This is a genomic window from Rhodococcus sp. MS13 (assembly GCF_013277835.1).
GTDB lineage: Bacteria > Actinomycetota > Actinomycetes > Mycobacteriales > Mycobacteriaceae > Rhodococcus_F > Rhodococcus_F erythropolis.
The window spans coordinates 282,720-340,198 of the sequence record NZ_VBTL01000011.1 but is presented as its reverse complement, the minus strand read 5'-3'; the positions used below and the strand labels follow the sequence as shown (position 1 = coordinate 340,198).

Annotated in this window: 55 protein-coding genes and 2 riboswitches (2 of these 57 cut by a window edge); of the genes, 30 read left to right on the top strand and 25 right to left on the bottom strand. The window is 63.6% G+C overall.

Features of this window, described 5'->3' with window-relative positions:
• Both FEZ59_RS23295 and FEZ59_RS23290 read left to right on the top strand, forming a co-directional pair.
• Window positions 1–1,043 carry the 3' portion of a PucR family transcriptional regulator gene (locus FEZ59_RS23295; RefSeq protein WP_020906710.1) on the top strand. The gene continues 103 nt to the left of window position 1, outside the view, so the window shows 1,043 of its 1,146 coding nt (coding positions 104–1,146); its start codon lies off the left edge, out of view; its stop codon occupies window positions 1,041–1,043.
• 156 nt (window positions 1,044–1,199) lie between these two features.
• The gene (locus FEZ59_RS23290) at window positions 1,200–2,453 is read left to right on the top strand and encodes an FAD-dependent oxidoreductase (RefSeq protein ID WP_020906709.1); all 1,254 of its coding nucleotides are present in this window, start codon (window positions 1,200–1,202) and stop codon (window positions 2,451–2,453) included.
• Here FEZ59_RS23290 and FEZ59_RS23285 read toward each other — a convergent pair.
• The gene (locus tag FEZ59_RS23285; RefSeq protein WP_019744479.1) at window positions 2,425–3,816 is read right to left on the bottom strand and encodes an amino acid permease; all 1,392 of its coding nucleotides are present in this window, start codon (window positions 3,814–3,816) and stop codon (window positions 2,425–2,427) included. The genes FEZ59_RS23290 and FEZ59_RS23285 overlap by 29 nt on opposite strands.
• Before the next feature lie 189 nt (window positions 3,817–4,005).
• Here FEZ59_RS23285 and FEZ59_RS23280 point away from each other — a divergent pair, with 189 nt between their 5' ends.
• From FEZ59_RS23280 to FEZ59_RS23250, 7 genes are all read left to right on the top strand, one after another.
• Window positions 4,006–4,476, top strand: coding sequence for an SRPBCC family protein (locus tag FEZ59_RS23280; protein ID WP_003941500.1), 471 nt, complete (start codon window positions 4,006–4,008; stop codon window positions 4,474–4,476).
• Window positions 4,477–4,510: 34 nt separating this feature from the next.
• Complete coding sequence (locus tag FEZ59_RS23275; protein WP_003941524.1) at window positions 4,511–4,963, top strand: hypothetical protein; 453 nt, start codon at window positions 4,511–4,513, stop codon at window positions 4,961–4,963.
• Window positions 4,953–5,972 carry a MerR family transcriptional regulator gene (locus FEZ59_RS23270; RefSeq protein WP_172933277.1) on the top strand — a complete coding sequence of 340 codons (1,020 nt, stop codon included), beginning with the start codon at window positions 4,953–4,955 and terminating at the stop codon, window positions 5,970–5,972. Before FEZ59_RS23275 ends, FEZ59_RS23270 begins: the two co-directional genes overlap by 11 nt.
• Before the next feature lie 72 nt (window positions 5,973–6,044).
• On the top strand, window positions 6,045–6,758 hold the full coding sequence (locus FEZ59_RS23265; protein ID WP_003941540.1) for a phosphatidylserine decarboxylase: 714 nt from the start codon (window positions 6,045–6,047) through the stop codon (window positions 6,756–6,758).
• Window positions 6,759–6,817: 59 nt separating this feature from the next.
• Window positions 6,818–7,648: a phosphatidylcholine/phosphatidylserine synthase gene (locus FEZ59_RS23260; RefSeq protein WP_029254795.1), complete on the top strand. Its 831-nt coding sequence runs from the start codon at window positions 6,818–6,820 to the stop codon at window positions 7,646–7,648.
• A gap of 21 nt (window positions 7,649–7,669) precedes the next feature.
• Complete coding sequence (locus FEZ59_RS23255; protein ID WP_019744483.1) at window positions 7,670–9,847, top strand: AAA family ATPase; 2,178 nt, start codon at window positions 7,670–7,672, stop codon at window positions 9,845–9,847.
• Between the two features lie 9 nt (window positions 9,848–9,856).
• Entirely contained in the window at window positions 9,857–11,479 is a 1,623-nt protein-coding gene (locus tag FEZ59_RS23250) for an amidohydrolase (RefSeq protein ID WP_172933276.1), read from the top strand.
• A 90-nt stretch (window positions 11,480–11,569) separates the two neighbouring features.
• Here FEZ59_RS23250 and FEZ59_RS23245 read toward each other — a convergent pair whose 3' ends face one another.
• Both FEZ59_RS23245 and FEZ59_RS23240 read right to left on the bottom strand, forming a co-directional pair.
• Window positions 11,570–11,722: an aminoglycoside phosphotransferase gene (locus tag FEZ59_RS23245; RefSeq protein WP_172933275.1), complete on the bottom strand. Its 153-nt coding sequence runs from the start codon at window positions 11,720–11,722 to the stop codon at window positions 11,570–11,572.
• A gap of 38 nt (window positions 11,723–11,760) precedes the next feature.
• Window positions 11,761–12,480, bottom strand: a complete 720-nt coding sequence (locus FEZ59_RS23240) for a phosphotransferase (protein ID WP_172933274.1) — start codon at window positions 12,478–12,480, stop codon at window positions 11,761–11,763.
• Window positions 12,481–12,730: 250 nt separating this feature from the next.
• Between FEZ59_RS23240 and FEZ59_RS23235 the strand changes: the two genes are divergently transcribed.
• The gene (locus FEZ59_RS23235) at window positions 12,731–13,969 is read left to right on the top strand and encodes an HNH endonuclease signature motif containing protein (protein ID WP_172933273.1); all 1,239 of its coding nucleotides are present in this window, start codon (window positions 12,731–12,733) and stop codon (window positions 13,967–13,969) included.
• Between the two features lie 88 nt (window positions 13,970–14,057).
• On the opposite strand, the gene FEZ59_RS23230 is transcribed toward FEZ59_RS23235, so the two are convergent.
• From FEZ59_RS23230 to FEZ59_RS23220, 3 genes are read right to left on the bottom strand one after another with little or no spacing between them, the layout of a single operon-like run.
• On the bottom strand, window positions 14,058–15,077 hold the full coding sequence (locus FEZ59_RS23230) for a DUF2804 domain-containing protein (protein ID WP_172933272.1): 1,020 nt from the start codon (window positions 15,075–15,077) through the stop codon (window positions 14,058–14,060).
• A 2-nt stretch (window positions 15,078–15,079) separates the two neighbouring features.
• On the bottom strand, window positions 15,080–15,832 hold the full coding sequence (locus tag FEZ59_RS23225) for an isocitrate lyase/phosphoenolpyruvate mutase family protein (RefSeq protein WP_007730096.1): 753 nt from the start codon (window positions 15,830–15,832) through the stop codon (window positions 15,080–15,082).
• A gap of 46 nt (window positions 15,833–15,878) precedes the next feature.
• Window positions 15,879–17,147, bottom strand: a complete 1,269-nt coding sequence (locus FEZ59_RS23220; RefSeq protein ID WP_172933271.1) for a cytochrome P450 — start codon at window positions 17,145–17,147, stop codon at window positions 15,879–15,881.
• Window positions 17,148–17,275: 128 nt separating this feature from the next.
• Here FEZ59_RS23220 and FEZ59_RS23215 point away from each other — a divergent pair, with 128 nt between their 5' ends.
• Genes FEZ59_RS23215 through FEZ59_RS23200 form a run of 4 tightly spaced genes read left to right on the top strand, consistent with a single transcriptional unit; the run spans window position 17,276 to window position 22,190 of the window.
• Entirely contained in the window at window positions 17,276–17,911 is a 636-nt protein-coding gene (locus FEZ59_RS23215; RefSeq protein ID WP_020968862.1) for a TetR/AcrR family transcriptional regulator, read from the top strand.
• Window positions 17,912–17,920: 9 nt separating this feature from the next.
• Complete coding sequence (locus FEZ59_RS23210) at window positions 17,921–19,333, top strand: hypothetical protein (RefSeq protein WP_134998273.1); 1,413 nt, start codon at window positions 17,921–17,923, stop codon at window positions 19,331–19,333.
• A gap of 13 nt (window positions 19,334–19,346) precedes the next feature.
• A complete protein-coding gene (locus FEZ59_RS23205; RefSeq protein WP_134998274.1) occupies window positions 19,347–20,762 on the top strand; it encodes a hypothetical protein in 1,416 nt (471 codons plus the stop codon).
• Between the two features lie 48 nt (window positions 20,763–20,810).
• Window positions 20,811–22,190: a hypothetical protein gene (locus FEZ59_RS23200; RefSeq protein WP_020906696.1), complete on the top strand. Its 1,380-nt coding sequence runs from the start codon at window positions 20,811–20,813 to the stop codon at window positions 22,188–22,190.
• On the opposite strand, the gene FEZ59_RS23195 is transcribed toward FEZ59_RS23200, so the two are convergent.
• Window positions 22,147–22,572 carry an NUDIX domain-containing protein gene (locus tag FEZ59_RS23195; protein WP_031331804.1) on the bottom strand — a complete coding sequence of 142 codons (426 nt, stop codon included), beginning with the start codon at window positions 22,570–22,572 and terminating at the stop codon, window positions 22,147–22,149. The two genes, FEZ59_RS23200 and FEZ59_RS23195, sit on opposite strands and share 44 nt — an antisense overlap.
• A 190-nt stretch (window positions 22,573–22,762) precedes the next feature.
• Here FEZ59_RS23195 and FEZ59_RS23190 point away from each other — a divergent pair, with 190 nt between their 5' ends.
• From FEZ59_RS23190 to mnhG, 6 genes are read left to right on the top strand one after another with little or no spacing between them, the layout of a single operon-like run.
• The gene (locus tag FEZ59_RS23190; RefSeq protein ID WP_019744494.1) at window positions 22,763–25,600 is read left to right on the top strand and encodes a Na+/H+ antiporter subunit A; all 2,838 of its coding nucleotides are present in this window, start codon (window positions 22,763–22,765) and stop codon (window positions 25,598–25,600) included.
• The gene (locus tag FEZ59_RS23185; RefSeq protein WP_019744495.1) at window positions 25,597–26,229 is read left to right on the top strand and encodes a Na(+)/H(+) antiporter subunit C; all 633 of its coding nucleotides are present in this window, start codon (window positions 25,597–25,599) and stop codon (window positions 26,227–26,229) included. The genes FEZ59_RS23190 and FEZ59_RS23185 overlap by 4 nt, the downstream gene beginning before the upstream one ends.
• Window positions 26,226–27,941, top strand: coding sequence for a Na+/H+ antiporter subunit D (locus FEZ59_RS23180; protein ID WP_021333974.1), 1,716 nt, complete (start codon window positions 26,226–26,228; stop codon window positions 27,939–27,941). The genes FEZ59_RS23185 and FEZ59_RS23180 overlap by 4 nt, the downstream gene beginning before the upstream one ends.
• Window positions 27,938–28,510, top strand: a complete 573-nt coding sequence (locus tag FEZ59_RS23175) for a Na+/H+ antiporter subunit E (protein WP_003945063.1) — start codon at window positions 27,938–27,940, stop codon at window positions 28,508–28,510. The genes FEZ59_RS23180 and FEZ59_RS23175 overlap by 4 nt, the downstream gene beginning before the upstream one ends.
• Window positions 28,507–28,776, top strand: a complete 270-nt coding sequence (locus FEZ59_RS23170; protein ID WP_003945061.1) for a monovalent cation/H+ antiporter complex subunit F — start codon at window positions 28,507–28,509, stop codon at window positions 28,774–28,776. The genes FEZ59_RS23175 and FEZ59_RS23170 overlap by 4 nt, the downstream gene beginning before the upstream one ends.
• Window positions 28,776–29,117 (top strand): monovalent cation/H(+) antiporter subunit G, encoded by a 342-nt coding sequence (gene mnhG, locus FEZ59_RS23165; protein WP_085989592.1) that lies wholly within the window; start codon window positions 28,776–28,778, stop codon window positions 29,115–29,117. Before FEZ59_RS23170 ends, mnhG begins: the two co-directional genes overlap by 1 nt.
• On the opposite strand, the gene FEZ59_RS23160 is transcribed toward mnhG, so the two are convergent.
• The 5 genes from FEZ59_RS23160 to FEZ59_RS23140 all read right to left on the bottom strand — a co-directional run bounded on the left by FEZ59_RS23160 (window position 29,083) and on the right by FEZ59_RS23140 (window position 33,568).
• Window positions 29,083–30,450 (bottom strand): phosphatase PAP2 family protein, encoded by a 1,368-nt coding sequence (locus tag FEZ59_RS23160; RefSeq protein ID WP_134998275.1) that lies wholly within the window; start codon window positions 30,448–30,450, stop codon window positions 29,083–29,085. The genes mnhG and FEZ59_RS23160 overlap by 35 nt on opposite strands.
• A 105-nt stretch (window positions 30,451–30,555) precedes the next feature.
• The gene (locus FEZ59_RS23155) at window positions 30,556–31,680 is read right to left on the bottom strand and encodes a glutamate--cysteine ligase (protein WP_003945034.1); all 1,125 of its coding nucleotides are present in this window, start codon (window positions 31,678–31,680) and stop codon (window positions 30,556–30,558) included.
• 90 nt (window positions 31,681–31,770) lie between these two features.
• Complete coding sequence (locus tag FEZ59_RS23150) at window positions 31,771–32,472, bottom strand: superoxide dismutase family protein (RefSeq protein WP_007730117.1); 702 nt, start codon at window positions 32,470–32,472, stop codon at window positions 31,771–31,773.
• A 95-nt stretch (window positions 32,473–32,567) separates the two neighbouring features.
• A complete protein-coding gene (locus FEZ59_RS23145) occupies window positions 32,568–33,164 on the bottom strand; it encodes a LytR C-terminal domain-containing protein (protein ID WP_134998276.1) in 597 nt (198 codons plus the stop codon).
• Between the two features lie 53 nt (window positions 33,165–33,217).
• On the bottom strand, window positions 33,218–33,568 hold the full coding sequence (locus FEZ59_RS23140) for a DUF3263 domain-containing protein (protein ID WP_007730120.1): 351 nt from the start codon (window positions 33,566–33,568) through the stop codon (window positions 33,218–33,220).
• A 244-nt stretch (window positions 33,569–33,812) separates the two neighbouring features.
• Here FEZ59_RS23140 and FEZ59_RS23135 point away from each other — a divergent pair, with 244 nt between their 5' ends.
• From FEZ59_RS23135 to FEZ59_RS23125, 3 genes are read left to right on the top strand one after another with little or no spacing between them, the layout of a single operon-like run.
• Window positions 33,813–34,412 carry a peptide deformylase gene (locus tag FEZ59_RS23135; RefSeq protein ID WP_019744501.1) on the top strand — a complete coding sequence of 200 codons (600 nt, stop codon included), beginning with the start codon at window positions 33,813–33,815 and terminating at the stop codon, window positions 34,410–34,412.
• Between the two features lie 40 nt (window positions 34,413–34,452).
• Window positions 34,453–35,364 carry a GNAT family N-acetyltransferase gene (locus FEZ59_RS23130; protein WP_172933270.1) on the top strand — a complete coding sequence of 304 codons (912 nt, stop codon included), beginning with the start codon at window positions 34,453–34,455 and terminating at the stop codon, window positions 35,362–35,364.
• 16 nt (window positions 35,365–35,380) lie between these two features.
• Window positions 35,381–36,181, top strand: a complete 801-nt coding sequence (locus tag FEZ59_RS23125; RefSeq protein ID WP_003945060.1) for an exodeoxyribonuclease III — start codon at window positions 35,381–35,383, stop codon at window positions 36,179–36,181.
• Between the two features lie 44 nt (window positions 36,182–36,225).
• Here FEZ59_RS23125 and FEZ59_RS23120 read toward each other — a convergent pair whose 3' ends face one another.
• Complete coding sequence (locus FEZ59_RS23120; RefSeq protein ID WP_346343246.1) at window positions 36,226–36,657, bottom strand: GNAT family N-acetyltransferase; 432 nt, start codon at window positions 36,655–36,657, stop codon at window positions 36,226–36,228.
• A gap of 149 nt (window positions 36,658–36,806) precedes the next feature.
• Window positions 36,807–36,915, top strand: a riboswitch (TPP riboswitch).
• On the opposite strand from FEZ59_RS23120, the gene thiC reads away from it, so the two are divergent.
• Together thiC and thiD are read left to right on the top strand one after the other, a co-directional pair.
• On the top strand, window positions 36,906–38,609 hold the full coding sequence (gene thiC / locus FEZ59_RS23115; protein WP_242459916.1) for a phosphomethylpyrimidine synthase ThiC: 1,704 nt from the start codon (window positions 36,906–36,908) through the stop codon (window positions 38,607–38,609). Its footprint overlaps the riboswitch before it by 10 nt.
• Window positions 38,606–39,448 (top strand): bifunctional hydroxymethylpyrimidine kinase/phosphomethylpyrimidine kinase, encoded by an 843-nt coding sequence (gene thiD / locus FEZ59_RS23110; RefSeq protein WP_003945044.1) that lies wholly within the window; start codon window positions 38,606–38,608, stop codon window positions 39,446–39,448. Before thiC ends, thiD begins: the two co-directional genes overlap by 4 nt.
• Window positions 39,449–39,452: 4 nt before the next feature.
• Here thiD and FEZ59_RS23105 read toward each other — a convergent pair whose 3' ends face one another.
• From FEZ59_RS23105 to thiO, 7 genes are all read right to left on the bottom strand, one after another.
• Complete coding sequence (locus FEZ59_RS23105; RefSeq protein WP_019744506.1) at window positions 39,453–40,304, bottom strand: adenylate/guanylate cyclase domain-containing protein; 852 nt, start codon at window positions 40,302–40,304, stop codon at window positions 39,453–39,455.
• A gap of 97 nt (window positions 40,305–40,401) precedes the next feature.
• Window positions 40,402–41,856: a M20/M25/M40 family metallo-hydrolase gene (locus FEZ59_RS23100; protein ID WP_172933268.1), complete on the bottom strand. Its 1,455-nt coding sequence runs from the start codon at window positions 41,854–41,856 to the stop codon at window positions 40,402–40,404.
• 132 nt (window positions 41,857–41,988) lie between these two features.
• On the bottom strand, window positions 41,989–42,759 hold the full coding sequence (locus FEZ59_RS23095; protein WP_019744508.1) for an ABC transporter permease: 771 nt from the start codon (window positions 42,757–42,759) through the stop codon (window positions 41,989–41,991).
• Entirely contained in the window at window positions 42,759–43,748 is a 990-nt protein-coding gene (locus tag FEZ59_RS23090) for an ATP-binding cassette domain-containing protein (RefSeq protein WP_046378165.1), read from the bottom strand. Before FEZ59_RS23090 ends, FEZ59_RS23095 begins: the two co-directional genes overlap by 1 nt.
• A gap of 129 nt (window positions 43,749–43,877) precedes the next feature.
• Complete coding sequence (locus FEZ59_RS23085) at window positions 43,878–44,630, bottom strand: thiazole synthase (protein ID WP_007726857.1); 753 nt, start codon at window positions 44,628–44,630, stop codon at window positions 43,878–43,880.
• Window positions 44,623–44,838 carry a sulfur carrier protein ThiS gene (gene thiS / locus FEZ59_RS23080; RefSeq protein ID WP_003944402.1) on the bottom strand — a complete coding sequence of 72 codons (216 nt, stop codon included), beginning with the start codon at window positions 44,836–44,838 and terminating at the stop codon, window positions 44,623–44,625. The genes FEZ59_RS23085 and thiS overlap by 8 nt, the downstream gene beginning before the upstream one ends.
• Window positions 44,835–45,914 (bottom strand): glycine oxidase ThiO, encoded by a 1,080-nt coding sequence (thiO, locus tag FEZ59_RS23075; protein ID WP_060939860.1) that lies wholly within the window; start codon window positions 45,912–45,914, stop codon window positions 44,835–44,837. Before thiO ends, thiS begins: the two co-directional genes overlap by 4 nt.
• Window positions 45,914–46,060: riboswitch (TPP riboswitch) on the bottom strand. It overlaps the preceding gene by 1 nt.
• A gap of 26 nt (window positions 46,061–46,086) precedes the next feature.
• Between thiO and thiE the strand changes: the two genes are divergently transcribed.
• Window positions 46,087–46,782, top strand: coding sequence for a thiamine phosphate synthase (gene thiE / locus FEZ59_RS23070; protein WP_019749516.1), 696 nt, complete (start codon window positions 46,087–46,089; stop codon window positions 46,780–46,782).
• A 248-nt stretch (window positions 46,783–47,030) separates the two neighbouring features.
• Window positions 47,031–47,162: a hypothetical protein gene (locus FEZ59_RS30320; protein ID WP_003944354.1), complete on the top strand. Its 132-nt coding sequence runs from the start codon at window positions 47,031–47,033 to the stop codon at window positions 47,160–47,162.
• 78 nt (window positions 47,163–47,240) lie between these two features.
• Here the strand turns inward: FEZ59_RS30320 and FEZ59_RS23065 are convergent, their stop codons facing one another.
• A complete protein-coding gene (locus tag FEZ59_RS23065) occupies window positions 47,241–47,885 on the bottom strand; it encodes an NUDIX hydrolase (RefSeq protein WP_172933267.1) in 645 nt (214 codons plus the stop codon).
• Window positions 47,886–48,043: 158 nt separating this feature from the next.
• On the opposite strand from FEZ59_RS23065, the gene FEZ59_RS23060 reads away from it, so the two are divergent.
• Genes FEZ59_RS23060 through FEZ59_RS23050 form a run of 3 tightly spaced genes read left to right on the top strand, consistent with a single transcriptional unit; the run spans window position 48,044 to window position 52,801 of the window.
• Complete coding sequence (locus FEZ59_RS23060) at window positions 48,044–49,405, top strand: hypothetical protein (RefSeq protein WP_029254777.1); 1,362 nt, start codon at window positions 48,044–48,046, stop codon at window positions 49,403–49,405.
• 14 nt (window positions 49,406–49,419) lie between these two features.
• Complete coding sequence (locus FEZ59_RS23055; protein ID WP_020968847.1) at window positions 49,420–50,406, top strand: glutamate ABC transporter substrate-binding protein; 987 nt, start codon at window positions 49,420–49,422, stop codon at window positions 50,404–50,406.
• 7 nt (window positions 50,407–50,413) lie between these two features.
• A complete protein-coding gene (locus FEZ59_RS23050) occupies window positions 50,414–52,801 on the top strand; it encodes a serine/threonine-protein kinase (protein ID WP_020968846.1) in 2,388 nt (795 codons plus the stop codon).
• 15 nt (window positions 52,802–52,816) lie between these two features.
• On the opposite strand, the gene FEZ59_RS23045 is transcribed toward FEZ59_RS23050, so the two are convergent.
• The 4 genes from FEZ59_RS23045 to FEZ59_RS23030 all read right to left on the bottom strand — a co-directional run.
• On the bottom strand, window positions 52,817–54,016 hold the full coding sequence (locus FEZ59_RS23045; protein ID WP_019749511.1) for an acetate kinase: 1,200 nt from the start codon (window positions 54,014–54,016) through the stop codon (window positions 52,817–52,819).
• Between the two features lie 2 nt (window positions 54,017–54,018).
• Window positions 54,019–56,097, bottom strand: a complete 2,079-nt coding sequence (gene pta, locus FEZ59_RS23040) for a phosphate acetyltransferase (protein ID WP_003944313.1) — start codon at window positions 56,095–56,097, stop codon at window positions 54,019–54,021.
• Window positions 56,098–56,243: 146 nt separating this feature from the next.
• A complete protein-coding gene (gene fgd / locus FEZ59_RS23035) occupies window positions 56,244–57,257 on the bottom strand; it encodes a glucose-6-phosphate dehydrogenase (coenzyme-F420) (protein ID WP_003944371.1) in 1,014 nt (337 codons plus the stop codon).
• Window positions 57,258–57,364: 107 nt separating this feature from the next.
• A protein-coding gene (locus tag FEZ59_RS23030; RefSeq protein ID WP_019749510.1) for a DUF202 domain-containing protein crosses the window boundary here: on the bottom strand, window positions 57,365–57,479 show its end. The gene runs 233 nt beyond the window's last position; the window shows 115 of its 348 coding nt (coding positions 234–348); its start codon lies beyond the right edge, outside the window — the gene reads right to left on this strand; it ends in the stop codon at window positions 57,365–57,367.

Below are 57,479 nucleotides of genomic sequence, written 5' to 3'. Positions count from 1 at the left end.
ACTCCGGCGGCGAGCAGGCCGTGGACGAAGCTCGCATCGGCACGATCCTCGGCCGGCAGGTACCCAGCCGATTCCGCCAATTACTCTCCGATGCAGGAGTATTCGATCGCCTCCACCGAGAGAGCGACCCCATCTACGTCGATCTCGAAGACCCTGCGATCACGCCGCGACTGGTCATCGCAGTTCGCGAGAACGATCACCCCGTCGGCTCGATCTGGGTCGCACTCGCTGGAACACCGACGCCCACACAGGAATCGATACTTCGATCCGCGGTATCTGTCGTGGCCGAGAGAATCGCCTCGGAGCGTGACCGGGTCGACAGCACACGCCGTCGCCAATCCCAGCGCGTCCAAGCTCTGATCGGCGGTGGCGAACCCGCATTCCGCGCCGCCGACGACTTGCGGTTGGCAGGCCCGCTCACCGTCGTCGCCGTCGGAACCGTTGCGGGACCACTGCCGGCGGGGTTGGTCGCCTCTTTGAGCTTGTACCTCGACACTCTGGCCGTCGACGCCGTTGCAGCTCAACTGTCCGAGACCATCTACCTTGTCATCGCGACCGACGAGACCAACGCTCGCCGATTGTCCGCCGACTTCCTCACGCGCGCCCGCGGTCGCGAATTCCTGGCAGTGGCCGTCGGTCGGACAGTGAAGTCTGCAAGCGAATCACATCTTTCGCGCTCGGACACCGACCATGTTCTCGGAGCGCTTCGTCATGGCCGGTCCGGCGGAACCGTCGCGGGAATGAGGGACACGTTGGCCTCCGTTCTCGCCCTGCACGTCGCCGACATCATCGACGGACTCGGCGACTCCACACCACTCGGAAGCCTCGAACGTCACGACTCTCAGCACGGCAGCGATCTGGTCGCGACGGCAAAGGCCTTTCTCGAGCACGGCGGTGACGTGGCGAATTCTTCTGCCGCACTGCATGTTCACCCCAACACTCTCCGCAACCGCCTGCGTCGAGGCAAGGAGATGTGCGGCGTCGATCTGACCGACGCCGACACCCGCTTGATTCTGATGCTGCAGTTCAAACTCGGTCGCTGAGCAGGCGCGGCGGTGCGTTGTGCGAATCCACAACGAGGTAGCTCCGACGATGGCCGAACGGCCAGTCCTTTTGCCGCCCCCGCGATTCATGCTTGAGAGAAGAGCCGGATGTGACCGGCGTCTCGGTTCGAGCAGAGTCTGTAGAAGGAGTGCGTCATGGGAACTCGTCAGAGCCCCGATCGTGTGGTCGTGGTCGGTGCGGGTGTTGTCGGATTGTCGACGGCCTGGTTCTTGCAGGAACGTGGAGTCGAGGTCACCGTCGTCGATCGCAACGGCGTCGCAGCCGACGCGAGCTGGGGCAACGCCGGTTGGCTTGCCCCCGCATTGACGCTTCCGCTGCCCGAACCCGCAGTGCTCCAATACGGCTTGCGCGCGATGCTCAGCCCGTCGTCCCCGGTGTACGTGCCACTGACCACCGATCTGAAGCTGATTCGGTTCCTGGTCGGGTTCGCGCGCCACTGCACGCCGTCGAAGTGGCAGGAAGCGATGTCGGTCTACACCGAGGTCAACCGAACAGCCTTGGGCGCGTACGACGAACTCGCCGACGGTGGCGTCAAAGAGCTGACCCGCCTTGCCGATCCTTTCCTCGCCGCGTTTGCGTCCGAGAAGGACCGACAGACTTTGGTGGACGAGTTCCATCACGTCGAGGCCGCGGGCGGCGAGGTCGACTTCGACCTCCTCGACTACGACGCGATTCACTCGCTCGAGCCTTCACTCGGCCAGGGTGTGAAAGCCGGTTTGCGTCTGCGTAATCAGCGTTTCATCGATCCCCCGTTGTTCGTGAACTCGTTGGCGGACGCGGTTCGTGAACGCGGTGGAGAAATCGTCAGCGGTTTCGACGTCACGCAGATCGACGATCGGGTCGGCGGAGTCACTGTTCGCAGTGCACACGGTGATTCACGCGACGGCGACGCCGTGGTCATCTCGAGCGGTGCCCGCTTGAACAAGCTCGCAGCACCGTTCGGTGTGCGCAAACTGGTGCAGGCCGGACGCGGATACAGCTTCAGTGTCAAGCCCGAGCACCTCCCCAAGAACCCTGTGTATTTCCCCACCCAGCGCGTCGCATGCACTCCGTTGCACGATCGCTTCCGAGTGGCCGGAATGATGGAATTCCGCAGCCCTGACGCGCCGCTGGATCCACGCCGCGTGCAGGCGATCATCGATGCGGCCAAGCCGATGCTCAGCGGCATCGACTGGACTGCGCGGGAAGAGGAATGGGTGGGATCACGACCGTGCACTACCGACGGCTTGCCGTTGATCGGAGCCACGAAGTCGCCGCGGGTGCACGTCGCCGGTGGTCACGGGATGTGGGGAATCGCCCTGGGTCCGTTGACCGGAAAGATGGTGGCCGACTCGATGACCGGCGCTCAGACGCCGACCGTCATGCGCCACTTCGATCCGCTGCGCTGACAGCCGGTTTCACCCACTTGTAGTACGCGCCCGTCAGCAGAACCAGCCATCCGGCACCGACGAGCAGCGCAACTCGGGTATCGGCGATGACGCCGAGCAACACGATGACAAAAGCCAGGAACACGATCGCGAAGATCTGACCGTACGGCCACAGCGGCACTGGAAACTTCAGTGCCGCTGTTTCGTCTGCACTCATCTGAGCGCGGGAACGGAACTGCGAGAGCAGGATCATGATCCAGACGAAAATCGTGGCAAAGGTGGCCAGCGAGGCGATGACGAGGAACACCTGGTCCGGGATCAGGTAGTTGAGCAGTACTCCCACCAACAGGGCACCGGTCATGATGACAACAGTCATCCACGGAACACCGTTGGCGGAGACTCTCTTCATCACCTGCGGGGCCTGGCCCGCATGCGACATTCCGAACATCATGCGACCCGCACCGAAAACGTCGCTGTTGATGGCGGACAGGGCCGCGGTGATGACAACGATGTTGAGGATCGAAGCGGCCGTTCCCAATCCGAGGTTCTCGAAGATCTGGACGAACGGGCTGTTGTCGGAGTTGATGGTCTGCCACGGAATGATCGCCATGATGACGGCGAGGGTGCAGATGTAGAAGAGAATGATGCGCACCGGGACCGTGTTGACGGCTTTCCTGATGGTCTGCGCCGGATCCTCGGCTTCGCCCGCGGTGATACCGATGATCTCGGTGCCACCGAACGCGAACATGACGATCGCGAAACACGCGACGAATCCGCCGAAGCCCGTCGCGAAGAACCCGCCGTCCGACCAGAGGTGGCTGATTCCGGCATCGGTGTCGTGAACGCCGAATCCGAACACGATGATCGCGATGCCGCCGGCGATCATCGCGATGATGGCGGTGATCTTCACGAGCGTGAACCAGAATTCCAGTTCGCCGAACACCTTGACGCTCAACAGGTTTATCGCGCCGATGAAGAAGACGACAGCCAGAACCCAGATCCATCTCGGTACGTCCGGGAACCAGAACTGCATGTACAGGCCGAAGGCGGTGACGTCGGCGAGGCACACGATCACCATCTCGAACGTGTACGTCCACCCGGTCATGAAACCGGCGAGTGGTCCGAGGTGCTTGTTCGCGTACTCGCTGAACGAACCGGAAACCGGGTTACGGACCGCCATCTCGCCGAGCGCTCGCAACACCAGGTAGACCGCGATACCGCCGATCAGGTAGGCCAGGAGCACCGACGGGCCGGCTCGTTTGATGGCCTCGGCGCTGCCGTAGAACAGTCCGGTTCCGATGGCTGATCCGAGGGCGATGAAGCGGATATGGCGCGCTGTCAGCCCTCGCTTGAGGCCATCCTGCGTCGCGGCGTCGCTGTTCACTTCTCGGTACTCCAGTCGGATGGATCGTCATACGTGCGCGAACCATTGTCCGCTACCACCGCGCGTGTTCCCGCACGACCCTGTTGGACGGCCGTACAGTGACCTGACACACATGGTCCATTGACGGATCGCTTACGATCGACAAAAGTGTTTGTAACTTTACGTAGCATCAACTCGACTGGAGAGACTGTGTCCAACACCCTCGAAGCAAGCATCGACATCGACGCATCACCGCAGGACGTGTGGGCAATCGTCGCCGACCTGCAGCGCATGGGCGAATGGAGCCCCCAGTGCAAGGTGATGAAGGTAATCGGCGGGACCGTGCGTGAGGGCGCCAAGACGATCAACGTCAACCGCAAGGGCCTGCTGGTCTGGCCGACGTCGTCGAAGGTCGTTCGCTTCGAGCCCAACAAGTCGGTGGCGTTCCGCATCGCGGAGAACCGCACGATCTGGTCCTACGAACTCGAGCCGACCGCTACCGGCACCAAAGTGACCGAGCGTCGCGAGGCTCCCACCGGAACGTCGAAGGTCTCGCAGTTCCTCGTCAAGACCGTCCTGGGCGGAAACGCCGACTTCGAGGTCGAGCTCGTCGAAGGCATGAATGCCACATTGAAGCGTGTGAAGAGCGAGGCCGAGGCGGCTGCACGCACCTCTGCTTGACCCTCGACCTGGTCGAGGCATCAGGATCCGTTCCATGGATCCCGTGATGACACAGATAGCGCAGGCACAAGAATTGGCGAGCTCCGGCGATCGAGCCGGGGCTCGCTCTGCGTTCGAGAAGGTGTGGGAAGAGATCAGCGCCGCCCCCGATGCGCTCCACATCGTCTCCCTCGCGCACTACATGGCCGACGTTCAAGACGATCCGGCTCAGGAGCTCTGCTGGGACCTGCGCGCCCTCGACGCTGCCGATTCGTTGACCGACGCGCGAGCCCAGGAACACCACGCATCGCTGCAGGTCGCCGGTTTCTATCCATCGCTGCACCTCAACCTGGCTGCCGACTACCGCAAACTCGGACGCGACACCGAGGCCGTCGAGCATCTGACGAAGGCCGAGGCGTCGGTCGGCACACTCGCCGACGACGGTTACGGCCGGATGATCAGGGGCGCCATCGAGCGACTGCGGGCAGAATTGATCCGTGACCACTAGTTCCGCCCTCCTGACGATCGGCGAGATGTCCCGGGCGTCGGCGCTCCCGATCAGCGCGCTGCGGTTCTACGACAAGGAAGGCGTGCTCGTCCCGCATTCCGTCGATCCGCACACCGGTTACCGCTGGTACACCGACGACCAACTCCGCAACGCCCGCGTGATCGCCGGTATGCGACGCGTCGGTGTTCCGATCCGCGACATGATGGCCGTCCTGACCGGGCCGGAACCCCATTCGTGCCTGGACGCCCATCTGCGCAACCTCGAGGACGGTCTCGCCGACGCCCGCGCCGAACTGGGGCGAATTCACCGGCTGATCGACTCACTACCTGCCTCCGGCGGCGTGGACATCGACTCGTGGGATCTACGACGCGCACTCGACGCCGTGCTGTTCGCCGTGAACGAGGAATCTGAGTTCCCGATACTTCGCGGCGTCCACCTCGACATTCACGACGGCGTCGCTGCGTTTGTCACCACTGATCAGTTCCGGCTCGCGGTCGCCGAGGTGAAAGTTCACTCCGCTCTGACGGTGTCCGCTGTCGTTCCCGTGGCCTTCGCGCGATTGTTACGCGATGTCGCCGGCGTCGTGACGCTGACTTTCTCCGCGCGCACGGTGACTGCGTCGTATCCGGGAGGTGAGGTGTCCAGCCCGCTGATCGAGGACGGCGAGTTCCCCGATCACCGAATCCTGCGCGAGCACAACGACGCCGTCGAACTGAGCGGCGACCTACTTGCCGCCCTGCTCAACGGCACCGAGGACAGCGCCGTCGTCAGCGTCGGCGAAGACGGTGGTGCACGGGTGAATCCGGGCGGAATGGATCCCCGTGAACAGTTCCGAGTACTGGTCGACCGACAGCGACTGCGCGACGCCGCCGCAGCCCAACCGGGGCGGCAACTGGTGATCCGAGTAAGCGGTGCGGCGCTACCGCTGGCGATACGCACCGGCGACTGTGTCGGGTACTACTCGTACTTGATGCCACTACAGCCTGTAGGAGAGAAGGCGTTCACGTAATCTATGGATGCTCTACCACCCCGTACTGTCAGTGCGACCAGCAGAAGACCTACCGAGTAGTTAGAGGAGCCTGTGGCACGCCGACCCACACCCCCCGGAACCCCGCAACCCACCGGGATCGGACATATCGTCGATCTGGTTCGCCATGCGATTCCGCCACTTCATCCCGCCGGCCTGCCGTTCGTGCTGGCCCCGCTGGGAGTTGCAGCTCTGGGCCGCAACCGTAAGTGGGTGCGCCGAGCCGGTCTGACCACCGCCGCCGCATGCGCCACGTTCTTCCGTCACCCGCACCGGGTGCCGCCCAACCGCATCGGCGTCGTCGTCGCACCCGCCGACGGCGAGGTGGCGCTGGTCGACAACGCCGTTCCGCCCGCCGAGCTCAATCTCGGAAGCGAGCCGCGCCCGCGCGTCAGCATCTTCCTGTCGGTTCTCGACGTGCATGTCCAGCGCAGCCCTGTCGGTGGAACGGTCAAAGAGGTCGTTCACCAGGCAGGCAAGTTCCTCTCCGCAGATCTCGCCGACGCCAGCGAGGTCAACGAGCGCAACAGCATGCTGATCGAAACCGCCGATGGTCACGACGTTGCGGTTGTCCAGATCGCGGGACTGCTCGCGCGCCGCATCGTCTGCTACGCCGGTGTCGGTGACGTCCTGCCGATCGGCGACACGTACGGACTGATCCGTTTCGGCTCACGCGTCGACACGTACTTCCCCGCCGGAACCACACTCCTGGTCGAGCCGGGACAACGCACGATCGGTGCTGAAACAGTTATCGCGCAACTGCCGTGAAGACGCCGAAGATGAAGTCAGCCGTGAAGAAGCCGGGAGCAGCCCAACCCGGCGCGAAGATGCCCAAACGCACCCAGGCGGTGCGGTTGCTGCCGTCCGTCATCACCATCCTGGCGCTGTGCGCCGGGCTGTCCGCCGTCAAATTCGCTCTCGACGGACAACCCGGTACCTCGCTCGCGATGATCGGCGCCGCTGCCGTCCTCGATTCACTCGACGGCCGCATCGCGCGACTGCTCGACGCCACCAGCAAGATCGGCGCCGAACTCGACTCACTGGCCGACTCCATCTCCTTCGGCGTCGCCCCGGCCCTGGTCCTGTACGTGACCTTGCTGGACGGCACCAGCATCGGCTGGATCATCGCGTTGATCTACGCGGTCAGCATCGTGTTGCGACTCGCACGTTTCAACACTCTGCTCGACGACGACGACGTCCCCGCGTACGCACGTGAGTACTTCGTCGGCGTTCCGGCTCCGGCCGGCGCACTCATCGCCCTCACTCCCCTGGCCGCGACGGCTCAGTGGGGTGACGGCTGGTGGTCTTCGCACTTCGTCGTCATCGTGTGGACGCTCTTCTCGGCTGCACTGATCGTCAGCCGCATCCCGACGCTGGCGATGAAGTCGGTATCCGTGCCGCCGCACATGGCGGCCGGCCTGCTCGTCCTGGTGACGTTGGCTGCGGCCGCACTCATCACCTACCCGTACATCCTGCTGATCGTTCTCATCGCGATCTACCTGGTGCACATCCCGTTTGCCGTGCACTCGAAGCGGTGGGTGGCAGCACGTCCCGAAACCTGGGACATCAAGCCTTCCGAACGCCGCGCGATCCGACGCCAACCCAACGTCGGTGGCCGCCGCTCGGCCGCTCGTCTCGGATTGCGGCGACCCCGCTAGTCCACGACGTACTCTCGAGAGGTGACTTCGCCGGAACTCGCCCTCACCGTTCGACTCAACACCTCTGCCGCCGACCTACGCCGCGGGGTAGTGCGCTTGCACCCCGAAGCGTTGGCGGCGTTGGGCATCCGCGAATGGGATGCCATCGCACTCATGGGAGCCCGCGGCACCGCGACCGTCGCGGGCCGTGCGCCCACCGGAACCCCGGCAGGCACGATCCTTCTCGACGACGTCACCATGTCGAACGTCGGCCTGACCGAGAACTCTTCCGTCGTGGTCGGTCCGGTAACGGTGTACGGAGCGCGATCCGTCTCCGTCACCGGCTCGTCCATGGCGACAAATTCGATCAGCTCGACGGTTCTGCGACAAGCCCTTCTGGGCAAGGTCGTCAGCGTCGGCGACACGGTCTCGCTCCTCCCCCGCGATCTCGGTCCGGGTACGAGCACTTCCGAAGCCACCCAAGCGCTTTCCCGTACCTTCGGCGTCGCGTGGACATCCGAACTGCTCACCGTCACGGCCGTCGAACCTGCCGGTGGTCCGGTCAGCGTCCAGCCGAATTCGGCGGTCAACTGGGGTTCCGGCTCGGCGGGTGCGCTGACACCGAGTGCGCTTGTCTCCAGTCCCGCTACAGCCGCGATCGAGCCTGCACCGTCGGTTCCGCTGGATCACCTCGTCGGCGCGCAAGCGCAGGCAGCCAAGCTGACCGAGTGGCTCGGCCTGGCACTCGACGAACCAGAACTGCTCCGTACGCTCGGCGCCTCACCGCACCTCGGCGTCCTCATCACGGGCCCCGCCGGCGTAGGCAAAGCCACGTTGGCCCGCTCGGTCCTGTCCTCGCGCAAACTTGTCGAACTCGACGGCCCGGGAGTCGGTGCCACCGAGGCGAATACCCGCCTGCAGCGAATCGTCGACGCCGTTGCTGCCGTGCGCGGCGGTGGTGTACTGCTGATCAGTGACATCGACGCTCTGCTTCCGGCCACCGCGGAACCGGTGTCCGCACTGATCCTCGAACAATTGCGCAGCGCCGTCGCAACCCCGGGCGTGGCATTCGTCGCGACCTCCGCCCATCCGGAAACCGTCGACGCGCGCCTTCGCGGCCAGGATCTCTGCGATCGAGAACTCGCACTTACCCTGCCGGACGGCGCAACTCGCAAGGCGTTGCTCGAACTCCTGCTCCGCCGAGTGCCCACCGGAACCCTCGAACTCGACGCCATCGCCTCGCGCGCACCCGGATTCGTGGTCGCCGACCTCGCGGCGCTCTGCCGTGAAGCCGCCTTGCGAGCGGCGACGCGGGCCTCCAAATCCGGTGATTCCCCGGAGATCACGCAGGAAGATCTTGTCGGTGCCCTCGAAGTGATTCGGCCACTGTCTCGTTCGAGTACCGAAGAACTGTCGATCGGCAGCGTCACCCTCGACGACGTCGGCGACATGGTCGAAACCAAACAGGCGCTCACCGAGGCGGTCCTGTGGCCGCTGCAGCACCCCGACTCCTTCGCGCGCCTCGGTGTCGACCCACCCCGCGGCGTGCTCCTCTACGGCCCTCCCGGCTGCGGTAAGACGTATCTCGTTCGTGCCCTTGCCAGCTCAGGTCACCTCAGCGTCCACGCCGTCAAAGGGGCTGAGCTGATGGACAAGTGGGTCGGCGCCTCCGAAAAGGCCGTACGCGAGTTGTTCCAGCGCGCACGCGATTCGGCGCCCTCGCTGATCTTCCTCGACGAAATCGACGCCCTTGCCCCGCGTCGTGGTCAAAGCTCCGACTCCGGGGTGTCGGATCGCGTCGTAGCCGCGTTGCTGACCGAACTCGACGGTGTCGAACCGCTACGCGACGTCGTGGTGTTGGGCGCAACCAATCGACCGGATCTGATCGACCCTGCCCTCCTGCGCCCCGGCAGACTCGAACGTCTCGTATTCGTACCGCCGCCGGATGCGGAGGCTCGCAAAGCGATTCTGCGTGCTTCCGGCAAGTCGGTACCGCTCGCCGAAGATGTCGATTTGGACATTCTGGCCGTCGATCTCGAGGGATACTCGGCAGCAGACTGCTCGGCTCTCCTGCGTGAGGCTGCACTCGCCGCCATGCGTCGGAGCATGGACGCGGCCGACGTGACGGCCGCGGACGTGGCAACCGCCCGTGAGAAGGTACGTCCCTCACTCGATCCCGAGCAGGTGGCACACCTACAGGCGTACGCGGACAACCGATAAGGACTGACCATGGCTGCTGATCTGGTTCTGTACGGCGACATCGTGACCATGCACGAGGAATCACCACGCGCCCAGGCGCTCGCCGTGACGGGAGGCCGGATCACGGCCGTCGGCGCGCGCACGGACGTCGAGGAACTGGTGGGGCCGAATACCCGCGTCGTCGACGTCGGAGGTGCCGCTGTTCTGCCGGGGTTCATCGAACCGCACGGTCACCCCCTGGAAGAAGCCATCGTTCTCGGGCCTGACGTCGTCGACATTCGGCCTGTCACGATCGCCGAGGCGGATGCCGTAGTTGCTGCCGTCGTCGACACTGTTCGTTCGCGAGGTGCTGCCGGTGCTTCTCTGAACGGTTGGGACCCGTTGCTGCAGAAGGGCCTACCCGACCCGACCATCGACTGGCTGGACTCCGTCGCGCCGGAGTACCCCCTCGTGATCATGCACAACTCGGGACACGTCGCGTATTTCAACACGGCGGCAGCAGTGCAGGCCGGCATCACCCGCGATACCCCCGATCCGATCGGCGGATCGTACGGCCACGACGCGACGGGCGCACTCGACGGATCCGCGTACGAAATGCCCGCGGTGTTTGCAGTCGCGGGCCACGCAGTCACCATCAGTGACGACTTCCCCGCACTGGTGGCGGCCGAATGCGCCCGGCTGAACGCCGCGGGAATCACCACCATCGCCGAATTGTCGTTCGACCCCAAGATGCGGCCCGCCCTGGCAGCGATAGCCGACGCCGGACTGCTCACCACCCGCCTGCGGCTCTACGAGATGTCCAACGACGCGCGCACAACCGAGGCGTCACCGGGCGACGGAAACGACCTGGTGCGCCAGATCGGCATCAAGGTCTGGTCCGACGGTTCACCGTGGGTCGGCAACATCGCCACCAGCTTCCCGTATCTCGATACCGAAGCCACCCGCGCGCTCGGGATCGCCTGCACGCACGGGCACGCCAACTACACCGGCGAACAGATCCACGACATCAGTTCCGCCTACTTCGCCAAAGGGTGGCAGATGGCGTGCCACGCCCACGGCGACGACGCGATCACCATGGTTCTCGACGCGTGGGAGCAGCTTCTGAAGGAGCACCCCCGGCCCGATCACCGGTTGCGTCTCGAACACGTCGGCGCGATGCGTCCGGATCAGTTCGCCCGCGCAGCGGAACTGGGCGTCACGGTCAGCATCTTCATCGACCACCTGCACTACTGGGGTGACGTTCTGGTGGATGACCTGTTCGGTCCCGAATACGGATCCGTTTGGGCCGCAGCAGGATCTGCACTCGCGGCCGGACAACGGTTCACCTTCCACAACGACGGTCCCGTCACCCCCGCCAATCCGCTACGAAACATGCAGGACGCCGTCACCAGGCTTTCGCCCAGCGGCCGCGTCGTGGCACCCCAGGAACGGATCCCCGTGGACGCCGCCGTGCGCGCCCACACGGTCAACGCCGCGTGGCAGCTGTTCAGCGAAGATCACATCGGGTCCATCTTCCCCGGCGCCTACGCGGATCTTGTTGTCCTGTCGGCGAATCCCCTCGACGTCGAGCCGACCAGGCTGGCCGACATCACGGTGCTCGCCACCATCCTGGAGGGTCGGACGGTGTACGGAGACCTGAGCGCGATCGGCTGATCGGTCGCCGAACGCCGTGGACAAAGGCCGTAAACCTTCTCTGCTCGATTTCCAAGGATCGTTGCGAGAACGGAGACGGCGCAAGTGGTCTCAGAGTTCAGTGCGGATGTCGTCAATGACCTGGGCAATCGCATGTTTCGCCCAGGCCGTGATCTGCTCGTTCGTGTCGCGGTAGTACGGCAAGGCAACCAATGCAATCGACAGAGCCCATGCGCGGCCACGCGTCCAAGTGCCCTCGTCCACGTCAACACGAAGCCGGAATGTATGCCGAGTGCTCGGCGTCAGCAGAGTCCATGCAATGAGGCAGTCGAGATTGCCGGGTCTCCGAGAGCGAGTCCACCCCAATCGATCACGGCCGAAAGGCTGCGGTCGCTCACCAAGATGTTTCCCGGGTGCAGATCCGAGTGCATCCACACCGCTGGGCCTGCGTGGTCGATGACGTGGCGCGCCTTTTCCCACGCCGACTCCGTCAGCGCTACGTTCAGCAGGTCGCCACACGCTGCAATACTCGCTCGAGTCGCTGAATCTCGTCGCTCAATCGGATCGGCCCGGTAGGAATGCAGCGATCCCTGTGGGCGCAATCCGATTGTGTCGATCCGACGTAGACTGTTCACGAAGTCTGCGAGTTGGATGGCCAGGTGGTCATCGATCATGCCGGGCACAGGGTTTCGCCCTGGCACCCACGGGTGCACCGACCATTGCCACGGGTATCCGAAGGCCGCCTCACCCACACCTACCGGAACGGGCACGGGGACCGGTAGGTGTGGAGCCAGATGCGGCACCAACTGTTGCTCCTTCGTGATTCCCTCTGCCGCACCTGGGGTGCGGGGCATACGGATTACGAGTGAATCGCCTACTCGGATCATGACGTTGTCGGTGCCGATCGACTCGACCAAGCGCAACGGCAGATCGGCCCACTGTGGCATCTGACTCGAGAGCAATCGCCGCACCAACGCAACATCGATGTCTGGTTCCTCTATGTGCAACTTCCGAATCTGCATGACATGAGCAAACCACTCCCGCACATTCCGGCGATCAAGAAGTCATGAAGAAGACAGCAGTCGCACAGTGCCGACAATGTCCGTCCGCATCACCGACCGCGACACATCCAGACCTCCTTCGCCGTGACTGCCGCAGATCGAATGAACATCCGAAAGTCCCAAAGATCAGAATTGTCGAAAATTATTGCATAGGAACAGTTTTCGAGATACAAGCCTTGTGTTCGAAACTTTGTTCGATTAAACTTTGGGCATGAACAGTCGGGAAGCATGGCAGCTGGATGGCGAGGGCCTCAAGTGTGAGGTTCTGGATCTGGTGCGTGTCCGGCACGAGTTGCAGTCGCGGATGGTGTTGCTGATCGTGGAAATGTTTTCCCGTGACGTTCTCGGTGGGAAGGGTTTTCGGGCGATCGCGCAGTGGTTGCATGGTTCGACGAATCTGGAGATCGGTGAGTGCAGTCTGCTGGTCGGGTTGGCGCGGTTGTTGATGCTCGAACCTGTTGTGGGCGATGCGTTTCACCGGGGTGATGTTGATGCGTTGAAGGCGCGGCAGGTGGCGTCGTTTTGTCAGCATCCACCGAAGAACATGACCCTGGCGGATGTGGACAAGGCCCGCGGGATTCTGCTCGGGTTGGCGTCGAAGAACATTGCCGATTGTGATGCGGTGCGGGCAGCGATTCGGCGGATCGAGAAGCAGTACGGCAAGCGTGAGGACGGTGTTCCGGTCGGCGAGGATTCGGAGCGTAATGAGTTCTACGCCTCGAAAGGCCTGTACGGCAGAGTGACTGTGAAGGGTGATCTGGATGCTGTGAACGGGGCCCGTCTGATCACGTTGCTGTCGAGCCTGTCCGCTCCGACGCCGGAGAAAGACGGCGTCAAAGACACGCGTACTCCGGCATTACGGCGTGCGGACGGGTTTTGCGAGTTGTTGCGCCGGTATGAGCGGGCGGGGTTGGGTCCGATCGAGGGCGGCGTGAAACCGCACATCACGGTGACCGCGTCCGCGAAAGACATGACGGACCTTAAAGTTCTGAAAGACCTCCTGCCGTCCACCGAGGAGCTGGGATTTGCGTGGGCGGATTGGGTGGGCCCGATCAACATCGACACTGCACGGATGCTGGCGTGCGACTGCACGGTCACGCGGATTTTGTTGGATGAGAACGGTGTTCCGCTCGACTGCGGTAAGGAAGCCAGAACCGCGACGGTGCCGCAGAGGCGGGCGTTGGCGGTTCGTGATGGTGGGTGTGCGTTTCCGGGGTGTGGGACTCCGTCGGGGTGGTGCGATGCCCATCATATTGTTCACTGGAACGATGGTGGCCCAACGGATCTCGACAACCTGATCTTGTTGTGCGGTCATCACCACCGGACGATGCACCACACGGAGTGGCGGGTGGAGATCGGCCCGGATCGAAAGACGGTGTTCTATCCGCCGATGTCGATCGATCCGTATCAGCAGCCGATCGGCGGGAACAGCCCACCGACAGCAGCCTGAAGTGAAACAACTCGAGACGCGAGCACCGGGGCACGATCATGCCCCGGTGCTCATGCTGCGTTCCGTCATCTTCGCGGAGACGTACGGCCTACCAGCGGTTCCGAACCTCCTCGGCAAATCCGACGAGATCTCGAACGACCACGGAGGTACCGTCGTCGAGGATTACTGTGCCGGAGAACTTTCCGAACACCTGATGCTGAATCGAACGCAGCACCCCGACATCGAAAGTCGCGGCACGGTCGATGATCGGCTCGAAAGTCATCTCGAAGCGACCATCGTTGCTCGAGAAGTTCCACGGCGCGCCGTCGTACGTTCCCTGCGGGATGCCGAAGTCGATCCTGTCCAGTTTGTGTGCCCGCCCTCCGACAAACACGATGTTCTCGCTGGCCGCCGTAGTGTCGCCGAAGCCGTACCCGATGTTGAATCCGAACCGCTCGCCGTTCACCAGTCCGGATGCAGAACCCCAGTACCAGGTGTTGTCGTAAGTCCAGACTCCCCTGCCCCAATCGAGAACGCCGAACGAGTCTTCCGAGCGAAATGTGAAGTCGTCGCTCCCGATTCGCACGGTCCCGGCAGCGGGCAGGCAGTTGATCTTCTGGTTGTAGTAAAACGATCGGGACGCCTTCGGAAACGGTGTGGCGATCACCATCCGGTCATCGACAGGACCCGCCAGGAACAAATCGGCATGAAGGCCTCGCCCACCGTCGAAAGCCGGGTAGTCGACAATCAGGTGGCGCCCACCGTCCACATGGCGAAACTCGAAGCGAGCTTTACCTTTCGACACCACCACATCACCGTCGTCCGCGCTTTCGGGCAGACCGAGCCTTCCCATCGGGAACGGCAGCATCACGTTTTCGGTGATCTCGTGTGGTGCTCGGAAATCGAGCCAGGAGACTCCGAGCAAGCCCATGTACCCGTTGTCGGCGACGGTCAACGCGATGCCGTAATCCGCAGTGAGAACGCAGTAGTAGTCCCACTCCTTGATCCGGAACTTCGGAGCGGTGATCGCAGAGCGTCGATACTTGCGAATCTCCGATGGGGCCCAACCCGTCTCGACCAAATGTCCGCCATCGTCGAGAAGCGGGCCGGGCGACATCAGTGTCTGCATTCTTACTTCCAGCGTCCCAAGATCTCGTTCGCACGGTTGGCCAATGCCATCTGGAAGAACGGACCGAAGCTCACACGTGCCACTCCGAGCGGACCGAAACTTGCCGGATCGTCCTGGTCCGGGATTCCGATCGCATTGATCGGAAGTGGAAGTTCGGACGTCAGGCGGCGCTGGGTCGCGTCGTCATGCCGCCCGACGGGGTAAAGAACGTCGGCGCCGGCGTCGGCCGCCAGCTTGAGGCGTGCGATGGCGCGATCGACACGATCGGACTCGTCACCGACCTGCTTCACGAACAGGTCGGTGCGCGCGTTGACGACAACGTGAACTCCGGCTGCGTCGGCGGCCTGACGAAGCCCACCCACAAAGTCGGCGTGCTCCTGCGCCTCACGCAAGCGTCCGCCTTCACTGTGGACGGTGTCCTCGATGTTGAGTCCGACAGCGCCGGCATCGATCAACCCGTCGATGAGAACTGCCGGCTCGAGCCCGTAACCACCCTCGATGTCCACCGAGATCGGGGCGTCGACCGCACCGGTGATCTGCTTGATCCGGTGCAGAAGTTCGTCGAAGGTGATGCCCTCGTTGTCCGGCTTGCCGATGGAATCGGAAACCGGGTGGCTGCCCACCGTCAGGGCTGCAAAACCGGCAGCCACCGCAAGATTCGCCGACCACGCGTCCCAGACCGTCGGGAGAATGACCGGGTTACCTGGCTGGTGCAACGCCAATAGAGCAGTTGCCTTGTCGTTGATCGAAGTCATGCGGTGGCTCCTCGAGATCGTGGGGTGTACCTCTCACCTACCGACTCTAGTGAGCGACCGGGCAGCCTGTGCTCTTGTAATCGACCTGGAACTCCTTGATGCCGTTGATCCAACCCGAGCGCAGACGGCGCGGATCACCGATCTTGGTGATGTCCGGGACGTTGTCGGCGATGGCGTTGAACATCAAGTCGATCTCCATGCGAGCGAGGTTTGCACCGATGCAGAAGTGAGCGCCAGTTCCGCCGAAGCCCAAGTGCGGATTGGGGTTACGAGTGATGTCGAACGTCATCGGGTTCTCGAATACGTCCTCGTCGAAGTTCGCGGAGCTGTACAGCATCACCACGCGCTGCCCCTTCTTGATCGACACTCCTGCCAGCTCGGTGTCCTCGAGCGCGGTGCGCTGGAAGGCGGTGACGGGTGTCGCCCAACGGACGATCTCGTCGGCCGTCGTCTTGGGACGTTCCTTCTTGTACAGCTCCCACTGCTCGGGGTTGTCCAGGAACGCGATCATTCCGTGCGTGATGGCGTTGCGGGTGGTCTCGTTCCCTGCGACCGCCAGGATGAGCACGAAGAACCCGAACTCCTCCGGGCTCAAAGCGTCGCCGTCGATGTCGGCCTGGACCAGAGTCGTGACGATGTCATCTGCCGGGCAGGTACGACGCGCATCTGCCATTTGGTACGCGTATCCGAGGACCTCGGTGGACGCGACTGCCGGATCACCCTGGTATTCCGGGTCGTCGTAGCCCATCATCTCGTTGGACCACTTGAACAGCTTGTCCCGATCGTCCTGCGGTACACCGATCAGATCCGCGATCGCCTGGAGCGGCAGCTCGCTGGCAACCTGCTTCACGAAGTCGCCCGGGCCTTCGCTCACAGCGGTGTCGACGATGCTGCGCGCACGACGATCCAATTCGTCGCGCATGCCGTTGATCGCGCGCGGCGTGAACAGCTTCGAAATCAGCTTGCGGAGCTTGGTGTGCTCCGGCGCATCCTTGTTGAGCAGAAGATGCCGGAGCATCTCGACGGCCTCACGTGGCATGTCGTCGGCGAAACGCGCGATCGCGGTGTTCTCCCAGCTCGAGAACACATCGCTGCGCTGGCTGACCTCTTTGACGTCAGCGTGACGCGAGACCACCCAGTAGCCCTCGTCCTGGAATCCACCAACGGTCGGCGGCTGCTCACACCACCACACGGGCGCGCTTCGACGCAGTTCAGCGAATTCTTCGAAAGGGATCCGCTCCCCGAGGACAGCAGGATCGGTGACGTCGAATCCGTCCGGTAGGTCAGGCGTGCGAGTTGTGTCCGAGATGGTCATGGCGTCCTCTGATCGGTCGATTGTGCGCTACACCACAGAGTAGCTTTCACTAACGGGCTGTCAAGTGAAAGACGGAGAGTCTCGTGCAACTGACCCGTGAGAGCCCCCGCGGCACTAGGATCCCGGTAATGACAGATACCTCCGGCAGACTGACGCTGCGAGAGAAGCAGAAGCAGCGAACCCGCGCAGACCTCGTGGATGCCGCCGGCGCGCTCTTCACCGAACGCGGATACGCGGCTGTCACCGTCGAGGACATCGCCGGCCGGGTCGGTTGCAGCCGCGCCACCTTCTACCTGCACTTCCCCGGCAAGATCGACATACTCAAGGCCCTCGGCTCGAACACGGTCGTATCCAGCACGCTCGCGATATTCCAGGATCTCGACCACGTACTCGATTCCGGTTCGCGCGAAGAATTCGCCGGCTGGATCAACCGCGCTCTCGACTGGTGCCGCGATCACCACCACATGATGCGGGCGTGGGACGAGGCCATGGTCCTCGAACCCGAATTCCGAACACTGGCACGTGAAGGCATCTCCGCACTGCCCAACGCGATGCCGTCGTACCTGGCACGCTGGCCGCAGAGCCGACACGACGAGGCGAAACTCCGGGTCGAGCTCCTGCTGACACAGATCGAGCGCTTCTTCATTCGGTGGGCGGAACAGGGCGCGATCACCGCGGGTGCGGACGTCGCAGCAGACGTTCTCACCGACATCTGGTTTCCGGCACTCACGCCGCCCACGACCGATGTTGCGGCGCCGCGATAGGTTGGCCCGATGCCACTCGACCTTCGAGCGATCCTCACCACCGTCGCTGCACTCCTGTCCGGGATACTCGCGGCGCTGGCCCTGACCAATCCCGTTCTTCGCGACTGGGCCATCGTGGCCTCCCCGTCAGAAGTAGATCGCTGGATCAGCAGCGGACCGACTGCTGTCGGCCTCGGCGCCGTGATCGCCGTGCTTGCCTGCGCCATCTCACAGCGTCGCGGGTCCCGTCGGGCGGCGTGGATCGCGATCGCCGTCGGCGTCGCCGTCATCGCGATCGTTCGGGCAGTCGTACCCGAAGTTGCGTCACTGGACCTGCTGATCGCATTGATCATCGTCAAAAGTGTTGCAGCCGGCACCATTCTGGGCTGCGTGGTTGCCGTCAGTTGGGACCGCACTGCCACGAAGAACGCGACACTCCTCGGCGTGCTCGCCACCTTCCTCGCGATCCGCACGTTCGCCGGTGGGACAGCCAGGATGACGACTTCTTCGGTGGGTGAGCCGTCGTGGTGGCTGATCGGCGCCACGGCCGCAGCAGCAATCGCCTGTGCAGTGACCGCGCAAGCCGGCTTCCGGATTCGCAAGCCGGACTCGGGTGAAATCCGCATCGCTCTCGTGGTGATCGCCGCGCTGGCGATCGGGCATCGAGTGCTCGGCGCCGTGATCGATCGCCAGCAGTACGCGTCCGAGGCAACCGCCTGGATCGTCATGGTTTTGGCAGCGGGCGCTGCGCTCGCCTTGACGTGGATCGCCGCTTACCGTCTCGGCGACACCTCCGGTGCTGGTGGCAAGTTCCTCTGGGCGGCAACCGCTCTGGCCGCTGCGTCGGCTCCGCTGTTCGTCGACATCGCGAAGGGTTCCGGCCACTGGGGAGACCTGAAGTCCCCTTGGGTACTGGTGCTTTTCGCGGCCCTGCCGGTTGCCGTCGGATTGAGACTGCACAAGCAGGTGCCAAACTTCGTGCCCATCGCCGTTCTCGTTGCGGTTCCACTGTCAGAACTACTGCCCTTCGACTCCGCGCACGGCGTCTGGTCAATCGCGCTGAAGATCGCCGCGCTGGGCCTCGCCGCCGGTTTACTGTTCGGTTCCCTTGCTCCCGGCAGCCTGGTCGACGCCACACTCGGACTCGCCATTCCCTTTGCCGCGATGACCTTCTCGTCGATCGCCATTCTCACCGATCAGCTCTCTTTCCCACCGATGATGACGTCGATATACATCCAAGGCCAGCTCGACATCGATGCGGTCTCTCCCCACGGCGACGGAGGATTATTCGGACGCGGCATCGGAATCACCGTCGACTACGTCACCGCTCAGACTGTCGGCACTGCAATCCTCTTCGCCCTGATCATCGGCTTCTGTGGTGCGGCGATCCTTCGACGATCCCACCCACCCGTCGAGGTATCGGAACCCACCGAGACCGCCTGATCGGGACAGACCGATGACCATCGACCTCCGGTCATGCACCGGCGCCCTCGCGGCCTTTCTCTCGGGAATCCTTGCCGCCCTGGCGCTGACGAACCCAGCGCGAATGAGATGGCCTGTTACCGAACCGCAGTCGAAGATCGACCAATGGATCAGCAGCCAATCCACCAGCGTCGTGGTGGGTGCCATCGTCGCCGTAGGGGCCTGCGTGTATCTCCAGCACCGCGGTTCTCGCAGGCGTGCGTGGGCGTTTGTGTACACGGGCGTCGTAGTGTTGATTCTGATCAGATTCCTCGTCGCCGAAGAAGTCGGTCTTGATCTGCTGAGCGTTCTGGGTTTCGCCAAAACCATTGCAGCCGGGCTCATCCTGGGCGGCGCTGTCGCCGCATCGTGGGACAGCCGACTCGGACGCAACCTGCTGATCATTGGCGTGGTGTCGACGTGGTTGGCCGCGCAATCGTCCACCGGCGATTTGATACCCGTCAGCACGTCGTCCATCGGCGAACCTGCCTGGGCACTTCTGTTGCTGACCCTGATCTGTGCAGTGGCGTGCGCAGTGACAGACGACTCCGAATTGCGGATCAGCGAAAGCGAACCGGGCGTCGCCGCAGCCGCTCTGGCAGTTGTCACCGGCCTCGCCGTCACCCAACGGATTCTGAGTTCGGTCGTCGACCAGCAAGAGAACCCACCGACGTTTTCGGGTTGGCTGGTCATGGTCGCGTCCACCGTCGCCGTCCTCACCCTGACCTGGTTCTGTGTGAGGAGACTGGACACAACTTCAGGCAGTGGCGGATTCCTTTGGGCTGCAACCGCTGTTGCAGCCGCCGCCACGACGGTGTTCGCGGATCTGACCGACCGCTTCTTTCTCGACGGTGACCGAACCTCGCCGTTGGTGATCGCTGCCCTCGCGATCATCGCGGTCGTCTTCGGGTTGTCGCGTTCTCGACACCGGGATCGCACGATCGCAGGTCTGGCTCTGCTGGCTGCGATCCCGTTGTCGGAGTGGATCTTCGACGGCGAACACGAACTGGCTCTGCTGCTCCGCATCGTCGCGCTGGGCGTCGGGTCGGGATTGCTGCTCGGATCCGTTCTGCCGTCGAATCCCGTCGCAGCGACGCTGGGGTTGACGATTCCTTTCACTGCCCTGGTCTTCATGTCGATCGGGCAGCACGAGATCGAAACAGTGTCGTCAACGTACGTCAAGCACGATCCGTCATCGACGTACTTGCAGGACGAGTCGGGACTGCGAGCCTACGTCGACGCAACCGAGCCCGACGCAGCCTTCCGAGCCGACGCCGCGTTCGTTATCGTCGATGCAACTGAAGATCCGCCACGCTCCGACGGCGCGGCACTCCTGATGTGTGTAGTCGTCGTCGCCACCGGGATCGCGCTCCGCCGCCGCAGCCCCGTTGACACACCGTCACCGGACTGAGACCTCCTATTGCGGTGCAACTGGTACCGGATTGACTATTTTGGAGCAGTGCCCATCGCCCGCAGGACGCTGCTCGTCGCACTGAGTGGTGTGACTGCATTCGTCGTCACCGTCGTCGCTTTGGCACCGTTCGTGAACAGCCAGTCGACGTCGATTTCGACGGGCGACCGATTCTGGTCCATCTCGACCATCGGCGCCGGCGTCTTGGCTGTCGTCGCGGTCGGGACAGCCGCGATGATGGCCCGCTGCCGATTGCGGACCGCGGCCATGACGGTCTTCGGTGGGCTCCTCCTCGAACTGCCCGGGCTCTACGATCACAACTTCGAGGCACTCTCGCCCGTCGGTGCGGGAGTCGCTGTCGGCGCGGTGACGGTTGCTGCCGCTCCCCGGGTTCGAGCTGCCTCGGTCGCGGGAACAATTGTGGCTGTGCATGTCTCGGATTCGCTCCTGGACGAAGACGCAATTCCTCGGCGGTACGCGGACTACATCGCCGACAACACCAACCAGTTTCAACCACCAGTGTTGGGGGCAACACTGCTCGCGCTCGCTTTGGCCGCCGCCTGCGTCGCCGCGTTCTGGTTCCACGATTTCGACAAGGACCACCCCAAGGAACGGATGGCCGTTCGGCCGGTGACTATCGCGGCGGTGCTCACTCTCTTCGGGGTCGCGGCAAATTGGTGGTTCGAGATCACCACCGTCACGGCGGCCGTACCCCTTCTACTCGTCGCGCTCGTAATCACGGTGATCTGCGCGCGGGTGCTGGGCGATGGCGGTCGAATCCTGCTGATGTGTACCGCCGCCGTCGCAACTCTGGCGGCGGTGTCGGCGAACCGTCCCGCAACCGAAGCTATGGAATGGTCGAAAACCCCCGCCTCGACCGCCGTCGTGATCGGCGTCGTCATCGTCGCCGCGGCAGCAATCGGCGCGATCGCTCCCTCGCGGGTCGTCGGCTACGGATTGCTCCTGACGGTGACGGTCGCCGGGATCGTCAGCTACGCCACGTCGCCGTCGCCGAAGATCGGTGACGTTCTCACGATCAGCGATCTTCTTGTCGCCTTCACCTCTGCGGTCGTCACGTACGCGATCGCCAGCGCGATGTACCGAGAGCCACCGCGGACCGGAGCGTCACGAGCCCTCGTCGGACTCGGTGTCATCTTCGGCCCGACGGCGCTGGCCCTGCTCGTCTATCCGCAGTTCGACTACGGATGGACCGCGTACACGCCGCTCGACGAGAACAAGCCGTTCAACGGCATCACGACGGTCGGCCCGTTCGAAATCTCGACCGACATCCTGATACTCGACGCCGTGGCACTGATCATCGTGGCCGTCTGCGCCTATGCAAGTCTGCGCTTGGGGCGAGTCAATCGATCCGTTCCTCCGCCGATCAGTCGATCAGATCCATCGACGCCAGGCGATGGAACACTTTGAGTGATCCCGGCGCCACCTCGTCCATCGCTGCGTACTCGGCGAGCGTGAAGTAGCGGAACTCGGCGATCTCGCTGGTCGGGCGCGGGTCTCCGGCCATCTCCGCCAGATAACAACTCATGTGCAGGCCTGTGTCCGCGGAATGTCCGAAAGCGTGAGCCTCGAAGACGTCGAGGAACGTGACCGTCCCGTCGACCAGATCGACGTCGAGTTCCTCCCGAATTTCGCGGTGCAGTGCCTGCTCGGGCGTCTCACCCGGGTCGATCTTTCCGCCGGCCATGTAGAACGCGGTCTTGCCCACGGAGCGGGTCTGGATCAGCTTGCGGTCACGAATGTGCGCAAGGGCGGCGGTACGGATGATCGTGGTGGGAGTCGACGAATTCACGTCGTCCAACCTACGTGTATCAGCGAGTGCCGATGATGTCCGAATCGACTCGCTGCACATCGAAACTGCCACGCCCGGTAATATGTACGCAAAGACAACCTCTCCGACTAGGTGAATTGTCTCGTTAATCCGATAGGTTCGATTTTGTTCGGACACCCCGCCGCCCGCTGACAACACGACGGAGTGCCTTTTGCTCGCTATCTTGCTTGCCCATGCCGTTGCCGCCCTCTTGGCTCCGCTTGTGGTGCGCAGGTTAGGGCGAAACGGCTTCTTCCCCCTCGCGATAGTCCCCCTCGCCAGCCTCGGCTGGGTCATCGACAAATGGGGCACCGTCGAGACGCTGCACATCACCTGGGTTCCCGGCCTGTCGATGGACATCGACTTCAGGTTCGACGCGCTTTCCGCCATCATGGCCGTGCTCGTCCTGGGCGTCGGCACGCTGATCCTGATCTACTGCGCCCGCTACTTCAACGACGACGAACCTCGACTCGGCATCTTCGCCGCCGAGATGGTCGCCTTCGCGGGTGCCATGTTCGGACTCGTGACCAGCGACAACATGCTGCTTCTCTACGTGTTCTGGGAACTGACGACGGTCTTGTCGTTCCTGCTCGTGGGTCACTACGCCGAACGCGCCACCAGTCGCCGCGCCGCGACCCAGGCACTGCTGGTCACCACCGCCGGTGGTCTGGCGATGTTGGTCGGCATGATCATCCTCGGCCAGGTCGGCGGCAGCTACAACCTGTCCGAACTGGTCGCGAACCCGCCGACGGGGTGGCTCCCGTCCGTCGCGATCGTCTTGATCCTGATCGGTGCGCTCTCCAAATCGGCAATCGTGCCCCTGCACTTCTGGCTGCCAGGTGCGATGGCCGCGCCCACCCCTGTCAGCGGTTATCTTCACGCGGCAGCAATGGTCAAGGCCGGTATCTACCTCGTCGCGCGCCTGGCTCCCGGGTACGCCGATTCGCCGCCGTGGCGCATCACCATCATCAGTTTGGGTCTGCTGTCGATGATCCTCGCCGGTTGGCGAGCCATGCGCGCTTACGACCTCAAACTCGTCCTCGCCTTCGGAACCGTCAGCCAACTCGGCTTCATGATGGTCCTGGTCGGCATCGGCACGCGTGACGCCGCCCTGGCCGGCATGACGATGGTCGTGGCGCACGCGATGTTCAAGGCCGCACTCTTCATGGTCGTTGGCATCATCGATCACACCACCGGCACCCGTGACCTGCGCAAACTTGCTCACCTGGGTAAAGCGGCACCCGCTCTCGCGATCATCGCGAGCCTCGCTGCCGCCAGCATGGCCGGTCTACCACCGCTACTCGGATTCGTCGGCAAGGAAGCCGCACTCGAATCAGTTCTCGAAACGAACGCGCTCGGCCACTGGTCGTCGATCGCCGTCGTCACGGTGATCGTGTTGGGCTCGATCCTGACCGTCGGCTACAGCGTCCGGTTCATCTGGGGAGCCTTCGGGCGCAAGACCTTGAGCAAGCCGAGTCCGGCCGTGAGCAAGATGCACAAGCCGGGTTGGCTGTTCCTGTTCGCGCCCGGCCTACTCGCGGTTCTCGGTCTGGCCGCCGGCATTCTCTCGCCCCAACTCGAGAAGCTGCTGACGCCGTACTCGACCACACTGGCCCCCGGACCGCACGCCGATTACCACCTCGCGCTGTGGCACGGATTCAACACTCCGCTGCTGCTCACCTGCATCGTCATCGCCGGCGGCATCGCGCTCTACATCGCGCAGCGTCAGATCAGCCGCCTGCACTTCGAGCACCCGCCGCTCGGCAACGCCGACCGCATCTACGACGCGACCCTGCGCGGCATGGACACCATCTCGATGCGCCTGACCGGTGCCACTCAGCGTGGTTCGCTCCCCCGCACGCAGTCGACGATTCTTGCGACGCTGGTCGTGGTGCCACTGTTCCTGCTGATCATCGACACCGATGGCGGCGGAGTCGACCTTCGGATGTGGGATTCACCCATCCAGTTCACTATCGCGCTGATGATGATTTCGGCCGCCATCGCCGCGACGCTGATGCGCAACCGACTCGCCAGCGTCATCCTCGTCGGACTCACCGGCTACGGCTGTGGCGTGTTGTTCGCGCTGCACGGCGCACCCGACCTCGCGCTGACCCAGTTCCTCGTCGAAACCTTGACCCTCGTGATCTTCGTGCTGGTACTGCGGAAGTTCCCCGCAGAGGTCGACGAGAGCAAGGCAATCGGCTTCAAGTGGCCGCGTGCCGCACTCGCCGTCGCCGTCGGTATCACCGTCACCACCATCGCGGCTTTCGCGACCAATGCGAGAAACACTCGTCCGATCTACGAACTGCTTCCCGACGCGGCCTACGACCTGGGCAACGGCAAGAACGTCGTCAACGTCCTACTCGTCGACATCCGCGCATGGGACACGCTCGGTGAGATCTCGGTCCTGCTGGTCGCGGCAACCGGCGTCGCCAGCCTCGTGTTCCGCAACCGCCGCTTCGGTATCGCGCCGCGAGTCGCGGACGCCCCCTCCGTCATCGTCGACAAGGCAGCGGCCAACTCGGACACGACGTGGTTGCGCGGCGGAGACCTCATCGATCCTCGACACCGTTCGCTGGTTCTCGAGGTCACCACGAGGTTGATCTTCCCGACCATCATGGTGTTGTCGATCTACTTCTTCTTCTCCGGTCACAATGCCCCCGGCGGCGGTTTCGCCGGAGGCCTGACGGCGGGCCTCGCCCTCGTGCTGCGTTACCTCGCCGGTGGCCGCTACGAACTCGGTGAAGCCGTACCCATCGACGCGGGCAAGATTCTCGGCCTCGGTTTGGCACTGGCCGCGGGCACCGCCCTGGTGTCTCTGTTCCTCGGCGCCCCGGCACTCTCGTCGGCTGTCTTCGAGTTCACGCTCCCGCTCATCGGCCACGTCAAACTGGTCACCGCACTGTTCTTCGACCTGGGCGTCTACCTCATCGTGGTCGGCCTGGTCCTGGACGTACTCCGAAGTCTCGGCGCCCGCCTCGACGCAGAAATCGAGGTGAAAGCACCATGAGCGCAAATATCGGAATGCTGATCCTGATCGGCGTCCTCACGTCGGCCGGTGTCTACCTGCTGATCGAACGAAGCATCACCCGGATGCTCCTCGGACTGCTCCTGTTCGGCAACGCCATCAACCTCTTGATCCTGACCGTAGGTGGATCGGACGGGAATCCGCCCATCGTCGGCCGAGATTCCGTCCACGAGGAGATAGCGGATCCGCTCGCCCAGGGCATGATCCTGACGGCCATCGTGATCACGATGGGTATCGCCGGCTTCGTTCTGGCACTGGCATACCGGTCTTACAAGATCAACACCGCCGACGCCGTCGAGGACGATCCCGAGGACACCAAGATCCTCAAGCGTCGCCTGCCTGCCGACGCTCCCGACCACGACCGCTCCGACGACCCGGTCACCGGTGCCCCGAGCATCGGCGGCGACGCATTCGACAAGGACGGAAACCCTATTCCCCTCGAACAACTGGTCAACCTCGAGGACATCGAATGCTACGACGACCTCCACGACGGCGACTTCGAGGACGAACCGGTACCCGACTGGGCCACCGACCTTGCTCGTAAGAAGGAATCCGAGAAGCGGCGCAAAGACGCTCGCCAGACCAAGATCGAGGGAGGTGGCGGCGCATGACCATCTCGGACAACCTGATGGGAGCCCTTGCGCCCCTGCCCGTCCTGATCCCGATGCTGGCCGCAGCTGCGACGCTGGTTGTCGGCCGACGTCCGCGTTTCCAGCGTGTCATCACACTGATCGCGCTCATCGGCGTCGTCGCGGTGTCTGGATTGCTGCTCTACCTCGCCGACCGCGACGGTACGACGGCCGTTCAGGTCGGCGGCTGGGACTCCCCCATCGGCATCACACTCGTCGTCGACCGTCTCTCGGCGATGATGCTCGTGGTCTCGTCGGTGGTGTTGCTCGCCGTCATGATCTACGCGATCGGTCAGGGTATTCGCGACGGTAGCGAGGCCCAGCCGGTCTCGATCTTCCTGCCGACCTATCTCGCATTGACCGCCGGTATCTCCAACGCGTTCCTCGCCGGTGACCTCTTCAACCTGTACGTCGGATTCGAGGTTCTGCTCGCCGCGAGTTTCGTGCTCCTGACGCTCGGTGCCAGCGCCGACCGCGTTCGGGCCGGTGTCTCGTACGTGATGGTCTCGATGGTGTCTTCGCTGATCTTCCTGGCGGGCATCGCCTTCGCCTATGCGGCGACCGGCACCCTCAACATGGCCGACATGGCCCTGCGCTTCGACAACATTCCGCCAGGCACACGAACCGCCATCTTCGCTGTCCTGCTCGTGGCGTTCGGCATCAAGGCTGCGGTCTTCCCGCTGTCGGCGTGGCTACCGGACTCGTATCCGACCGCGCCCGCACCGATCACCGCCGTCTTCGCCGGGTTGCTCACCAAGGTCGGTGTGTACGCGATCATCCGCGCGCACTCGTTGCTGTTCCCGCAAGGAGAACTCGACAACGTACTGATGGTGTGCGGTCTGCTCACGATGGTGGTCGGCATCATGGGTGCCATCGCGCAGAGCGACATCAAACGTCTGCTCTCGTTCACACTGGTCAGCCATATCGGTTACATGATCTTCGGTATCGCACTGTCCACGACGTCCGGGCTGTCCGGCGCGATCTACTACGTCGCCCACCACATCATCGTGCAGACGACGCTCTTCCTCGTCGTGGGTCTGATCGAACGACAAGCCGGGTCGTCGTCGCTGCGCCGACTCGGCGGTCTGGCTGCGGCCAGCCCGATCCTCGCGATCGTCTTCCTGATCCCGGCACTGAATCTCGGTGGTATCCCGCCGTTCTCGGGCTTCATCGGCAAGGTCGCGCTCCTGCAGGCCGGTGCGGCCGACGCCAGCGCGCTGGCCTGGATCCTCGTCGCCGGCGGCACGATCACCAGCTTGCTGACGCTCTACGCCGTCGCCCGCGTGTGGACCAAGGCATTCTGGCGAGCCCGCGCCGACGCGCCCGAAGGTGACCTCGCCGACGTCAGCCCGTCAGCACTGATCGACGAGTCCGAAGAGGACATCGCGTTCGTCGACCGCGAGGACGTCGGCAAGATTCCGGTCTTCATGCTGATTCCGACGGTCGGACTCGTCATCGTCGGTCTGGCACTGACGGTGTTCGCAGGCCGGATCATCGACATCAGCGACAGAGCGGCGAAGGATCTGCAAGACCGGTCCATCTACATCGACGCGGTTCTCGGCAACCACCGACCCGTGCCGGTCGACGAAGCTCCCGTCGCTGCAGACGACCCTGCTGTAGCTCCCAGTACCGACGTCCCGAACACCGACGCCCCGAACACCGACGCCCCGAACACCGAGGAGGCTCCGCGATGAAACGCGAACAGGTACTCCGCGTCGGGATCCTGCTGTGGCTGATGGTCGTATGGATCCTGTTGTGGGGCAACATCAGTTTCGGCAACATCTTCGGCGGACTCGCCGTCGGCCTGATCATCATGGTCCTGCTTCCCCTCCCTCGCGTACCGGTCGAGGGTCGGGTACATCTGCTGTCGATTCTGCGTCTGCTGTGGATGATCGTGTACTACGCGATCCAGTCGAGTATCCAGGTCGCCTGGCTGGCGATCCGTCCGTCGCCGCCGCCGGTCACCGGAGTTCTGCGGTACCAACTCGGGATCAAGTCCGACCTGGTTCTCACGCTGTGCATCGACGTACTGAACCTGATCCCGGGCACCATGGTTCTCGAGATCGACCAGAACCGGCGCATCGTCTACGTCCACGTGCTCGACGTCGGATCGCAGAAAGCCGTCAGCGCGTTCTACCGCTCGGTGGAGGATCTCGAGCGGTTGTTCATCGCGTCGTTCGAACGTGATTCGGACTGGCAACCCAGCCCGTGGCACCAGCGCGACTACGAATTCGATGCACCCAGGCAGGAGGACCAACCATGAACGGGTTCATCACCACCATCTTGATCATTTCCGGAGTGATTCTGCTGATCGCCGCCGTACTGACCACGTTCCGATTGCTCGACGGTCCGAGCTCACTCGACCGCCTCGTCGCTCTGGACACGATCATCGCGGTCTCGATGTGTGGACTCGCCGTCTGGGCCGCGTACAGCAAAGACACCACGATCGTTCCCGCGATCGTGGCGCTGGCACTGGTCGGCTTCATCGGTTCCGTGTCCGTCGCGCGCTTCCGGGTGAGTGACCAGTGATCGGCAACATCCTCGACACGATCGGGGCCATCTCCATCTTCCTCGGCGCGCTGCTCGCGCTGACCGCCGCGGTGGGAATCGTTCGCTTCCCCGACACCCTGCGTCGTATGCACGCGGCCACGAAACCTCAGGTGGTCGGACTGATCCTGGTTCTGATGGGCGCTGTGTTCCTGCTTCGTGGGAGCGTCGACATCTGGATGTTGGTCCTGGTGGGCATCTTCACGCTGCTGACCGCGCCCGTGATCGCGCACAGTGTCGGCCGAGTCGCCTACCGCGAACAGCGCGAAGAGGACGACCTCATGAAGATCAACGAGCTGGAAGACCCGGACTCTCTCCTGTAGCGGCATCCCACTCGCCGTCGCGCTCGCCCCACACCGCAAGAGCAGTGCCGGGGCGGGCGAAGAAGGTGGCGAAGTACGCGACCGACATGAGAACCAGGACAGCCATCAGCAGCGGCCCGAAGATCGCCGGGTACTCGGCCATCTGCACCGCAGCGAACCGGTACGAGAGCAACAACCCCGCGAGTAGTGCCGAACCACCGATCAACAGACGCACTCGGAACCACCCCCAGCCTCGCTCCGGATCCCGCAGCGCCGCATCGAGGGTCAAGCACAGGACGGCACCGGCAATGAGGTCGACGCCGTAGTGGAATCCGAAACCGAGCGTCGCGGTCAGGGTCGCAACGAGCCAGAACGATCCCAGGCTGCGAATCCACCACGGCCCGCTGCGCGAGTGGATGAACAATGCGACCGCCCACGCGGTGTGCAGGCTCGGCATGCAGTTTCGCGGTGCGGCGTCGTCGAACGGCAGCGACGACGGTGATGCGAAGTCGAAGTTGGGCACGATGTTCGGCCAGTAGTCACCGATCTGGAATCCGAACCCACGCGGACCGAAGGCGAACACCGGGCCGACCACCGGGAACAGGACGTAGAAGATCGGGCCGATCAGCCCGATGAGCAGGAACGTGCGCAGCAGGTGATGCGACGGCCATCCCTTACGTACTTGATAGAGAGCAACCACGATCACCGCGACCGGCAGTTCGACGTAGATCCAGTCGAGGGCTGCTGCACCGACGGGGCCCATGGCGTCGACGATCTGGCCCATCACCCACGACGGATTCCCGAGAGCCTGGTCGGCGAGGAACACGTACTCGTCCCACACGTCGGTGCCGACGAGAATGGTGATCTCCAGCCACGTCTCGGCAACCTTGGCCGCGATGATGAGCAACGCGCCGAGAGCGACGCCGTGCAGAACGCTGAGTCGACGCTCGCCGGGCAACTTCCACACCGCGTACACCGCGATGGCCGTCAGTACCCAGGTGCCGCCGGTGCCCATAGTCAGCGGCCCACCCGAGAACCAGCGAATTGCCCCGACGACCACGTCGATCACGACTGCCGCGGATACCGCGTAGATGCGTTCTTTGTTGTTCAGTCCAACCAGCGCGAGAGCGAGACCCACCCAGGGCATGGTCGCCGAGCGAGGAACGAGGAAGTAGTCGCCGAACAGGCTTTCCACCGGACCGAGATAGCCCTTGTACGACGCGAACGCCTGCACACCCAGGACCAGCACGGTCAATGCTGCTGTGCCGATCAGAAGGAGTCGATGAGAACTCGACCACGAACGATCCGACTGTCCGGGTACGCCCCCTCGTTGGGACCAACTGTCTATCAACACCGGACAATAGTAAACGCCGTGTGAACCGAATATGGACGCAGACTGGACAATCGGTCTGTATGCCCGTATTTCGACCCTACGAAACCATCGGCAACACGGAGTGCTCTAAGTACCCAACTCCGCGACCAATGCGTCGACTACCGCAACCAGATCGCCGCCCGTCGCTTCCGCGACACGGCGTTGACGCTGGTAGGAGGCACCGCGACGGGGAATGTCCGCCACCGACGCCAACTCGTCCGCGCAGCCGAGTGAGACCGCAATCGGCGCCAAGTCGTCGAGCAGGCGATCCAGATCGTCAGTGACGAGGCACTCGTTTGCGTCGGAGTCGAGGATGATCTCGGCGTCCAGTCCGTATCTCGCTGCGCGCCACTTGTTTTCCTTGACGTGCCACGGCTGCATGTTCGGCAGAGTCTCACCGGCACTCAGTCTGCGGTCCAGATCGACGATGAGGCAGTGGACCAGAGCAACGAGAGCACCCAGTTCGGCGCGTGTCGAGACGCCGTCGAACACCCGGACCTCGATGGTTCCCCACTTCGGCGCGGGACGGATGTCCCAGTGCATGCCACCGATCTTGGTGATCACACCGGTCTTCATCTGGTCGTCGATGAACGACTCGTATTCGGCCCAGTTCTCGAACTGGTACGGAAGGCCCGCGGTGGGCAACTGCTGGAACATCAACGCGCGATTGGACGCATAGCCGGTGTCCACACCGGCCCACATCGGCGAGGACGCCGACAGCGCCAACAGGTGCGGATAGCGCTGCAGCAGTGCGTTGATGATCGGGAAAACGCGATCCGCGGACGAGACACCCACGTGAACGTGCACGCCCCAGATCAGCATCTGCCGACCCCACCACTGCGTGCGTTCGATGAGTTCGTCGTAGTCGGGTGTTCGGGTGACCAGCTGCGTCGACCATTGCGCGAACGGGTGCGTGCCCGCGCTGATGAGGTCGACGCCGAGCGGATTCGCAGCGCGGCGAAGCAGATCCAGTGACCTGTCGAGATCACTCATCGCCTCGCCGACCGTCGAGTGAATACCCGTGACGAGTTCGACGGTATTTCGCAGTAGTTCCTTGGTGATGTGCGGGGTTTCCGAGCCGGCAAGCTCTTCGACCGCCGAAAACACCTCGGCTGCTGTGTTGGAGAGATCTCTGGTCTTGCGATCGACCAGCGCGATCTCCCACTCCACGCCCAGCGTCGGGCGCGGCGAACCTGGAAATGGAACTACCACGCAGAGAATCCAATCACAGTGTCGGTAAAAACACCGTGCTGGCTACTGCGTGGTAGTCGCCGGAAGTGATGCAAAACTCAGGTGAGTTTGTCAGCTCTTGGTGATGACACCGCAAGCGACGCGTCCGCCGGCGTCACCGGTGTCGAGGGTCTGCTGATCCGGTGCCGGCGCGTAACGCGTCGGGATGTTGCCGAAGTTGTCCGCACCGGCGTGGATCATGACGGATGTTCCACCGTTTGCGACCAGTTCGTCGACGGTGAACGCGTCGGTTGTGGTGACCAGCGTGGCGGTGCCGTCTTCGAGGACCTGAACCGAAGTGAGGTCACCGCTCGCCGGGTGGCCCGTGTGACCCTCGGCCTGGAAGTGTCCGCCTGCCGAGAGGAAGTTACCCGGCTCTCCGCCGCTGGGAGCTACGGAATTGGTCTCGCACTTGGCGACCTGGTGAACGTGGAATCCGTGGAAGCCGGGGGTCAGGCCCTTGGCGTCGAGGGTGACCTTGACGTCGCTACCTTCCTGCGCGAACGTGACCGTTCCGACCTTGGCGCCGTCGGTGCCGTTCAGTGTTGCGGTGACCGTTTCGGCAGAAGCGCCGGCGTGAGCCGTCTCGGAACCGTGGCCGCCCGCGCTTTCGTGCGCGCTGGGATCGGCTGCACCGGTCCACACCGGAGGAGTCGTGCCGGGGACGCTGCTGGGCTCTTCGCTGTTACTGCAAGCGGTCAAGCCGAAAGCGGCAATCGCGACTACAGGGGCAACGACGCGCCAGGACATACGCCGGGTGCTGCTGGGGGCCATCGAACCGCTCCTTTGAGGTGGCGAGAAAGTGCTTCTGATCATAACGGCGCGTGTAGTAGCTGGAACCGACGGGTCAGTTCCACCTTCACGACCGGTCAGTTGGAGGTCACGATCACGATCACGCCAGGTGACGCGTTCGCGATGCCGGCGAATCGAGGTTCTGCGGTGACTCCGAGTTCAGCTGCGATCTTCTGCGCCGCTGCCTTCTCCGCCGCGGACGATCCGTAGTACACCGTCGTCGTACTGACGGTGCCCTCGCTGTAGTTACCCGTCTCCTCGACGTTCCAACCTGCAGCCGTCAATTCCTCGGCAGTGCCTGCTGCCAGACCCGAGACGGTGCTGTTGTTGAGAACTCGAACGCTGATATTCGACGTGTCGACGCCGCTCGCGGAGCTGGAAGTCGTGGTCGTCGCAGTTCCCGAGGGACGCGACGTAGTGGTGGTATCGCCCGAAGCGGGTTGCGTCGTCGCTGCCGGCTTGGAAGTGGCAGATGCCGGTGCGGTGGCGCTCGTCGTGGCAGACGCCGTGGATTCGGTCTGCTCTGCTGCGGTGTTCTCGTCGCCCGATCCACCGTCGCTCGATCCACCCAGTGAGGCTGCTCCGAGACCGATGAACACGATCGCCAACGCGATCAACACCATGGCGATTGCGCGAAGCGGAGGTCCGGACGGCTGCTCTTTCGGGGTACTCACGATGTTGACCTTATCGCCAGTGTGTGGACAGCCCGATCATATGTACGCGTGATTCAGGTGACCTCGAAGCCGAGGCGACGGGCGGCCCTGGCCTTCTGACGGCTGGCACGCAGACGACGCAGGCGCTTGACCAGCATGGGATCAGCCGCCAAGGATTCGGGGCGATCGACCAAGGCATTGAGAACCTGGTAGTAGCGGGTTGCCGACATGTCGAACAACTCCTTGATGGCTTCTTCCTTCGCACCGGCGTACTTCCACCACTGGCGCTCGAAGGAGAGGATGTCGTGCTCGCGGCGGGTGAGGCCGTCTTCGCCCACCTCGTGCATGCCTGCTGTATCTACTACCGAATCGTCGGCGCCAGTGCCTTCGGACTGGTTCCGACTACGCGCGGTTGCGCCGTCCATGTCACTCCTCGACTGCTGTGCTCGGCGTCAGCGAGACTCGTATGCCCGGTGTTCTTTTCCGACCGATATTCTCGCGGCCGTGAGTTTCCCGGTCCCCTGGCCCGAAGGTAACTCACAATTTCCCCCGCGGCCCACGTTCCGACCGAGCAACGAATTACATCGCTGTTCTTCAGCAACCATTGAACCATGATCGAGTGTGCGGGCCGTGATAACTACGCGGGCGCGCCGCACTATCCTTGTCCGCATGGCTATCCTCCCCATCCGAATCGTCGGCGACCCGGTACTGCACAAGGCGACAGAGCCGGTCACTCAGTCTCCGGCCGAGATCGCCGAACTGATCGCAGACATGTACGAGACGATGGACGCCGCCAACGGCGTCGGTCTGGCGGCCAATCAGGTCGGCGTTTCACTCCGAGTCTTCGTCTACGACTGCCCCGGTGACGACCGCAGCAGCGAGCGTCGTCGCGGCGTCGTCGTGAACCCGGTACTCGAGACGTCCGAAATCCCCCAGACGATGCCCGACCCGGAAGAAGACTTCGAGGGTTGCCTTTCCGTTCCCGGCGAGCAGTTCCCGACGGGCCGCGCCGATTGGGCGAAGGTCACCGGCACCGACGCCGACGGCAACCCGATCGAGGTCGAGGGCACCGGATTCTTCGCACGGATGCTCCAGCACGAGACCGGGCATCTCGACGGTTTCCTCTACACGGACGTGCTGATCGGCCGCAACGCGCGCGCCGCCAAGAAGATCATCAAGCGTTCCGGTTGGGGCAAGCCCGGTCTGACCTGGACGCCGGGCACCGTCGACGATCCGTTCGGTCACGACGACGACGATTACGAAGACTGAGAATTCCGCTCTGAACGGCAACATTTCGATCGGTAGCCGGGTGGTTTTGCGATACAAGCTCCCACCCGGCTATTCGCATCCCATGACCGACGTCATCGGCATCCTCGAGGGCGCCGATCCCATCGCCGTCCGCAGCGGCGACGGTCGGCTGGTCCAGGTCTCCGCCGATCAGGTGATTGCACTCAAGACTCTCTCGGCCCGCCCGATTCGCATCGGCGAGATTCGAAACCTCGAAACGGCTGGCGCTGCGGCGTGGCCGGGGGTCGAGCAGGCGTGGATCGACGGTTGGTTGCTGCGCGCCGGTCACGGTTTCACCGGCCGCGCCAATTCGGCTTTGCCGCTCGGTGGTGCGGGGACGGTTGCCGGCTTCGACGCGAGCACCATCGAGCGGATACGCCAGTGGTTCGGTGACCGCGGCCTGCCGACCCTGCTGCTCCTCCCCGATCGACTCGGCACCGCTCCGGACGGGTGGACCAGCGAGAAGGAAACCATCGTGATGGCCGCCGATCTGGGCAGTGTCACGCTGCCGCTCGGTCCTCCGGTCACCTCGTTCGCCGACCGCCCCGACCACAACTGGCTGTCGACGTACGACGCCCACGGAGATCCGGCGTACGTCGAGGCGGTCCTCACGGCTGTCGTGGGCAGTGCAACTTTCGGCGCGATCGGAAACACCGACACGACGCTTGCCATCGGGCGCGCTGCGCTCACCGAGGCACCCGATGGCAAGCGCTGGGTAGGACTGACCGGCATTCACGTCGCCCCTGAACACCGTCGTCACGGAATCGGGTCGCTGATCTGCGGAGATCTACTCTCCTGGGGTCGTCAGAACGGTGCGACGCACGCGTACCTCCAGGTTTCGGCGGAGAACTCCGCGGCGATCGCGCTCTACGAGCGGCTCGGATTCGTCGAACACCACCGCTACCGATACGCCACCGATCCTGTCGGCGGCTGACGCTAGGCTTGCCCTCGTGCGCATCGCTACTTGGAACGTCAACTCCGTCCGTGCCCGTACCGACAGGATCATCGACTGGCTCGGTCGATCCGACGTCGACGTCCTGGCAATGCAGGAAACCAAGTGCAAGGACGAGCAGTTTCCGTACGAACGCTTCAAGGAAATCGGCTACGAGGTCGCCCACGTCGGGTTGAGCCAGTGGAACGGTGTCGCCATCGCTTCGCGCGTCGGCCTGGACGACGTGCAGATCGGCTTCGAGGATCAGCCAGGGTTCGACAAGGATCCCGAGGCAGACCCGGTCCGCGAGGCACGTGCGATCGGTGCCACCTGCGGCGGTGTGCGGGTGTGGAGCCTGTACGTCCCCAACGGCCGTGAGCTGGAAGACCCGCATTACGCCTACAAGCTGGATTGGCTGGCCAAACTGCGCGACGACGCGGAGGGCTGGCTCAAGCAGGATCCCGACGCGCAGATCGCCCTGGTCGGTGACTGGAACGTCGCTCCTACGGACGACGACGTGTGGGATCCCGCTTTCTTCGAGGGCAAGACCCACACGTCGGAGCCGGAACGAGCTGCGTTCACCGCCTTCACCGAGTCCGGGTTCGCGGACGTCGTTCGCCCGTACACCCCCGGTCCCGGCGTGTACACGTACTGGGACTACACGCAGCTTCGCTTCCCGAAGAAGCAGGGCATGCGAATCGACTTCATCCTCGGCTCTCCGGCATTCGCAGCGCGCGTCGAGGCGGCCGAGATCGATCGAAACGAGCGAAAAGGCAAGGGCGCCAGCGATCACGCTCCGGTGATCGTGAATCTCGGGTAGTTGTAAAGCTCGGAGCCTGATCGTCTGTTTGCAACCTCCGGCGGCTAGTCCTCGACGAGCAGTTCCAGATACTCGGGATGCTCGCCGAGGTACCGCTGAACATAGGTGCACACAGGCCGCACCGACCATTCACGTTCACGGGCGCAGTCCATCGCGAACTGCACGAGTACGGCTGCCAGTCCCTGCCCGCCGTACCCCTCCTTGACAACGGTATGCATGTACGCAACCACGTCGCCCGCTTCGGCTCCGCTCCCCGAAACCTCGTCCTCGTCGCGGTATCCGAGGATGCCGACCAACTCGTCGTCGGAGAGCAGTTCGAATCGTTCGTGCGACGGATTGTCCACGAGCGTGACTTCCGGTGAGGTTCCGGTTCTCGAGTTTTCGATGTCGTTCATTGCGGCGACCTCCACGGCACGATCTGCAACTGCGCGATCTGCGACTGCTGCGTTCGCACGCTCTCCATAACTGTGATCCATGCCACTCATAGAATCAGCTACCGACGACGCTGTCCCGGGTTCGACCAATTTTTGCACCGCGAACGACTCCACCGCAATCGCAGTGAAACGCTTTTTCGGGGTTGAGATAGAGTCGCCCGGTGCCGCTGTGACAGCGGGCACAAATTTCATACAACCACCACGGGGGCTCGCACCAGCGGGCTGAGAGGACGGCTAGGGCCGTCGACCGGATGAACCTGACCGGATAATGCCGGCGTAGGGAGCGCACCATGCAGGAGAAGTCTGTCCGTACGGCTGTTCACGCGACTGTCCGTACGGCTGTTCACGCGACTGTCCGTACGGCTGTTCACGCGACTGTCCGTACGGCTGTTCACGCGACTGTCCACACCGCTGTGACAACCGGCCCGATCGAGGGCAGTAGCAAGCACTACGTCGAATCGGATTCTCTCCGGATCCCACTTCGACGCGTCACTCTCACCAATGGTGAGCATCTGGACCTGTACGACACGTCAGGTCCTTACACCGACACGGACGCCGACATCGACCTCGATGCAGGGCTCCCGACGACCAGGGACACCTGGGAACGCCCGGAAAGCAATCGGACGCAACTGGAATGCGCCCGAGACGGTGTGATCACCCCGGAGATGCGCTATTGCGCTGCACGCGAGGGCGTTTCAGCCGAACTGGTGCGTTCCGAGGTGGCTCGCGGGCGGGCGGTAATTCCCGCGAACCATCGCCACGGCGAGCTGGAGCCGATGATCATCGGCAAGAAGTTCGCCGTCAAGATCAACGCGAATATCGGGAACTCGGCCGTAACCTCCTCTGTTGCAGAGGAAGTCGAAAAGATGGTGTGGGCGATCCGCTGGGGCGCCGACACCATCATGGACCTGTCCACCGGCAAGGACATCCACCTGACCCGTGAATGGATTCTGCGCAACTCACCCGTACCGGTCGGCACGGTACCGATCTACCAGGCACTCGAGAAAGTCAACGGAGATCCCACTGCTCTGACATGGGAAATCTACCGCGACACGGTAATCGAGCAGTGCGAGCAGGGCGTCGACTACATGACCGTGCATGCCGGTGTACGAATCGGTTACATCGCTCTGACTGCTGGTCGCGTCACGGGAATCGTCTCGCGCGGCGGCGCGATCATGGCCGCGTGGTGCATGCACCACAGGCAGGAATCGTTCCTCTACACCCACTTCGACGAACTGTGCGAGATCTTGCGCCGATACGACGTCACGTTCTCCCTCGGTGACGGGCTTCGACCGGGATCGATCGCCGACGCCAACGACGCCGCCCAATTCGCGGAGCTTCGCACTCTGGGAGAACTCACGCAGATTGCGAAATCCGCAGGAGTCCAGGTCATGATCGAGGGCCCCGGACACGTTCCCATGGACAAGATCGAGGAAAACGTCCGCCTGGAAGAAGAGCTCTGCGACGAGGCACCGTTCTACACCCTCGGACCGCTCGCTACCGATATCGCGCCGGCGTACGACCACATCACCTCCGCCATCGGTGCGGCGATGATCGCACGGGCGGGAACGGCGATGCTCTGTTACGTCACACCCAAGGAACACCTCGGCCTGCCCAACCGAGACGACGTGAAAACCGGTGTGATCACCTACAAGATCGCTGCCCATGCAGCAGACCTGGCAAAAGGGCACCCGAATGCACAGGCCCGCGACGACGCACTGTCCAAGGCGCGCTTCGAATTTCGCTGGTTAGACCAGTTCGCTTTGTCACTCGACCCGGACACCGCCAGGGAGTTCCACGACGAGACACTACCGGCCGAGCCCGCCAAGACCGCACATTTCTGCTCGATGTGCGGGCCGAAGTTCTGCTCGATGCGGATCTCGGCGGACGTACGTCAGTACGCGGAAATCCTGGAAGCGGAAATCCCGGAAACCGAGTCCATCCGGACCGAGCTGCCGTTTCCCCAGGTCCGGTCGGTAGGCTCGTCGTCGTGAAGCTGCTGCCCCTGACCCCCGCCGGACAGACCCCGATTCGGGCATTGACCATCGCCGGAACCGACTCCGGCGGCGGAGCCGGCATTCAAGCCGATTCCCGCACGATGGCGATGTGCGGAGTACACGCCTGTGTGGCCGTCGCCGCTGTGACGGTCCAGAATTCGGTGGGCGTCAGCGGATTCCACGAGATCCCGCCGGAGATCGTCGCCGACCAGGTGCGCGTCGTGGTCTCGGACATCGGCGTCGGCGCAGCGAAGACGGGAATGCTGGCCTCGACAACGATCATCGAAGCGGTAGCCGCAGTTGCCGCCGAGGTGGGGATCGGCCGCGACCGACCGATTCCGCTGGTGGTCGACCCCGTGTGCGCGTCGATGCACGGCGATCCGCTGTTGCACGAAGAAGCTCTCGACGCGGTCCGCAACACCTTGATTCCGGCTGCCACGGTGGTCACTCCGAACCTCGACGAGGTTCGGTTGATCACCGGCATCGAGGTCGTCGACGACAAGAGCGCCCGCCAAGCGGCAGAAGCATTGCATGCGCTCGGCGCTCAATGGTCCATCGTCAAGGGCGGCCACCTTCGTACTTCGGAGTTGTCCACCGACCTGTTGTTCGACGGCGACCGTTTCCTCGAATTCAGCAGTGCCCGGATCGACACCGGCAACGATCACGGCGGCGGAGACACGCTGGCCGCTGCGATCACTTGCGCTCTCGCACATGGCTATTCCGTTCCGGACGCGGTGGCGTTCGGCAAAGAGTGGGTGACCAAGTGTCTCGAGGCGTCGTACGACCTCGGCGCAGGACATGGTCCGGTGTCCCCGCTCTGGCGGCTCCAGGTCTAGTGCGCTAGTTCCGGCGTACGCGCCAGATTCCCAGGTCGACGGGAACTCCGTTGGGCGTGGTCGCGAAGAACCCTCGCCGCCACGGACGGATCGTGAGATCGAGATCCTCCAGGGTGCCGGCTTCGAGTTCCTCGAGAGTTGTCGCCGACATCATGACGTTGCCGTCGCCGCCCAAGCCCATCATCCGGGCGGCGATGGTCACGTCGACGCCGAGCCAGTCGTCGCCGATCTGGCGCGGAGTACCCGTGTGGAGGCCGACGCGCATGCGTGGGGTGTATCCGTCGAGGTCGACTTCCGCGAGTGCGTCCTGCGCGGTGAACACCGCCTTCAAAGCCGCATCCGGGCGAATGAACACGGCCATCAGACCGTCGCCCATCCGTTTGACGACGTGTCCGCCGTTGTCGGTGATCGGGGTTTCCACGGCCTGCGCCACGGCACGCAGGAGCGTCAGCGTGGCGCCGTCACCGGCTTCGAGCGACCAGGTGGAGAAGCCAACCAGATCGGTGAAGACGATGGTCAGTTCTTGATCACCGCGGCCGCGGCCCATCTTTTCCAGCGCCGCCTGCCACACCTGCAGTGCTCCGAGGCTCACTTCGCGAGTGGCTGCCGGCTTCTGATCGAGCAATCTGTCAGCGACGCGGGCCACGGCGCGGGCACCGCCAGGACCTGCCAGCGAGAGCGGATCTCCGAACCCGGGATCACCGGGTAGTGCCCGCCTCAGCCGTCGTAGCGCGTCGATGAGCTGCTGCCGACGGTTCAGTTCTGCCGCAGAGTTCAAGACGACGTCGACGACGCCTCGAACCGAGGAGGAAGGAGCACCTGTCGTGTCGGTGCCCTCCGGGGACAGATCAGCCATAACTCAAGCGTAACTCAGAGTTACAGACAGTGTGCTGCCGCCGTTCTCGCACAGTGGCCTCCTGGTCGCTCGCACAGTCGATCATTCGGTCAGTCGATCATTCGGTTCTGGCCTGTGTCCGGGCATCGCCGACGGGAACGCCGTTCGGCCCGCTCAAATCCTGGGCATACGTCGCAACTCCGAAGGCTACTGCAGAAGCGTTGGCCGCGAGCGCTTCGCGATCGATGTTCGCGAGGTTGTCCTGGGCACTGTGGTAGTTCGGGTCGAAGGTCTCGTCCGCTTCGCCACCCCACTTCTCGGCCTGAGCCGGCGTCTTGCGTTCGTCCGCGCCGCTGAACACTCCGCCCGCCGGGATTCCGATCTCGATGAACGGGCCGTAGTCGGAACGCCCGTCGAAGTCCGTTCCGTCCGCCGCAATCCCTCGCCCGGCGAGAAAATCGACGAAGGTGCGCTCGATGCCCGCCGACCCCTCGGGCCCTGGCCCCTCCCCGACGGCATCCGAGTTGTCACCGTCGTAAGCCAGGTATCCGGCATTGGGCGAACCGAGCATGTCGAAATTCAGATACAGGGCGATGTCGGCCCGTTCCTGATCGCTCAGACCTTCCACGTAGCGGGTGGAGCCGACCAATCCCACTTCTTCCGCTCCCCAGAAAGCGAAACGCACGGCATTCTCGATGCTCGGTGAGCTTCCCATCTGCAGCGCGGTTTCCAGCACGGCTGCGGTGCCGCTTCCGTTGTCGTTGATTCCGGGACCTTCCGGCACGCTGTCCAGGTGGGCGCCCACGACAACCACGTTGTCGGTCGCGCCGGTCTTGGTCTGTGCAATCACGTTGCGCGACTTCGTCGTTTCCGTCGACGTGTCGAGAATCAGCGTGAGGTCTCCGGGCGCTACGGCAAGAGCCTCACCCGACGCCTTGCTCACCCCGCCGGTCGGGATGCGGGCGTCTTCGGGTTCACCCAAGGTTGCCCCGCCCAGCATCGCGTCCTCATTGTTGGCAACCAACAGCGCTGCCGCGCCGCGGTCAGCGGCGATCTTCTGCTTGTCGCCGAACGGGCACACTCCGCGGGTGACCAGCACGATTGCACCGTTCACGTCGCGGCCGTCGTAGTCGGTGGCCTCGCACCCTGGTGTCTCGTCGGCGGGAATCACCACCAGACGCGCCGTGATTCCGGTCGGTCCCGTGGAGGGGGAATATGTCAACGCCCGCACCGGAACATCGGAGCCGTCAGTAGCTTTCAGGGATTCGGTGCCGGGATCGAAGGAGCTGAAGTCGAATTCCGGGGTACTGACGTCGAAGCCCTTGTCTTCGAGCAGGTTTGCCACGTAGTCGACACTGGCGTCGTAGCCGGGGGTTCCGGCCGATCGATTGCCGTCGTTGTTACCGGCGATCTTCTCGAGTTGCTCCAGATGCCCGGTCACAGCGTCGACCGTGACGGTCTCGGAGAATGCCACCGGATCTGCCGGGACGGCTGCTTCACTTCCCGACGACGAGCATCCACTCACCACGAGTGCTCCAGCCATTCCGACCACAACCACACCGAAGAGTCTCATCTTCGGAGGATATCGGCCGGAGCACAGGAAAGGGACCCAGTACGAATGGTTTTTCGTACTGGGTCCCTACTCTGCTGTCACTCCGCGTTCTCGGTAGGTCTCCCGACAACACCTACCGAGGGAGCGACAAGATCAGGCGTCGCGACGATTCACGATGACAATACTTGCTCCGAAAATCACCAGAACGAAGGCCGCGAAGTAGATCAGGCTGCCCCAGGGTCCCCAGTGGAAATCAAGGCTTCCGCCGCCAGGGCTGAGGAAGTGGTTTGCATTCGCGAACGGCAGGAACGGGGTGATCTTCTCGCCGACACTGCCGAACAGTCCGAACAGGCTCTCGATGAGCAGCGGCCAGAGCAGGAGCAACGCAATAGCGCCCGCCGACTGGCGGATGATCGATCCGACGCCGACAGCAAGAATCACGCAGAGGAAGGCGTACACCGGGATGCCGTAAATCGCACGCCAGTCATCGCCGGTCGACAGGGTCAGGCCCGTGCTGGCCTCGGTACCGGCCATGGCTTTGGCCACCGCGTAGGACCCGAAGGCGAGGACAAACGTCAGCACCGCGCCGAAGGCACCGATGAGGCCGGCTTTGGCGATGAGCACCGAGGCACGGTTCGGAACTGCCTGGAAGGTGGTGCGGATGGTCCCGAAGCGGTACTCACTGGTGACCGCGAGGGCCGCCATGATCATGAGAACCATGATTCCGAAACCCGAGATGCCGGCCGTGGCAACGGCGGTGTCGAGGTCCGGTGCTCCCTGGACGTCGGAGGACGTCAGAGCCGACTTGGCAACCGCGCCCATGATGGCCGCGAAGCCGAGAGCGAGCACGACGATGATGACCGAGCACCAGAGCGGCGACTTGGTCGTGGTGATCTTGATACGTTCAGCACTGAGAACAGCCATTACAGTGCACCTCCCATAGCCTGCTGTGTGTTTGCCTGCTGCGTATTTGCATGGTGTGCACCAGCACCCGGATCGATACCGGACGCGTGGTACTGGACATCGTCTCCGGTCAACTTCATGAACGCATCCTCGAGCGAACCCTGCTGGGACGCCAACTCGTACAACACGATTCCCTGCGAACCAGCCAGACCGCCGATCACGTCAGTGGTCGAATCCACGACCACCAACGCCGGCGCAACACCGGAACCGTCCTCACGCACCGTCAACCCCTGCGAGAGCAACACACTGCGCAACGCATCGAGCTGAGGACTACGCACCCGCACCGTCGACTCCGACGAGCGATCCACGAACTCCGCCACCGTCGAATCCGAAATCAACCGACCCCGACCGATCACCACCAACTGCTCCGCCGTCAACGCCATCTCCGAGAGAAGGTGACTCGACACCAACACCGTGCGGCCCTCGGCCGCCAACCGCTGCATGAACTTACGAATCCAGACGATGCCCTCCGGATCGAGACCGTTGACCGGCTCGTCGAACAACAACACCTTCGGATCACCCAACAACGCACCCGCCAACCCGAGACGCTGCGACATACCCAACGAGAACCCGCCGGCCTTCTTGCCCGCCACCTCGGACAACCCGACCAACCCGAGCACCTCGTCGACGCGGGACTTCGGGATCCCGTTCGAAGCGGCCATCCACTGCAGATGCGCCCGCGCACTGCGATTGGGATGCACCCACTTCGCATCCAACAACGCGCCGACAGTCCGCAGCGGCGTCTTGAGCTCGCGGTACGGCTTGCCCTCGATCAACGCCGCACCCGACGTCGGCTGATCCAAACCCAGAATCATCCGCATCGTCGTCGACTTACCCGCACCGTTCGGGCCCAGAAAGCCCGTCACGATGCCCGGCTTGACCGTGAACGACAAATCGTCCACCGCTTTCGTCGGTCCGTAAACCTTGGTCAATCCCCTCAGTTCAATCATGAGGAGAACTCTGCCCTACCGGCAATGACCAGCACATCGGCCACAGGTCTAGTTCCGAGTGGTACTCAGGTAGGACATGAGTCCGGGCAATTCGGGCAGAACCCCGAGAAATCACCCGGATCTCGTCCCTCAGGACGACGCTTGAGCCCAGAATCGCTTGGGGATCCGGCCGGCGTGCCGCGCCTCGAAACCTGCCACGACAGCGTGACGCATCGCCGACGCCATCAGCGCGGGATTCTTGGCCCGCGTCACCGCTGTCGCAAGTAGGACGGCGTCGCAGCCCAACTCCATGGCAAGGGTGGCGTCGCTGGCCGTTCCGATCCCGGCGTCGAGGATGACGGGTACGCCGGCGCGCTCGACGATCATCTCGATGTTGTGCGGATTCGCGATACCAAGCCCGGTGCCGATGGGTGAACCGAGCGGCATGACCGCGGCGCAACCAACCTCTTCGAGGCGAAGCGCCAGCACCGGATCGTCCGTCGTGTACGGCAGAACGGTGAATCCGTCGTCCACCAATTGTTCTGCGGCGGAGACGAGTTCGATTGCGTCGGGCAGCAGTGTCCGCTCGTCGGCGATGACTTCGAGTTTGACCCAGTTCGTCTCGAGCGCTTCGCGTGCCAACTGCGCCGTCAGCACTGCTTCGGCGGCACCCCGACACCCGGCGGTGTTCGGCAACGGTTCGATTCCGAGGCGACGAAGCAGGTCCAGAACGCCGGTGCCGCCGGCCGCGTCGACTCGCCGCATCGCGACGGTGGTCAGTTCGGTGCCGGAGGCGACGAGCGCTTCCTCGAGCACCGCAAGGTTGGCGGCGCCGCCTGTTCCGGTGATGAGCCGGGAACCGAAGCTGCGGCCAGCGATAGTGAGAAGGTCCTGCTCAGCCACCCTGCACCGCCGTGAGGATCTCGATTTCCCAACCACGTCCGACGGATTCGTCCCAACGCCCGCGAGGAAAGAGCGCACCGTCGACGGCGACGGCGATACCCTTGCTCGGCAACTCGAGGTGCGTCAGTAGCTCGGTCACCGTGACTGCTCGATCGAACTCGAGATCTTCGCCGTTGACGGTGATACCGATCGGGACCTGCTCACTCATGAATTTTCCTTAACTACTGCGAACCGCTCGGGTTCGGTTCCTTTTACCTCGACCAAAGATGTGCCGTTCAGCAACGCGACCGTCGCATCGGCGGTGACAGGCGTCAGCAGGACACCGTTGCGTCCGTGTCCGGTGGAGACGACAACACGATCGGACACGCGCCCGATCAACGGCAGGTTGTCCGGCGTCATGGGACGCAGGCCTGCCGCGCATTCGTACAGTTCGTATTCGCCGATCGCCGGCATCAGCGCCTCGGCGTCGTTGATCAGGTCCCGTACTCCGGCCATCGTGACCTGCGTGTCCTCACCGGACTCGTATTGTGTTGCGCCGACGACGATTCCGTCACCGCGCGGGACGAGGTAGGCGGGCCGCCCGTGGACGCTTCCGCGGATGGTGCGGCTGGGCGCCGGGGTGACTCCAGGCCTACTCCGCAGGCGAAGGATTTCGCCCTTGACCGGGCGTACCGGTAACCCGGGCCACAGCTTGGGTGACGCGATACCGGCGGTGAGCACGATCTGATCGGTGTCGAGTTCGGCGAGGTCGTTGACGGCACGCGCGATCAATTCGACGCCGGATTCCGCACAGGCCTTCTGCAACGCCTCCAGCAGAAGTCTGTTGTCGACGGCGGACTCACCGACAGCCATCAGTCCCGACCGGATGCCCCGGCCGAGCATCGGTTCGAGTTCGCGGATGCGGGCGCGACCGAGAACTTCGAGTTCATGGCCCTGCGCGGTCACCCACTCGGCGATGGTCTGCAGGTCCTGCGCGTCGGCCGCATCGAGTGCAACCGTCAGCGAACTGTCCGCGGTGAAGACCGATGGCCCGAACTTTCCGAGCTCCTCACCGAACGTCGGCCACCGTGCCAGGGACGCTGCACCAACCGTCAACGCTGTCTCTTCACCCGGCCAGCCTTCGGAAAGCGGGGCGAGCATTCCGCCCGCCACCCACGAAGCACCTGATCCAATGGACGGGTCGTACAACCGAACGGACCACCCGTCGCGGGCTGCTCGCCACGCAATGGCGAGACCGATGACACCGCCGCCGACAACCGACACCGTACGAGCGTGTGTACTCACGAAACTCCACCTCCACTTCCTGCGCCGGCATGATCCGGGTCAGGTCTGACGGTCGGGATCTGGTCGCGATCCCCTCTCAGCCCCACGAACCTCGCAGTCACGACAAAAAGTGACGGCGACGTTTCAGGACTCCCGTGTCGAACCTTGCTCCCTAGAGGCTACCGTTTGCTCCGTGCACCCCACACATCCCAGTAACGTCATCGACCGGCGCGAGCGCCTGGCAGCAGCACGGCTGTACCTGTGCACCGACGCGCGCCGCGAGAAAGGCGACCTCGCGCAGTTCGCCGAGGCAGCATTGTCCGGCGGAGTCGACATCATCCAATTGCGTGACAAGGGCTCTGCCGGTGAGCGCGAGTTCGGCCCGCTCGAGGCCAAGGACGAACTGGTAGCACTGGGCATTCTCGCGGCCGCAGCGCGACGCCACGGCGCATTGTTGGCCGTGAACGATCGCGCGGATCTCGCGATGGCTTCCGGTGCCGACATCCTCCACCTCGGGCAGAACGACATTCCCGTCCCCTACGCACGAACCGTTGTCGGTGAAGACGTCGTCATCGGGCGTTCGACGAGTAGTCGCGCGCAGGCGAGTCTGGCCGCAATCGAAGAGGGCGTCGACTACTTCTGCACCGGGCCGGTCTGGGCGACACCGACCAAACCGAATCGAAGTGCGTCCGGTCTGGAACTGGTTCGATCGACCGCCGACGCCGCACCGCCGCGCCCCTGGTTCGCAATCGGCGGCATCGACGAGGAACGCCTGCCGGAGCTGCTCGATGCCGGTGCCACGCGCATCGTCGTCGTGCGTGCAATCACGCAGGCGTCGGATCCGCAGGCGGCTGCGCAGCGCCTCGCCGCCGCCGTCGCTGGACGCTGAAAACCGGTAACTGGCGACCGTCAACTGTTTGCCGGGCGATTTCCACACAGTTACGGGTCAGCACGCCTGACTCGAAACATGAACGGAAGTTGTCCGATCAGACAACAAACCCCCAGTTCCTAGGTGCGATTGGATGTCCGAAAAGTCGGATTACGTGATCTTGATCACAGTTGTTTCGATTGCGTGTCACATCCCATTCGGTTTGTTGTAGTTTACCTCCAGTTACTAACTGAACCTAGGAGCACTAAATGGGATCCCTCGACACCGGCTCGCTCAGCACCGAATCGCTCGAAGACCTGAACCTCGGCAAGATCAGCGAGCTGCTCAAGCTCGGTATCACCGCGGTCAGCTTCATCACGGCGCTGAACTCGCTCAGCTGAGCCTCGTTTCGGTCGACGACCGAAACACAGAAGGGCCGGACTCCTGAGGAGTCCGGCCCTTCTGCTGTATATGCCCTGTTAAGACTGCGTACTCGACGCCTCGGACAGGTTCTGGTCACTGCCTGACTGCTCACTGCCTTGGTGGGAACTGCCTTGGTGGGAACTGCCTTGGTGCGAGCTGCCCGACAACCATCCGAAGCCACCGCCTTCGAGTACGACGGTGTGTGGGTCGCCGGCCTGTAGGTCTTCGGTCTCGGCTGGTACAGGCGCAGTTCGGAGCTCGGGCCACGAGGAACCGAATCCCGGATGCAATGGCAGCGAATCGACGTCGGCTTCACGCACCCACCGCAACTCGGTGCTCTCACCGTTGGCAACCGTCGACAGTGGATGTGCCGCATCAGCCACGACGGTGGTGTAGGTCCACCCGCTCTCCGCGTGCATCGTCACTACCTCACCGCGGACGCGAACGGCGTCTTCGGCGATTCCGGCTTCTTCGTGTGCCTCCCGGACAGCGGCGTGCGTCGTGCTTTCGTGTGAGTCCCGTGCTCCACCGGGCAATGCCCAGGTACCACCTTGATGGCTCCACGCCGCACGATGCTGCAGCAAGACCAGGGGCGATCCGTCCGAATCGGGGGCGCGCAGAAGCAGTCCAGCGGCTCCGTGTTTACCCCAATGCCGAGTACCGTCCGGTCCGATCGACCAACCGTCACCGTCACCACGCATCGACTACCTCGCTCCGCCTGCTCTCGCCGTTGTCCCACACTAACCGTTTCAAACTGCTCCAGGTGTAGGTGATGCTTATATGCTCGCGAAGATGCCCTGAATCATTTCTCGGCGGCATCATTTCTCGGTAGCCCGCCTACAGCGAAGTGAGGTGCTCGATGGTCGACCGTGTCGTCCCGTCCATCGAACCCCGGTCGCTGCCGCCCTCCGAGGGCACTTCGGTATCGGCGGAGGACGAGCGAGCACTTCTGCGGCGCGAACTCCAGGCATTCATGTCCTCGACGCCCGGCCGGTTGACCGTCGTCGGAGTGATCTTGATTGCGATCACCTTGATCGCCGGACTCCTCGCCACCGCAGCGATCGAGAACCGACAGGCGAACCTCGACCTCCTCCTCGTCGAAACCGAACCTCTCGCCAACTCGGCCCAGAACCTCTACAGCGCGTTGTCTTTGGCAGACGCCGCCGCGGCCACCGCCTTCATCTCCGGCGGCCTCGAACCCGCCGAAGTACGCGACCGATACACGCAGTCGATCGGTGAGGCGTCGGCGGAGATCGTCCAGGCGTCGGCCGGTCTCGACTCGACTGATCTTGCCGGGCACAGCGCGTTGACCACCATCTCGACCGACCTCTCCGTCTACACCGGGCTGGTCGAAACTGCACGGGCGAACAATCGCGTCGGAAACCCGGTCGGGGCAGCATATTTGAGCGAGGCCTCGCAGTTGATGCAGACCTCGCTGCTGCCGATGGCTCAGCAACTGCACGCCTCGCAGGAGACCCTGGTCTCGCAGGTACAGCGCGATTTCGAGACTCCACCGTGGTGGCCGATCGTGGCATTCGTCCTCGTGCTGTGCGCGCTGGTGGCAACACAGGTGTACTTCTCCCGCAAGAGTCGCCGACGCTTCAATCTCGGGTTGATCCTTGCCTCGCTCGCCGTCGCGGCTGCGCTGCTGTGGCTGCTCACCGTCGGACTGGTGTCCGCACTTGCCACCGGACGTGCACTCGACGCGGGCGCCGAGCCACTGCACGAACTGACCGAGGCCCGGATCATGGCACAGCAGGCACGTACCGTCGAAACCCTCACGTTGGCGAGACGGGATTCAACTGCCGAGGACAACGTGACGTTCACTCGCAAGGTCGACGCCCTGCGCGACATCCTCGAGGGCCTACGCAGCGACGAACGCGCCCGAGTGAACAACGAGGTGCTGACCGCCGCACTGGATTCGCGCGAGCAATGGGTGGCTGCGCACACGCGCATGTACGACCGTCTCGGGACCGGCGACTTCACTTCCGCTGCCGCCATCACCATCGGCTCCGGAGAACAGGATTCGGCCGCGGAATACGGAAAGCTCGATCACGAACTCTGGCAAGGAATCGTGGATTCGCGCACAAATCTTCGGTCCGACGTCTCGTACGCCTCACGTGTGTTGGCTGCCTCTGCACCGGGCATGACTGTATTGGCAGTTCTCGGAGTTGCCGGAATCTTCATCGGGTTCTGGCCCCGACTGCGGGAGTATCAGTGACGGGAGTACCGGAGATGCGGAGGAAGCTCCCGGCCGTGTGCGTCGCGGTTCTGGCAGCGTCCGTGCTGGCGCTCGCCGGTTGCGGTGCAGATCGAGCCGAAGACCTGAACAACGCGGCCGCCACGTCGTACACGGAACCGCCGCTGCCGGCCGAGGCCACCATCGCGCCCAGTCCGACACCGACGACTACCGCGTCGTGCACCAACCTCACTGCAAGCCTGCGCCCCACACCCGCAGACGCATCTCCGCAGCCACCCACGCCGAGCCTCGACGCCATCCGCGCCCGCGGGCGGCTGATCGTGGGCCTGGACACCGGTTCCAACCTCATGAGCTTTCGCGATCCGGCGACCGGACGCCTCGAAGGCTTCGACGTGGACATCGCCCGCGAGATCGCCCGCGATCTGCTCGGCGACCCGGAGAAGATCGAGTACCGAATCCTGACCTCGGACGATCGGATCGCCGCACTCCAGGAATCCATGGTCGACGTGGTCGTCAAAACCATGACCATCACGTGCGAGCGGCGCGAGAAGGTCGACTTCTCGACGCAGTACTTCTCCGCCGAGCAACGAATTCAGGTCCTGCAGGGTTCACCGGTACGCGGCATCGCCGATCTCGCAGGCAAGCGAGTCTGCGCTGCCCGGGGAACGACGTCGGCCACGCGAATCCAGGAGCTCCAACCCGAAGCCACCGTCGTGACCGTCCCGATGTGGTCCGACTGCCTCGTCGTCCTCCAGCAGGGGCAGGTGGACGCGATCAGCACCGACGACACGATCCTCGCGGGCCTCGCCTCGCAAGACCCGTATCTCATGATGGTCGGTGGTTCACTGGGCGTCGAACCCTACGGAATCGGAGTGAACAAGGACAACCCCGACTTGGTCCGATTCGTCAACGGAACCCTCGAGCGGATCCGGGGTGACGGGACCTGGAACCGTATCTACGACCGTTGGCTCAGCGTCCTCGGTCCGTCACCCGGTCCCCCGCCGGCCGTCTACCGGGATTGAGGCTGACATGACCGAAGAATCCGGCCCCGAGCCCGACGCCACGCAAGCCTCCGTACGCCCCGAGCCTGACTCCACGCAGGCAGTTCACCGCGAGCCTGACTCCACGCAGGCAGTTCACCGCGAGCCTGACTCCACGCAGGCATCCCTACGCTCCGAACCCGAAGCCACCGGCGCCTACGAGCGCCTCGAACCGACCTCGGCCCAGATACGAGGAACCACGCCGTCCGCATCCTCCTCCCCTACCGGCCGCTCCACTCGATCCCGCCGCAGCCGGTCGGGACGAAAGCTGCGCCTCGGCGGCGGCCTGGTCGAAGTTCCCCCCGTCCCGCAGATCGACCCCGCATCTGCGGTGATGAGTGACCCGACGGTCCCCGAGCGCAAACGGTTCTGTTGGAAATGCAACGAACCGGTCGGCCGTAAGAGCGCAAGCACCAAGGCAACTCAGCACGGCACCTGCCCCAAGTGCGGTTCCACTTTCGACTTCCGCCCACTCCTCGAAGAGGGCGAATTGGTATCAGGTCAATACGAGGTTCAAGGGCCCATCGCGCACGGCGGCCTCGGATGGATCTACCTCGCGATCGATCGCAATGTCAGCGACAGGTGGGTAGTTCTCAAGGGACTCTTGCATTTCGGTGATTCCGAAGCGCAAGCCGTTGCGGTGGCCGAGCGTCAGTTCCTCGCCGAGGTCGCCAACCCCAGCATCGTCAAGATCTTCAACTTCGTCGAGCATCCGCGCCCGGACGGGACACCCATGGGGTACATCGTCATGGAGTATGTGGGCGGGCGATCATTGCGCGAGGTGCTGGCCGAATTCCCGGACGGCAAGCACATGCCGATCGAGCAGGCAATCGGCTACGTACTGGAAATCCTTCCGGCGTTGAGCTATCTGCATTCCACCGGCCTGGCTTACAACGACCTCAAACCCGAGAACGTGATGGTCACCGAGGACCAACTGAAGCTGATCGACCTCGGCGCCGTATCCGGGATCGAAGACTACGGATACCTGTACGGCACTGCCGGCTATCAAGCGCCGGAGATCATCGAGACCGGCCCGACCATCGCCTCCGACATCTTCACCGTCGGAAGAACACTCGCGGTTCTCACCCTCGACATGCCCTCGAAGCACGGACGGTACCTCGACGGCCTTCCCGAACCCGAGGACGAGCCACTACTGCGCGACAACGAGTTCTTCCACCGCCTGCTGCTGCGCGCCACCGACCCGGATCCGAAGAAGCGTTTCCAGTCGGCCGAGGAGATCGCGGGCCAACTCACCGGCGTTCTGCGAGAAATCCTCGCGGAGCAGACCGGGCAGGAGAATCCCGGGCTCTCGCTCGTGTTCAGCAGGCAGCGAACGTCTTTCGGCACCGATGAATTGGTCGGGCAAACCGATGTGTACGTCGACGGTGTCAGCCACGACGCTGCTCTCGATCCGCGCGAAGTTGCGCACGCACTTCCCATCCCGTTGGTCGACCCCACCGATCCCAGCGCGCCGTTGCTGGCGGCAGCGGTGCACAGCGAACCGTCTCAGACTCTCGATGCGTTGAAACACGCCCGCGAGAACGGAATCGACCGAACGTCAGGCACACCGGCGGCCGCCATCTCCGGCGAGGTCCGACTGGCCGAGGCCAAGGCTCATCTCGATCTCGGCGATCCGGAGACCGCGCTGAGTGTTCTGGACGAACTCCAGCAGAGCATCGGTGATCACTGGAAGATCGAGTGGTATCGAGGGCTTGCAGCGTTGCAACTGGACCGATTTGAGCCCGCCTTCAGTCATTTCGAGACCGTCCTGACGGCTCTGCCGGGCGAGGCTGCACCCAAACTCGCGTTGGCGGCGACAGCAGAACTGATCCTCCAGCATTGGGAGAGCGACGACCCGGACCAATGGTGCCGCTTCTCGGAGAAGTACTACCGCACCGTCTGGCGGACCGAACGGAACTACGTCAGCGCAGCATTCGGGCTCGCCAGGCAACTCGCCGATCACGGCAACAAGAAGGCAGCCATCGCCGCCCTCGACGAAGTTCCCACGTCTTCCCGGCACTACAACGTCGCACGGATGTCGAGCGCTCTGACGATGCTGTCCGGCGTTCCGATCGCCGAACTCGACGAATCGACTCTGAGGGAAGCCGCCCGTCGCGTTCGCGCGCTACCGGCCGAGGAGAGCCGAAGTCTGCAGATGCGAACCCTGGTGTTGGGCACGGCACTCGATTGGATTCGCTACGGAAACCGCTCGCACACCGAACTCGAACCCATCCTCGACCTGCCATTCACCGAGCAGGGTCTGCGCACCGGAGCCGAAGCCTGCCTTCGCGCCCTCGCCCGCGCCACGACCTCCCGCACGCACCGCTACGCCCTCGTGGACCGGGCGAACGCGGTGCGTCCGCGCAGCAATTTCTGACGCGCTCCCCGAGATTTACAGCGCGGCCACCAAAGCCTTCGCCGCGCGGGCGATCGCCAACTCCTCGTTGGTGGGGACCACCAGCACCTCGACGGCCGACGTGGATGCGGAGATACGACGCTCGTCGCGGCTCTTCGCCTCGTTGAGAGCCGGGTCGACCTCGATTCCGAGACGGGAGAGGCCGGCCAGGCTGTCGCGTCGTACGTCGATGTTGTTCTCGCCAACACCGCCGGTGAAGGTGATGACGTCGACGCCACCGAGTTGAACGATGAAGGCGCCGATGTACTTACGGAGCATGTGTACGTAGACGTCGTAGGCAAGTTGTGCGTCTTCGTCGCCGCCCTCGATCAGTGCGAGCAGGGCACGGAAATCGTTGACTCCCGACAGTCCCTTCAAACCGGAACGACGGTTGAGGAGGTCGTCGATCTCGTCGACCTTCATTCCCGAGTTGCGATTGAGGTGCAAGATGATGCCTGGGTCGATGTCGCCGCTGCGGGTGCCCATGACAAGACCCTCGAGCGGGGTGAGGCCCATCGTGGTGTCGATAGCCTTGCCGCCCTTGATTGCCGAGGCCGAAGCGCCGTTTCCGAGGTGCAGAACAATCTGATTCAGCTCGGCCGGATCCTTGCCGAGGAAGTCCGCGACTCGTCCCGACACGTATTCGTGTGAGGTCCCGTGGAAGCCGTATCGACGAATCTGGTTGGCCTTGGCCACATCCCGATCGATCGCGTAGGTCGACGCTGCGGCGGGCAGCGTGTGAAAGAAGGCAGTGTCGAATACTGCTACGTGCGGAACGTCTGGCAGTTCTTCGCGCGCCACCTCGATACCGATCACGTTGGCCGGATTGTGCAGCGGCGCAAGGTTCGACAAATCCTCGATGGCTTTCACGACGCCGTCGTCGATGAGCGTCGGCGAATAGAAGATGTCACCACCGTGCACGACTCGGTGACCGACGGCGATGATTCCTGCCTCGCTCAGCGGCCGTCCGACCTCGGCGACGATGTCGAGCACCATCTTCAGTCCCGCACGGTGATCGGCGATGGGGAGGCTGCGGTCTTCGACTCCGGTGCGGTGGTTGTAGACGATGTGGCCGTCGGGTTCACCGATCCGCTCGATGAGGCCGTGCGCTACCGATTCCGCTGTATCCGGATGCACGAGTTGAAATTTGATCGATGACGAGCCGGAATTGATGACCAGTACGGTGCCGTCGCTCACGCTTACGCTCCCTGTGCCTGTATTGCCGTGATAGCCACGGTGTTGACGATGTCCTGGACCAACGCTCCACGCGAGAGATCGTTGACCGGCTTGTTCAGTCCCTGCAGAACCGGGCCGACGGCGATAGCGCCGGCGCTACGCTGCACTGCCTTGTAGGTGTTGTTGCCGGTGTTCAAGTCCGGGAACACGAACACCGTGGCCTTGCCCGCCACCAGAGAATCCGGCATCTTCTTGTCAGCGACACTCTGCTCGACGGCCGCGTCGTACTGAATGGGCCCTTCCACCAACAGGTCCGGTCGGCGCTCGCGCACCAAAGCGGTCGCGGTGCGAACCTTGTCGACGTCGGCTCCACTGCCCGAATCGCCGGTGGAGTACGAGAGCATCGCAATGCGCGGATCGATACCGAACTGCGACGCCGTCTGTGCGGACGAGATCGCGATGTCCGCCAACTGCTCCGACGTCGGGTCCGGAACCACGGCGCAGTCACCGTAGGAGAGAACGCGGTCGGCCAGGCACATCAGGAAGATGCTCGAAACCGTCGAAACTCCGGGAGCCGTCTTGATGATCTCGAACGAGGGCCGGATCGTGTGAGCGGTGGTATGGGCGGCACCGGAGACCATGCCGTCGGCAATACCCAAGTGCACCATCATCGTTCCGAAGTACGAGATGTCGGCGATCACCTCGCGGGCCCGCTCGATGGTCATGCCCTTGTGCGCCCGCAGCGCGGTGTATTCCTGAGCGAAGCGCTCGGTGTACTCGGACTGCGCGGGCGCGAGGACCTGCGCGCCGCTGATGTCCACGCCGAGTTCCGCTGCGCGTCGACGCACACTGGGTTCGTCGCCGAGGATCGTCAGGTCGGCAACCTGGCGCTGCAGCAGCCGGCCGGCCGCGCGCAGGATCCGGTCGTCGTCACCCTCCGGGAGGACGATGTGCTTGCGATCGCGTCGAGCGCGGTCGATGAGCTTGTACTCGAACATCTGTGGGGTCACGACCGACGGAATCGGCAGTGCCAGTCGGTCCATCAGGACGTCGGCGTCGACGCGCTGTTCCATCAAGCTCAGCGCAGTGTCGACCTTTCGCTGCGAACCGACTGCCACGCGTCCGCGGGTTTGGGCTGCAGCGCTTGCGGTGTCGAAAGTGCCGAGGGTTGTTGTGAGGATCGGAAGACGCTGTTTGAGGCCGGCCATCAACGCCGCGATGGCCGGGTGCGGCGTGATCCCGCCATTCATGATGATGCCCGCGAGCGACGGAAATCCCTCCGCCTCATGCGCATTGAGCAACGCGAGCAGCACGTCCGAGCGGTCACCCGGCGCGATGACGACCATGCCCTCGACCAGACGCTCGAGGATGTGCTCGGCGGTCATGCCTCCCACCATCACCTTCAGTGCCTCGCGGTGCAGCAGTTCCGGGTCACCCGAGTACAACTCGCCGCCGGTGGCTTCCATCAACTCGGCCATCGTGGGTGAGACGAGCAACGGAATCTCCGGCAGGCTCCACGTCGGAACACCGATGTCGGACAGGGCTGCGGTGACCTCGTCGAGCTTGTCGGGATCGCAGCGATTGGCGACGACCGCGAGCAGGTGAGCGTGGTTGGCAGCCAACTCGGCGGCGCACAGGTGCGCGAGCTGAGCAACCTCCTCGACGCTGCGCCGAGCGCCTCGAACCGCCAACAGGACCGGCGCTCCCAGGTTCACGGCGATGCGGGCGTTGAAGCTCAGTTCACTGGGGCTTGCGACGTCGGTGTAGTCACTTCCGATGATCACGACGGCGTCGCACTGCTCGGCCACGGTGTGGTACTTCGCGACGATGTCGGCCAGTGCGGCTTCCGGATCGGCGTGAACTTGCTCGTAGGTGACGCCGAGTGCGTCGGCGTAGGAGAGATCGGCAGTGGTGTGCTCTAGCAGCAGTTCGAGGATGTAGTCGGTTTCCTCGGTCGAGCGGGCGATCGGGCGGAAGACACCGACCCGGGCGACAGTCGCGCACAACATCTGCAGCACGCCAAGCGCGATGGTGGATTTTCCGGTGTCACCTTCAGGAGAGGCGACGTAGACACTCGACACGGCAGCGGGCGCTTCTGGCATGCCCAACAGCCTAGTGTGGGCCGCCGCCCACCTTGCCACTGATCGTGGTCACGCTCACGGTGCAGCCGACAACCGGCCGCTACGAGAAAGACGAACGGTGCCTGCCACACGTCGAGTGGCAGACACCGTTCAGTTGATCTCGAGGATCAGCCCAGAGCACGCAGGCGGGGCGCGAGGTCACGCTCGAACAGTTCGAGGAAGCGGCGCTGATCGTGGCCCGGTGCGTGGAACACCAGGTGATTGAGACCGGCGTCGACGTAGGCCTTGACCTGCTCGACGGCGTCGTCGGGATCGGAAGCGACGATCCAGCGCTTGGCCACCTGCTCGATGGGCAGAGCGTCGGCAGCTGCTTCCATTTCGATCGGATCCTCGATGCTGTGCTTCTGCTCCGGCGTCAGGGAAAGCGGCGCCCAGAAACGCGTGTTCTCGAGTGCAGCCTCCGGATCGGTGTCGTAGCTGATCTTGATCTCGATCATCTTGTCGATGTCGGCGACGTCGCGCTCGGCCTTGGCCGCGCCCTCGGCAACTGCCGGAAGCAACTTCTCGGTGTAGAGCTCCATGCCCTTGCCGGAAGTGCAGATGAAGCCGTCACCGGCACGTCCCGCGTACCGGGCGACAACGGGTCCACCGGCCGCGATGTACACGGGAATCCCACCCTCGGGAACGTCGTAGATCGACGCGCCACGAGTGGTGAAGTACTCGCCTTCGAAGTCGACACGATCGCCCAGCCACAGCTCACGCATCAGCCGCACCGACTCACGCAGGCGCGCGAAGCGTTCCTTGAACTCGGGCCACTCGCCCTGGAAGCCGGTGGCGATCTCGTTGAGAGCCTCACCGCTGCCGACGCCGAGCATGATGCGCCCCGGGTAGAGACATCCCATCGTCGCGAACGCCTGAGCGATGACCGCCGGGTTGTAGCGGAACGTCGGCGTCATCACGGACGTGCCGATCTGCACGCGCTCGGTGCGCTCACCGACGGCCGTCATCCAGGCGAGCGAGAACGGCGCGTGTCCACCGTTGTGGCGCCACGGCTGGAAATGATCGCTCACCGCAACGGAATCCATGCCGTGCTGCTCTGCCAGAACTGCCAGCTCTACCAGTTCGCGAGGGCCGAATTGCTCAGCCGATGCCTTGTATCCGAGCTTGAGTTCCTGCGCCACCGTGCACTCCCTTGTCGTCTGTTTCGTTTACTTCTCTGACTTGCTTCTCGTTCTTTGCAGACTATCCAGACACCGCTCGGACTTCTCTGCGTATCTCACGAGGTATCTCAGCGAGCGAGGCTGGTAACCACCGTTGCCACGCCGGCCGCGACGGCAACTCCGGCCAATGCCAGTGCGAACAGCCACAGCGCATGCGGTTCCGGCATCGCCGCTCCGTCCTCG

What these genes read in the sequence shown, in the direction of transcription:
- FEZ59_RS23180 (WP_021333974.1), top strand. Translation starts at nt 26,226, where the DNA reads ATGACCATCTCGGACAACCTGATGGGAGCCCTTGCGCCCCTGCCCGTC.
- thiS (WP_003944402.1), bottom strand. Translation starts at nt 44,838, where the DNA reads ATGAGTGAGCAGGTCCCGATCGGTATCACCGTCAACGGCGAAGATCTC.
- FEZ59_RS23055 (WP_020968847.1), top strand. Translation starts at nt 49,420, where the DNA reads ATGCGGAGGAAGCTCCCGGCCGTGTGCGTCGCGGTTCTGGCAGCGTCC.
- FEZ59_RS23230 (WP_172933272.1), bottom strand. Translation starts at nt 15,077, where the DNA reads ATGCAGACACTGATGTCGCCCGGCCCGCTTCTCGACGATGGCGGACAT.
- FEZ59_RS23290 (WP_020906709.1), top strand. Translation starts at nt 1,200, where the DNA reads ATGGGAACTCGTCAGAGCCCCGATCGTGTGGTCGTGGTCGGTGCGGGT.
- FEZ59_RS23260 (WP_029254795.1), top strand. Translation starts at nt 6,818, where the DNA reads ATGCCCAAACGCACCCAGGCGGTGCGGTTGCTGCCGTCCGTCATCACC.
- FEZ59_RS23275 (WP_003941524.1), top strand. Translation starts at nt 4,511, where the DNA reads ATGGATCCCGTGATGACACAGATAGCGCAGGCACAAGAATTGGCGAGC.
- FEZ59_RS23170 (WP_003945061.1), top strand. Translation starts at nt 28,507, where the DNA reads ATGAACGGGTTCATCACCACCATCTTGATCATTTCCGGAGTGATTCTG.
- FEZ59_RS23090 (WP_046378165.1), bottom strand. Translation starts at nt 43,748, where the DNA reads ATGATTGAACTGAGGGGATTGACCAAGGTTTACGGACCGACGAAAGCG.
- FEZ59_RS23185 (WP_019744495.1), top strand. Translation starts at nt 25,597, where the DNA reads ATGAGCGCAAATATCGGAATGCTGATCCTGATCGGCGTCCTCACGTCG.
- FEZ59_RS23175 (WP_003945063.1), top strand. Translation starts at nt 27,938, where the DNA reads ATGAAACGCGAACAGGTACTCCGCGTCGGGATCCTGCTGTGGCTGATG.
- FEZ59_RS23100 (WP_172933268.1), bottom strand. Translation starts at nt 41,856, where the DNA reads ATGAGACTCTTCGGTGTGGTTGTGGTCGGAATGGCTGGAGCACTCGTG.
- FEZ59_RS23215 (WP_020968862.1), top strand. Translation starts at nt 17,276, where the DNA reads ATGACAGATACCTCCGGCAGACTGACGCTGCGAGAGAAGCAGAAGCAG.
- FEZ59_RS23140 (WP_007730120.1), bottom strand. Translation starts at nt 33,568, where the DNA reads ATGGACGGCGCAACCGCGCGTAGTCGGAACCAGTCCGAAGGCACTGGC.
- FEZ59_RS23095 (WP_019744508.1), bottom strand. Translation starts at nt 42,759, where the DNA reads ATGGCTGTTCTCAGTGCTGAACGTATCAAGATCACCACGACCAAGTCG.
- thiC (WP_242459916.1), top strand. Translation starts at nt 36,906, where the DNA reads ATGCAGGAGAAGTCTGTCCGTACGGCTGTTCACGCGACTGTCCGTACG.
- FEZ59_RS23220 (WP_172933271.1), bottom strand. Translation starts at nt 17,147, where the DNA reads ATGACCATCTCGGACACAACTCGCACGCCTGACCTACCGGACGGATTC.
- FEZ59_RS23210 (WP_134998273.1), top strand. Translation starts at nt 17,921, where the DNA reads ATGCCACTCGACCTTCGAGCGATCCTCACCACCGTCGCTGCACTCCTG.
- FEZ59_RS23235 (WP_172933273.1), top strand. Translation starts at nt 12,731, where the DNA reads ATGAACAGTCGGGAAGCATGGCAGCTGGATGGCGAGGGCCTCAAGTGT.
- FEZ59_RS23250 (WP_172933276.1), top strand. Translation starts at nt 9,857, where the DNA reads ATGGCTGCTGATCTGGTTCTGTACGGCGACATCGTGACCATGCACGAG.
- pta (WP_003944313.1), bottom strand. Translation starts at nt 56,097, where the DNA reads ATGCCAGAAGCGCCCGCTGCCGTGTCGAGTGTCTACGTCGCCTCTCCT.
- FEZ59_RS23060 (WP_029254777.1), top strand. Translation starts at nt 48,044, where the DNA reads ATGGTCGACCGTGTCGTCCCGTCCATCGAACCCCGGTCGCTGCCGCCC.
- FEZ59_RS23105 (WP_019744506.1), bottom strand. Translation starts at nt 40,304, where the DNA reads ATGGCTGATCTGTCCCCGGAGGGCACCGACACGACAGGTGCTCCTTCC.
- FEZ59_RS23225 (WP_007730096.1), bottom strand. Translation starts at nt 15,832, where the DNA reads ATGACTTCGATCAACGACAAGGCAACTGCTCTATTGGCGTTGCACCAG.
- FEZ59_RS23150 (WP_007730117.1), bottom strand. Translation starts at nt 32,472, where the DNA reads ATGGCCCCCAGCAGCACCCGGCGTATGTCCTGGCGCGTCGTTGCCCCT.
- FEZ59_RS23240 (WP_172933274.1), bottom strand. Translation starts at nt 12,480, where the DNA reads ATGCAGATTCGGAAGTTGCACATAGAGGAACCAGACATCGATGTTGCG.
- FEZ59_RS23120 (WP_346343246.1), bottom strand. Translation starts at nt 36,657, where the DNA reads ATGGATCACAGTTATGGAGAGCGTGCGAACGCAGCAGTCGCAGATCGC.
- FEZ59_RS23065 (WP_172933267.1), bottom strand. Translation starts at nt 47,885, where the DNA reads ATGCGTGGTGACGGTGACGGTTGGTCGATCGGACCGGACGGTACTCGG.
- FEZ59_RS23135 (WP_019744501.1), top strand. Translation starts at nt 33,813, where the DNA reads ATGGCTATCCTCCCCATCCGAATCGTCGGCGACCCGGTACTGCACAAG.
- FEZ59_RS23205 (WP_134998274.1), top strand. Translation starts at nt 19,347, where the DNA reads ATGACCATCGACCTCCGGTCATGCACCGGCGCCCTCGCGGCCTTTCTC.
- FEZ59_RS23050 (WP_020968846.1), top strand. Translation starts at nt 50,414, where the DNA reads ATGACCGAAGAATCCGGCCCCGAGCCCGACGCCACGCAAGCCTCCGTA.
- FEZ59_RS30320 (WP_003944354.1), top strand. Translation starts at nt 47,031, where the DNA reads ATGGGATCCCTCGACACCGGCTCGCTCAGCACCGAATCGCTCGAAGAC.